The sequence below is a fragment of the Brevibacillus laterosporus genome (genome assembly GCF_030489605.1).
In the GTDB taxonomy this organism is placed as follows: Bacteria; Bacillota; Bacilli; order Brevibacillales; family Brevibacillaceae; genus Brevibacillus_B; species Brevibacillus_B laterosporus_E.
Genome location: NZ_JAUKFY010000004.1, coordinates 1 through 57,671, shown reverse-complemented (window position 1 = coordinate 57,671; position 57,671 = coordinate 1). Strand labels below are relative to the sequence as shown.

Genomic DNA, 57,671 nt, shown 5'->3' with positions numbered 1-57,671 from the left:
ATCGAGAAGGTGCGGCCCTACAAAAGGTTCCATTAGGTTATCAAATAGGCTTTTTTCAACCAGAGATAGTAGATGGTCAGAAACAGCCAGTACCAGTGGGTGTAGCAGGGAATTTGTACCTTGCATGGGGACATGGTGATAGAAAAAATGTGTATGCTACCAGAGAATTAACTCGATTCTTACCAGAAGGTGAATTGGAGTATATAGGCAAAAGAAATAATCAGACGAGACGGAATAACCATCGCATTTATACACAAGAAATTGAAGCCGTGCTGGAGCTATTTCCTGATGTGGACCGAGCCATCGTGAGGAATGCTGATGATCAGGACCACAATAAAGAGCTTCTGTCTGCGTATCTCTTTACTAGTCAGCCAGATCAATTGAATATTCAAAAGCTTCGTTCGTTCTTATCATCCCATCTTCCAGAATATATGCGGCCTACTCATTTTGTAAAACAAAAGGGAATGCCTCTGCGCAGTAATGGAGAGATAGATTTTTCTAAATTACCTGATCCATTTTCCTACCAAGAAGTTGAGAGTGGTTTTATTTTACCTGCCAATGATACGGAGGAAAAAATTTGGGCGATTTGGAGTGATGTTTTAGGAAGTAAGCAATTTGGTACGGAAGATAACTTCTTTGATTTAGGCGGTCAATCTCTGCAGGCATCTACCATTGCTATGAGAATGCAGACGGAATTTGATTGCTTTATCCCTTTGCATCATATGTTTCTCTATCCAACCGTCAAGGAGCTAGCGACTAATACTGTACAAGAAACTGGTATGAGTGTACCTCCTATTACGAAATTGGCAAAACAAGATTATTATCCGGTTTCTTCTGTTCAAAAAAGGTTATACGTTCTAGCAGAGCAGGAAGCCCATAATGGAACCGGCTATAACCTGCCTGTCGGGATTTGTATCGAAGGACAACTGGACTATGCAAACCTTCGTGAACAGATTAAGAAAGTCATTTCGCGGCATGAATCATTGCGAACCTCTTTTCACTTTAGAGAGGGAGAGATTGTTCAACAAATTCACGATGAAGTAGACATTCCATTAGCCTTTATAGAAGGACCAGAGGAACAGCTAAACAGTCTGACAGAGGATTTTGTTCAACCCTTTGTGCTTTCGAAGGCACCTCTAATACGTCTTCAACTCGTAAAAGTCGCAGAGGAAAAGCACATTTTGCTATTGGACATGCATCATATTATTTCTGATGGACTAAGCATGAATATCTTGATAAAAGAACTGCTTCATTTATACCAGGGTGAACAGTTGCCAGAACAAAGTGTCACCTATAAGGATTTTGCAGTCTGGCAGAATTCATTTTTATCTACAGAAAATGTGCAGAAGCAAGAAACCTATTGGCGTAATCTATTAGCTGAACCGCTTCCTGAATTACATTTGCCAGTTGATGTTGATGTGAATACGACTCAAAATGGCCGGGGTCATGTGCAAAGCTTCAAAATTGACGCAGAAACAACAGCAGCTCTCAAAAAAATCAGTGATCAGTGCAAGGCAACCTTATACCATACCCTATTTGCCGTTTATGAGATTTTTCTTGCTAAATGCTCCTATACCGAGGATATAGCGGTACTCACAGTAACCTCTGGTCGTACTCATCCGTTAGTCGAAAATATGGTAGGTATGTTTGTCAATACACTACCTGTCCGCTTACAAGTGACGAGTAATAAAACATGGCTGCATATAATTGAAGAGATGAAACAGCAAATTGTGGAAATGCTTGAAAATCAGGATTATCCGCTTGAATACATGGTAGAGCGACTTCAATTCCCTATCGAAAAGGTCCGTGCAGGCTTTACGTATCAAAGCGCAGATCATGAATTGCCAAATACCCTATCAGCAGGGGATTTAACGCTGACACCTTTTGAGGTTAAAAATTCAGCTACTCGTAGTGATGTAAGCTTGCTAATCCAAGAAACGAATGATGGTTTATCCTGCCTTATGGAATGCAATGCAGCTATTTTTAACGAAACAAAACTGGATGTATTGATTGATTGGTTCCAAAAGCTGCTGATAGAACTGCTTGAGCATCCAATGAGCGAAATTAGCAAGATACAAATGAATAACGGGACGGAAAACTCATTATTTAACCATTTAGCCTTATCAAAGGCTGATTATGAATGTGTTTATCCATTGACAACCACTCAGCGAGACATGTATTACGATATTTTGCTATCCCAAAACAATGGGCTATACTATCTTTTCGCCACCTCCATCGATCTTTCAGCAAAGATCAATCAAGAGCGCTGGAAGCAGGCAGCCGAGCATGTTTTTAATCAGATACCGCAGCTTCATGCTCATCTGCTTAAATATGGCCCTGCACTTTATCAAGCTGTAAAGAAAAATAGTCCGTTTTGCTACGATGAATACAAAGCAGATGGAGCCGAAACAAGCAGTGCATTTATAACCAAGCTAATTGAACAGGAGCTAAACGTTCCATGGAACTTATTTGAACCAAAGCTTGCCAGATTCATATTTGCTACTGATCGGGCTGGGAATCATACGTTTTGCATTTTAGCTCATAATCTCATCATTGATGGTATAGGAGTCAAAATTATTATTGAGCATATTGCAGCAAGCTACGAAGCTTTGGAGAACGGTACAGAATATAAACCAAAGGAAACAGAGAGCTTCACTGCTTATGTTTCGGATAACTTACAATCGTTTGATACCAAAATCATCAAAAACTATTGGAAGGAAAAGCTTTCTAATGTGGAGCAGCTTTCCACTAGTGGTATAGAAAAGGAATCAGCAGTCGTAAGTCAAACCGCTCAGATACCGGCTGAACTGTTTGCACAGATCAAGAGTTATTGTGAAAAGGAAAAGGTGCGTCTTTCCCATTTCTTATGGGGGGTATATGGTTTGTTGGTTAAAATTTATAGCAACCAGCAATCCGATTTTCTGATACGAAATATTATTAATGGGCGTTCCCGAGAGTACTCCCATACTGTCGGAAACTTTTATCAAGTGACACCTCTATTGTTTCCACGTCATATTTTCAAACCAGATATGGAAATGAAAGACTATTTTGCTCACTTGACGAGAATGAAATCAGAAGATGCTGGATATCGAGATATCTCCATGATGGAGCAAAAAAATATCTTAGGGGAAGAAGAGGTATCTTTTTACTTCAATTATCTCAACTTTACGATGATTCCGGTTTGTCAAGAGATGACTTATATTCACTATTATCATCTTTATTATTCTGAGCGACAGGTGAATATATGGGTCAAAGCGCTATCAGATACCGTTGAGCTTTCTATTTACTATGATCAACAGGTATTTCCGGGTGAATCATTTTTAGATTGCTTCATTCATGTAGCTAAGCAGATTACAGATGGTAAAAATACCTTGTCAGAATTAGATTATCTGGGAAATCAAGCGGAGATTATTGATCAATTTAACGCAACAGAGCAAGATTTTGACACAGAACGATCGATTTACCATTATGTAGAAGATTACGCATTGAAACAGCCTGATAAGGTAGCGCTGCAATACCAAGATTGCCGGATTACCTACCAAGAATTAAATGAAGAGGCGAATCGACTTGGCCATCTCCTACGTAAAACAGGACTGACAACAGAAGGATTAGTCGGAATTTACATGGAGCGAGCTCCACGTATGGTAGAAAGCATCCTTGCTGTGTGGAAGGCAGGTGCTGCTTATACGCCAATTGATCCAGAATATCCGCTGGATCGTGTGCTTGGAATCCTGCAGGAATCGCAAGCACAGATACTGCTGACTACAAGTGATTTGGTTAGCGACACAGTAAGAAATGGCTTTTCGGGAAGAATAATCTGTCTCGACCAAATACGAGATGATCTTATGAAGGAAAGAGCAGATAACGTAAACATATCGCTTGATATGAATCAGTTGTCTTACGTCATTTACACGTCTGGCTCCACTGGAAAGCCAAAAGGTGCGATGGTGGAGCATATCGGGATGATGAACCATATTTTTGCCAAGGTTGATGGAGTAAAAATAACATCAGAAAGTATCGTTGCGCAAAATTCTTCTCATTGTTTTGATATTTCGGTGTGGCAGTTTTTTGTTGCCCTTGTATGCGGCGGAACTACAGTGATCTATCCCAATGAGCTGATTCTCAATACAAAGCACTTTATTGATCAAGTAGGACAAGACAGTGTTACCGTACTAGAGGTGGTTCCTTCCTATTTGTCAGTCATGCTTGATCTATTGGAAAAAGAGTGTCAAGCCTTCCAGTCACTTGCGTACCTGTTGGTTACAGGTGAGACTCTTAAACAAAACGTAGTAAAAAAATGGTTCAGCCTTTATCCTTCCATTCCAATCATCAATGCTTACGGTCCTACGGAGGCATCTGACGACATCACCCATTATTATATGGATGCAGTACCAGATATGCCGACTATTCCAATTGGACAGCCATTGCAAAATTTTAATATATACGTTGTGAATGAAAACCTCCAGCAGTGCCCGATTGGTGTGAAAGGTGAAATTCTTGTCTCAGGGATTGGAGTAGGCCGTGGATACCTGTATGATACCAAACGGACGCAAGCAGCATTTATGGAGGATCCGTTTACTGCAGAAAAGGGACGGCGTATGTATAAAACAGGGGATTTAGGAAGATGGCTCCCGGGCGGAATCATCGAATTCTATGGACGCAAGGATCATCAGGTAAAAATTCGTGGCTTCCGCATCGAATTAGGTGAGATTGAGAGCAAATTGGTTCAAATTCCGTCCATCAATGAAGCAATTGTCACTGATCTTGAAGATGAATTGGGCAATAAGTATCTTTGCGGATATATCGTCTGCAACAGCCGGACCGATAACGCAGAAGTGAAGGCAATCTTATCGAAGGAATTACCTGCCTATATGATTCCTTCCTACCTGATCCAATTAGATAAGATGCCTGTGAACACAAATGGAAAGGTAGATCGTAAAGCGTTACCTGTACCTGTAAGCAATGAAGCAAGAGAGTCAGTAAAGGCAGAAAATATAACAGAAGAAAAATTGCTTCAAATATGGGAAAGCGTGCTTGGAATAAAGGGTATCAGCGTGACCGATCATTTCTTTGAAAACGGTGGGCATTCATTAAAGGCAATCATGCTGTTATCACGTATTCACAAGGTTTTTGATGTCGAGATGAGTCTGCGGCAAATCTTTGAAATGCCGACGATCAAAAAGCAGGCTGCGTATCTTCGCAATGCAAAGAAAAGCATGCATGCTTCCATTCAGCCAGCTCCAAAAAAGGATTGTTATCCATTATCTGAAGGACAGAAGAGTCTCTTCCTGCAGCATCAATTAAATATGGAAAGCACCAGCTATAATATGCCTGGCATTCTGCTGATGGAAGGTGAGCTGGACAAGGGACGACTTGAAAAAGCATTGCAAGAAATCGTACATCGTCATGAAAGCCTTCGTACCTCGTTTGACCTAGTCGATGGGGAACCGATGCAGATTATTCAAGAAGAATCTCAGCTGACTCTCAATTTTATAAATGTGGAGGAGCAAGAGATTGAGGAACAAATCAAGCGGTTTGTCAAGCCGTTTGATTTAAGCAAGTCTCCATTACTTCGGGTGACTATCGCGGAGTTGTCGGCTAAAAGACACTTGCTATTCGTTGATTTGCATCACATTATTTCCGATGGTGTGTCTGTGGGAGTATTCATTCGGGATATGATGGATTTATATCAAGGTAAAGAGCTTGCTCCACTGTCAATTCAGTACAAGGACTTTACCAATTGGCAGGCACAAGAGGGCAAAAAAATCATGGAGACACAAGGGGAATACTGGAAAAACATGTTTGCTAATGAAGTGCCAGTTCTCTCGCTTCCAACGGATTGGGATCGCCCCAAAATGAAGGGTTTTGAGGGGGAACGGATACGTTTCGTGCTTGATTCGGATATAAGTCAAGGAGTATATGAGGTAAGTAAAAAAAGCAATGCAACTATTTTCATGGTGTTAATGGCTGCCTATCAGATATTGCTGGGTAAATATGCCAATCAGGAGGATGTTGTTACAGGTACTGCGGTTGCAGGCCGTTCGCATTCTGATCTTGAAAATGTTATGGGGATGTTCATTAATATCCTGCCAATACGTACTCAGCCTCAAAGCGGTAAAACATTCGTACAATATCTTGGCGAAGTGAAGCAACTCATCCTTCAAGCATTTGAGCACCAGCATTATCCGATGGAGCAATTGCCAGAATTATTGAAGCTTTCACGTGATCTTAGCCGCAATCCACTATTCGATACAATGTTTAATATGCAAAACATGGAAATTCCGGAAATAGAACTGCAGGGCATGCGGGTTTCACCATATCCATATGCTACTAAAGTGGCGAAATTCGATCTTACGTTAGAAGCAAAAGAGCAAGGGAATCGACTTCATTTCGAATTGGAATATGCGACAAGCCTATTTACACAAGGAACCGCGGAACGGATGATCAGAGATTATCAGCATATTCTGCGTACGATTGTAGTAGACGATCAAGTAAAATTACGAGACATCGCCTTGGAAAAAACCTTTACTAAAGTTAAAAAATCGATTCAAACAGAAATCGACTTTCATTTCTAATGGTGTATGGAAACACAAAGCCTGATCACCCTTGAGCGACATTTTGGTTCTGAGGGTGATCGGGACTTATAAAGAAAACCTCGAGGAAATGCTTAACCAGGGGTAATCATGCAAATGGAGAGGAGAAAAAATTAGCGATGGATAACATTACACAGAATCTGCTTCTCTCAAGCGGTGAATTAGAAGAAGAACGACACTACTGGTTAAAAAAACTAGCTGGAGCAGAACAGTTAACCATTTATCCACCTGATTTTTCAAGAGGTGAGCAGAAAGATGCCCACAAGACGAGCATACCTTTTACTTTTCCTGAAGAAGTAAGTAAATGGATTGTACAACTGGTTAACGGATCAGAGCATGGCATCTATATGGTTCTGCTGAGCGGGATCAACTGTCTGCTCTATAGATATACTGGTTACGAAGATTTGATTATTGGAATGCCTGTGTTCAAGAATGATGCCACCATAGACCTGAGTCAACTGTTAGCCATTCGAACGCAGATGACCCCAAATGATAACTTTCGTACCATCTTGCATCAAGTGAAGCAATCAGTCATGGAAGCCGATCAATATCAAAATATTCCTATCATGAAAATTTTTAATGAAGTAGGGCTGGTACGCGAAGATCAGCGACTCCCAGCCTTTCCCGTGGTAGTAAGCCTTCGCAATATTCATAAGGATGTACATAATGATTCAGACCTTCTTTTTCGGTTTCATTTTTCAGGAGAACAACTGACGGGAGAAATTGTTTATTCGAATGACTTATTTTACAAAGAAACTGTGAAGCAAATGTTCAAGCATCTCTTCCGGATATTTACGAATGTCATGGAAAACTCTTCTCAACCATTAACAGAGCTACAAGTAATGAGTGAAGAGGAGGCTAATCAGATTATCCATAGCTTTAATCAAACAGAGAGAGCCTTTGCACGGGACAAAACCATTACAGACTGGTGGGAAATACAAGTTACCAAGACACCTGATCAAATTGCAGTCGTGTATAAAGATCAGGCACTTACCTATAAAGAGGTAGATGAGAGAGCAAATCAGATTGCTTGGCATTTACAGCGTCATGCCTTCATTCAGGCGAATGACTGTGTGGGCGTGATGGTTGAGCGGACAGAGGAAGTGGTAATTAGTTTACTAGCAGTGCTTAAATCGGGAGCAGCTTATGTACCGATTGATCCTACATATCCAACCGAGCGCATCGCCTATATGATTCAGGATAGCAAGATGAAGGCAGTAGTTACTCAATCTGCTTATTTGAATCACTTTGAGCATCATAATTCTGCTGACTGCAAATCCACTTCTCTTGTGGTTCTTGATCGGGATCAAGAGTTGATAGACAAGGAACCAGTCTCTAGGCTAGACATGATCCGTAACGCTGACAATCTAGCTTATGTTATCTATACGTCAGGCTCAACAGGCAATCCGAAAGGTGTTATGGTAACCCATAGAAATGTAGGTAATTTTTTTGTTGGAATGGATGAAAGATTACAGCCTGTAGAGGGCGATACGTTTCTATCGGTGACAACCATCTCATTTGATATTTCTGTATTAGAGCTATTATGGACAATGACAAGAGGAATTCGCCTTGTCTTGGTAGACACGCAGGAGGATACGTTTGGTAGCTATGATCATTATCTTGACCAACCGCATGTTGAGATGATCACGATGATGCAATGCACACCGTCCCGGCTTAAACTGCTACTGGATGCGTCTGACTCACAGCGTTTGTTACAGTCACTTCGGATTTTGTTAGTAGGAGGAGAAGCATTTCCTGCTCAATATATAGACGATCTCCATAAGAAAACCAATGCAAGAATTTTTAACATGTACGGTCCTACAGAGACTACAATCTGGTCTGCGGTTCATGAAATGCCAAGACAAGCTACAAAGAACAACGAACATATAACAATAGGAAAGCCAATCGCTAATACGCAAATCTATATTCTTGATCAGCATCAAAAGCTGACTCCCATCGGAGTGCAAGGAGAGATTTGTATAGCTGGTGAAGGAGTAGCGAAAGGATATTTGAATCGCATTGAATTGACTGAGAAGAAGTTTGTAACGAATCCCTTTGGTAAAACGCAGGATGAAAAAATGTTTAAGACGGGGGATATCGGTAAATGGCTCCCGGATGGAACGCTACAATGTCTCGGGCGTGCCGATCATTTAGTAAAAATACGTGGGTACCGAATTGAATTAGGCGAGATTGAGCATACATTAAACCAGCATCCCGGAATTTCTAATTCTATCGTGCTTGCCGAACCAGACCATCAGGGAGACATGCAGCTCCTAGCCTTTCTAGTCATGAATCCAGAAGGAGAGAGCGAAACATCAACACAAGAAATACGTGAATATATAATGCAGCATTTACCCGCGTATATGTTGCCACATTTTTTTAGCAAGATATCTAGCTTTCCGCTTAAACCAAACGGAAAAATTGATCGTCAAGCACTCTCCCTGCTGACTAGAAGTGATGCAAGCTCCGCTGTGTTTGAAGAGGCCAGAGATGAAGAAGAAGCGGTACTTATCAGTGTTTGGAGCCAGGTACTTGGCGAGGATAAAATTAGTATTCATGATCGCTTCATCGACTTAGGCGGTGATTCAATAAAAGCCATGAGGGTTGTTTCTGAGCTCTATAAGCGTGGATACAAAATTCAAGTAAAAAGCTTGTTTGAATACCCAACGATTCTTGAATTGCGGCCACATCTACAGCCAGTCCATCAACGGGCTAATCAGGAAATTGTACAAGGAATCGTTCCTCTGACACCTATTCAACACTGGTTTTTTGCCCAACGGATGGAAGAAAAACACCATTATAATCAATCAGTGATGCTAGATAGCAAGTCTTCGATTGACTATGAAAGCTTGATTAAGGTTCTGGACAAGCTTACTGCTCATCATGACGCTCTACGGATGGCATTTCGTCAGGAAGAAAATGCTGTTGTGCAGACGATTCGGGATACAGCTCATCCCGTCTATGAATGTCAGGTTTTTGATTTGACAGGTCAATCAAAAACAGAAAAAGAGGTGAACAGTGACATTCAAAGCATATGTCGAGAGCTTCAATCAAACCTCGATCTGTGGAATGGCAAGCTATGTAACGTTGGTTTATTCCACACAGATTATGGGGATCATTTATTTCTTACCTTCCATCATTTGATTGTCGATAGCCTTTCTTTACGAATTTTAATAGAGGATGTAGAGCAAGCCTATCAGCTTGCAGTGAATAATCAAGCTGTTTCGCTTCCTGATAAAACAGATTCTTATCTTGCCTGGTCACAGCAACTGTACGAATATGCAACCTCATCTGAACTGCAAAAAGAGCTTTCTTACTGGGAAAAAATAAGAGAGGACTTTGTAGAAGCAGGCAGTGCCTTGGGGAACATGAGCGAGAACGAGCGGCTGGTGGGCAGACTTTCAGCATCAGATACTCAGCTATTGCTAAAAGAGGTTCACCGTGCCTACAATACCCAAATTTATGACATTCTCTTAACGGGGCTCGGCATGTCTCTTCGCTCATGGAAGAAATCGGACATGATACTTATTGATGTTGAGGGGCACGGACGCCACGAGCTGAGCGACCGACTGGACATAACTCGGACGGTGGGATGGTTTACTACACTGTATCCAATTCTGTTGGACATGAGACATCATGCTGATCTCTCCATGCAAATAAAGGAAATGAAAGAACTTTTAAAGAAAGTCCCCAATCAAGGAATCGGATATGGATTGCTCAAATATCTTGGAACGGACATGAATAAACAAGCATTGTCAGGTGGGGCGCAAGCGACTTTCTTATTTAACTATCTTGGAGAAATAGATGAGAAAAAGGAAGATGCTATTTTTCAGCTTTCCTCCATCCAACCAGATCGTACAATCAGCAGTGCCAACAGTCGTACCCATCAGCTAATTTTTACAGGAATGATCCAAAATGGGGAGCTGACATTTTGGATGGACTACGACAGAAGTCAATTTTCGCGAGATACGATGCAAAATGTATTGGATGGTTTTTTCAGACATCTACAAGAAATTATTCGTCACTGTACGAGTAAAAAGACCCAAGAGTTTACGCCAAGCGATTTTGGGGACAACAATTTATCTATGTCGGATTTGGATGACATTTTAAGTCTTTTAGAAGATTGATCTCTTATACATGAGCAGAGGTGAAATATGAAGACTAACAACGCACAAATTCAGAAAATATATTCACTAACTTCGACCCAAGAAGGAATGCTGTTTCATTCCATGATTGATCGTTCGTCGGGAACATACTATCAGCAAGCTGTTTTTACAGTAGATGGCTTGCTTCAGCCAGAACTTTTGGAGAAAAGCTTTAATACCCTGATCGAACGGTACGAGATTTTTCGAACGATGTTTGTATATGAGAAGATTCAAACGCCAAAACAGATTGTATTAAAGGAACGACCACTACAAATCCAGGTTGTCGATATATCACATCTTGATGAGGAAAAGAAAGAGTCTTATATCGATGAATTTGTTCGAGCAGATCGTTTAAAAGGGTTTGATCTTACTCATGATACTTTATTTAGAGTTACAGTCATTCAAGCGGGAATTGATAGCTTCTACATTGTTTGGGGATTTCATCATATCCTTATGGATGGATGGTCATCAAGTATTATCCTAGATGAGCTTTTTCATATTTACGATTGTCTTCGAAATGAAAAAAAATGCGAGCTTAAAACGGTGCAGCCCTTTAGCCAGTTCGTCAAATGGCTAGAGCAACAAAATCATGAGGAAGCGAGCGCCTACTGGAAACAATATCTGGAGCAATATGAGCAGCCAAGAGGTCTTCCAGCCTTTGGTGAAGGGAGTACATCTGGAAAATTTAAACACGGGGAAGTTATCTTTGAATTAGATGAAAAGCTTACCGAAAAGCTAATACAAATTTCTAAGAAACGCCAAGTTACGATCAATACAATATTTGAGGCATGCTTCGGTGTCTTTTTGCAGAAGTACAGCAATCATACAGATGTTGTATTCGGTTCGGTTGTTTCGGGGCGCCCTCCTACGCTAATCGGTAGTGATGAAATGGTTGGTTTGTTTATTAATACCGTTCCAAAACGAGTGAAATGCGAAGAAAACCAGATTTTCTCATCCCTATTACAAAAGATACAGCAAGCTTCACTTGAGTCTAAAGATTATGAGTACTATCCTCTTTATGAGATTCAATCACAATCTCAGTTGAAGCAAGAGCTTATTTCACACCTTTTGATTTTTGATAATTATCCACTTTCAAAAGGATTAGAACGTTTGCAAGATAAACAAAACATGGGCTTTTCTGTAACAGACATCCAATTTACTGAACATCCAAATTATGATTTAACCTTGCATATTCAACTTGATCAAGTAGTCAAACTAAAAATTATTTTTAATGAACTGGTTTACATAAAAGAACAAGCGGAACAATTCAAGAAGCATTTTATGCACATCCTACAAACGGTGACATCTGAACCGGATAGTTTGATCGCTCAGATAGAATTATTGGATCAAGCGGAAAAAAATCATATCATTCATACATTCACGAATGAGGATCAAGTCTTTTGTGATGAAAAAACAATTCAAGAATGGTTCCAGGATCAAGTCACGAAAATTCCAGATGAGATCGCGATCGTTTATCGCGATAAAACATTGACTTATCGTCAATTAGACGAGCTTTCTACCCAACTAGCCCATTATTTGCGGGGACAGTATCAAATTAAGCCGAATGATTTGGTCGGGATCATGCTAGATCGTAGTGAGCAGATGATCGTAGCTCTGCTAGCTATTTTAAAATCCGGGGCAGCGTATGTACCTATTGATCCAACGTATCCAGTTGAGCGCATTCGTTATATTATCAACGATAGTCAAATGAAAGTGCTTGTAACAAAATTATGTTTTCAAAACCGAATTGGTGATAGATCTGAAACGGCCATCCTACACCTTGATGAGGTAGATGCTAAGCTGGTAAATCAATCAATTACTGTCCTGAATGGGATAAACAAAGGATCCGATTTGGCCTATGTGATTTATACATCCGGTTCGACAGGTAATCCAAAAGGCGTAATGGTCACGCATGCAAATGTAAGCAACTTTTTTACAGCGATGGATCAAAAGCTGCAGCCAAATAAAACGGATGCTTTTTTATCAGTAACAACGATTTCCTTTGATATTTCTGTTCTAGAACTATTCTGGACGCTAACACGCGGAATTCAAGTTGTCATAAGCCCTGATGAGACGTACGAAAACTACGACAGTTTTTTAACGAATAAGGAACGTCCCCAAATGGATTTTAGCGTATTCTTTTTTTCAAGCTACGACCATCAACGGGTAGATGATAAATATTCATTGCTTTTGGAAACAACCAAGTTCGCAGACGAGCATGGCTTTAATGCTGTCTGGACTCCGGAACGTCATTTTCACGAGTTCGGTGGACTATATCCTAATCCGTCCGTAATCAGTTCAGCGCTTGCTATGATTACCCAAAACTTGCAGATCCGTTCTGGTAGCATCGTATCTCCCTTGCATGACTCTCTGCGCATCGCTGAGGAATGGTCAGTCGTAGATAATCTTTCAAAGGGACGTGTTGGCCTATCATTTGCACCGGGCTGGCATGTAGACGACTTCGCTTTACGTCCGGAAAACTACGAAGAGCGTTATGACCTTATGTTTAAACAAATAAAGGAAGTCCGCCAATTATGGCGCGGGGACAAAGTAACGCGTATAAATGGAAAGGGATACCCTGTAGAAGTTCAAGCATTTCCAAAACCAATTCAATCAGAGGTTCCCGTTTGGGTGACAACAACAGGAACAGCGGAATCCTTTATTGAAGCTGGAAAAATGGGAGCCAACATTTTAACGCATTTTCTTGGACAGGACATTTATCAATTAGAAAAAAATATTCGTCTTTATCATGAGACCCTCCGCGAGAATGGGTATGATCCAAAGCTGTTCAAGGTGTCACTCATGCTGCATACCTTTATTGATGATGATCTTGATTATGTACATGACAAAGTAAAAAAACCATTTTGTGACTATTTAAGATCTAGTGTTAGCTTGATACGTAATCTGGCTAAAAATCTGAATATCGGAACAGATATGCTGGATATGAGCAACGTATCAGAGGAGGATATTGAACAAATTCTGGAAGTCGCTTTTCAACGCTATTGGAATACGGCGACCTTACTTGGAACACCGGAAACTTGCAATAAATTAGTTGAGCAGCTCTATCATATTGGTGTGACTGAAATCGCTTGTTTACTCGACTTTGGTATTGATCATGCTTCTGTTGTTCAAAGCTTGCATCACTTAGCTGCTTTCAAGGATAAGTACGCTAGAAAAAGCGAGGTTAAAGCTATAGCCAGCGATACAACTCCGAGCATCCGTCCGATAACCATGATGCAAACGACACCGTCACGGCTCAAGATGATTGCTGCTGATCCTGGCTCTCAGAATTTTTTACAATCTCTTACGACTTTGCTGGTGGGCGGTGAGGCTTTCCCTGCTTCTTTAATGCATCAGCTGCAAAGGCAAACCAAGGCAAGCATATACAACATGTATGGCCCGACTGAAACAACAATTTGGTCGGCGATCCATCAGATAGCGAAGACAGATCAAATTGCCTACATTGGGAAACCGGTTGCTAACACCCAGATCTTTATTCTTGATGAGCATCATCATATTCTACCGATTGGGGTGATCGGTGAGATTTATATCGGTGGAAAAGGAGTCGTGAAAGGTTACTGGAATCAAGAGAATTTGACTAGTGAGAAATTTATTCCGAATCCATTTTCTTCCGATCCGCAGTCTCGATTGTACCAAACAGGTGATTTGGGTCGATATCGAGCGGATGGAACACTTGAATTTATAGATCGGAAAGATTATCAGGTCAAAATACGTGGCTATCGCATGGAGCTAGGCGAGATTGAAACAGCGATCCTTAAACATCCAGATATTGCAGAAGCAGCGGTTGCTACTCAAACGGATGAACATGATGATAAGCAACTCGTTGCCTACATTGTCTGGAGTGCGGGAACAAATAAAATAAACAAAAATGTAACGCAACTGCGCAGTTTCCTTGCGGAGAGGTTACCTGGCTATATGATCCCTGCGTATTTTGCTTCTCTGGAACAATTGCCTTTAACTCCAAACGGCAAAATAGATCGGAGTGCTTTACCAGCAGATTGGATCTTGATAGACACGGGCGTTGAATATGTGGAGGCTTCCAATGATAAAGAGGATGCATTAGTTGCTGTTTGGCAAAAAGTCCTAGGTGTCGATAATGTAAGCGTTCATGACAATTTCTTTTCGCTAGGCGGAGATTCGATACGTGCGATACAAGTGTCTTCCTTAATTCAGAAATACCAATACAAAATTCAAATTCATGATTTATTCAAGTACCCAACCATTAGAGAGCTTTCTATGCATGTCAAACAAATGAAAACAAAACGGACAACGAACCAATTAGTTGAGGGGAACGTACGTCTAACACCTATTCAGCATTGGTTCTTTCAGCAAAATGTAACAGATGCCCATCACTACAATCACGCAGTCATGCTTCATCAGGAACAAGGCTGGGACGAGCTATTGCTCCAAAAGGTATTTACACGGCTTGTTGAACACCATGATGCCCTGCGTATGACGTTTCATGTGGAAGGGGAGCAAGTTATACAGAATATTCGTGGACTTACAGATCGGCTGTTTGATTATAGAGTGTTAGATTTCAGGGGTAAGCATGTGACGCCAGCTATGATCGAAGCCGAAGCAACGAATCTTCAGGCAGGATTTAAGCTTAGCGCAGGTCCGTTGATCGCGATTGGACACTTTAAAACGGATCAGGGTGATCATTTATTGATAGCGATTCATCATTTAGTAGTTGATGGAATCTCTTGGAGAATTCTGCTTGAAGATCTTGCCAGCGGTTATATACAGTCACAAAACGGAGAAGCAATTTCTTTTCAGGATAAAACCGATTCCTTTAAAGAATGGTCAACAGAGCTTCATGTTTATGCCAATAGTCAAACCATTCTAAAGGAATCTATTTATTGGGAGCAACTGGCTAACGTACCAATAGCATCCTTGCCACAGGATCATATTGTCATTGATGATCGGATGCAGGATAGCAAGACATTAACCATGCATCTTAATCAGGAAGAGACTACCCATTTATTAAAGGAAGTTCACCATGCTTACAACACAGAAATAAATGACATATTGTTAACGGCACTTGCTCTTACGATGAGAGAGTGGACTGGTGAAAATCACGCTCTTATACATTTAGAAGGCCATGGTAGGGAGCCGATCAGTGAGAATATAGACATTTCGCGGACGGTTGGCTGGTTTACCTCTCTTTATCCTGTGTTGCTTGAAACAAAAGATGCAGATATCGCCTACCATATTAAATATACCAAAGAGTATCTGCGCAAGGTTCCGAATAAGGGAATTGGCTATGGCATCTTACGTTATTTAACATCTGCTGACATAGAGACCGTCAGCCATCTAAATGTAAAGCCGCAAATTATGTTCAATTACCTGGGGCAATTTGATCAGGATATCTCAACCGATGCTTTTACAATCTCACCTTTTAGCACAGGTCCAACCCTAGGTCGCTGGGTTCAAAGACAGTACAATTTTGAAATTGTTGGCATCATTCAGGATGGTGCATTGCGGCTTCACTTTGAATATAACCAAAACATGTACGATTTTAGTACAGTGCAAAATATTGTTGATGTATACAAAAAATATTTGCTTGGCATTATCGATCATTGTCTCAATAAGAAAGAAAAAGAAATCACTCCAAGCGATGTAGGGAATAATACGCTTTCCATTGAAGAGTTGGCTGATTATCTAGAGAATTTATAGAAAAAAAAGGAGCGATTTGTATGCTGCGTATAAAAGAGCTTGAGCATCAAATCATGATGGAAATGGAGCAGGCCCGTGTACCGGGCTTGGCCATCGCCATCATTCATAATAAGGAATTAGTTTATACAAAGGGATTTGGTGTAACTAGTGTGCAGGATTCGGGAGCAGCGGTAAGTCCACAAACATTATTTCGTATAGGCTCGATTTCTAAGCTGTTTACCGCTACGCTGATCATGAAATTAGTAGAAGATGGACTTCTTGATTTAGATACTCCCATCATCAATTACATTCCCTGGTTTTCACTTCAAAATCCGGCGTACAATGGTTTGTTAACTCTTCGGACTTTATTGAGCCATTCGGCAGGATTTAATAACGGCGGAGATTATCTCGGAAGTCGCGAATCAGATGGGTTGCGGCGACATGTTTCTGAGGAGCTCTCTAAAATGAAATTGATGGCTCCGCCGGGAAAGCTTCATACATACAGTAATTTTCATTACAATCTGGCAGGCTGCGTAGCAGAAGAGGTTACAGGAAAGGCTTTTGCCGCCTTAATTCAGGAAGTAGTCTTTGCTCCTCTAAAAATGAACAGCAGCACATATGATCCACTGTTTGCAATGACCCATTCACTGGCGTTGCCGCATTATATACAAGATGATCAGATTTGTGTCCTGCACCGCTTTGTAGAAAATACAGCGTATTATCCATCCTTTTTTGCTATGTCAACAGTGACAGATTTAGCTACGTTTGCCCTTTTACATATGAATAAGGGATGCTATTTGGATAAACAATTCCTTCAGGCCCAATACGTCCAGCAAATGCATGAATATAACACACCATTATTTAACACGTATCAAAGTGGGTTTGGATTGGGATTTTTCTTGCAGGAAACAGGGACAGGTCATCGTATCTCCCGACATTTTGGCGATATTAGCAGCTATAGTGGTGATTTTGTTATGAACACGGAGGCGGGGAGTGCTGTCATTATCCTTAATAATCGTCCCTTTCCGCATGAAAAAATTATCCGTCTCGTGTTCGATCAATTGCAATTACCGCTTGTCCAAGCAAAAACATCCGCAGAGCTTCTCAAAGATCGTAATAACGCCGAGGAATGCTCAGGCATCGCGGGAACCTTCTTTGGCGCTAACGTAGGATTGATAGAAATTACGAAGGAGGATCAGTCGCTATTAACCTTAAATAACCAACCTATTAGGCTACAGCTAAGGACAGGCGATTTTTTGCAGGGATATGACGAAGAGGGCAATCATGTGCTGAATCTGAAAGTGATAAGGGAAAGTGACGGTTGCGTGCAGTATCTTATGATCAATAACAATCGCTGTCACCGTTACATGTTGCCAGATGATCGGGCGTCTTTATCACAAGAGGAACTAGAAGCTTGCTGTGGGACTTATTCACACCACGGATTTCCGGACTGGGTTTATCATGTAACGTATCAGGATCATAAACTTATCATGGAAGAGGATGGGGTTACAGATGTTCTGATCCCAATGGAACATGGTTTATTTGTCAGTGATACTTTTAAATCGGTGCAATTTCACCTTGACGAGCAAGGTCAGGTTCCCTATTTTCATCTCCATGGCACTTGGAAAATGCAACGATTATAACGTCTAGAGGAATCATCTACCTTTTACATCCAGGAGGCTTGCATTCATGACGACTAGCAAAATCACAGAAAATCTCATACTCTCTCATGAAAAATTAGAAAAAGAAGAAGCATACTGGCTAGATCAAATGAACGGGATTAGTGCGCTTTCTACGTTTCCGATTGAATTTTTACGTACATCGCTGGAGGAATTTCGAAAGGGAGTTATCACTCATTCGTTTTCAGCAGAGCTCACAAATAAAATTCGGATGATTGCAAATCAATCTCCATATGCAATCTTGACGATTCTTGCGACTGCTCTTGCAGATCTTCTTTCACGCTACACCGAAGCAGATGATATTGTTTTTAGTACACCTGTCTTTAAACAAAAGCAAGAATTGAAAATCGTTAATAAATTACTACCGTTACGTATTCAGGTACAGCGAAATAAGATGACGTTTAAGCAGTTACTTATGCAAATGAGTAAAAACATCAAGGAAGCTAGCCAAAATTCCAACTATCCTTTTTACCAGGTGATGAAAAAAGCTGGATTGCAGGTTGAAGATGGGATATTTCCTTTATGTAATACATGCATTATGCTAGACGACATCCACGAGAAAAACAGTGTAAGCCAAATAAAAACTGACTCGCTCTTTAGCTTTTCTCAGAAAAAGGATAATCTACAACTCATCCTTGAATATAATGCCAGTTTGTATAGTCATGATCGGATGCAAATGATCGTTCGTCATCTTGACAATTATCTCTCTGAAGTGATGAGAGAACCGGATAAAAGCTTACTGGAAATCTCATTCTTAGATGAAGCTGATCGTCGTCAGTTACTTTATGATTTTAACGCGAGTAGCTTTGACTATCCACGCGATAAATCAATATCCCAGCTTTTCGAAGAGCAGGTAGAACGGACGCCTGATCGGATTGCTGTGGTATTCGAAGGGAAAACATTAACCTATCGTGAATTAAATGAGCGTGCGAATCAAGTGGCGTGGTTTTTACATGAACAAGGTGTAAATGCGGGGACAATAGTTGGTTTTATGGTGGAACGTTCTCTTGAATTATTAATTGGTATCCTTGGTATTGTTAAATCAGGTGCGACATATCTACAAGTCGATCCTGATTATCCAAAAGAGCGAATCCACTATTTATTAACACATTCTCAAGCCTCTGTGATACTAACCCAACAAAAACATAAACATAACTGCAAACAAGAACAAGCTCGCACTTTCATCATCGAAGAGATTTTAACCAAAGCAACTGCTCCTAGGGAAAACGTAAACCTACCTTATCGACCTGAAGATATTCTGTATGTTCTCTATACATCAGGTTCTACAGGGAATCCAAAAGGAGCTATGATTAGACATCATTCGTTTGTTAATCTTTTATACTGGTATATCAAGAAGCTGTCGTTTTCCGAGAATGAACGGGCTTTGCTGATTGCTCCCAACAGTTTTGATTTGGCGCAAAAAAATTTGTTTAGCGTGCTGCTAGTTGGAGGAAGATTAATCATCTATTCCCCGGGTCCTTTCGATTATCGTCAGATGTCTACTGTGATCGAGAGAGAGCAGATAACCACGATTAACTGCGCTCCTAGTGCATTTTATCCCTTACTTGATGAAAATGTTGACAATGATTTTGCTAAGCTAAGAAGTATTCGCCACATCAGTCTTGGCGGTGAACCGATCAACATGGTTAAACTACAGCGTTGGATCAAATCGTCCCATTTTAAAGCAGAGTTATCTAACACATATGGTCCAACTGAGTGTACAGATATTTCTGGATACCATATCTTAACCAAGGAGGAATTACAGCAAATTACTACGGTTCCTGTTGGCAAACCAATCCATAACGTTAAGCTTTATATCTTAGATAAATATTTGCAACTGCTTCCTCCGGGGATTCCGGGTGAATTATGTATTGGCGGGGAAGGAGTGGGGAATGGGTACTTTAACGCTCCAGAGCTGACGAAAGAGCTTTTTATTGATACACCGCACCTGTGTGTCCCGCGTGTCTATCGAACTGGTGATTTAATGCGTTGGCTCAAAAGCGGTGATCTGGAGTTTATGGGGAGAATGGATCATCAGGTAAAAATTCGAGGTTTTCGTATCGAGCTGGAAGAAATAGAAGCAAGACTATTACAATTCCCTGGCATGAGAGAAGTGATTGTTCTTGATAAAACAGACGAGGATGGGATCAAATATTTAGTTGCTTATTTCGTTTCAGAAAATGAAGTAACCCTTGATCAAATTTCCAAGTTTGCTCAAAGCCATTTACCAGATTATATGGTTCCGTCTCAATTTATGCAGTTACCTGAATTTCCGCTTACTCCAAATGGGAAAATCAATAGATTATCCCTAGCTCAATTGAAAGATTACCTTACTTCAGCTACTTCATATGAGGCTGCTAAAACACCTTTGCAAGAGGAATTGGTACGGATTTGGAAGGATATTTTGAAGCTAGACAAAATCGGAATACAGGATCATTTTTTTCGGATAGGAGGTCATTCCCTAAAGGCAATGACGCTGGTCACTATCCTGTACAAAGAACTCAATGTGAGTCTTTCGGTCAAACAAATTTTTGAACATCCTACCGTTGAGTCACTAGCGCAGTTGATTGAAGTGTCTGGAGACTCTGCCTTTATCCAAAACCGATTGGAGCCAGTGGAAGAGCGTCCGTATTACCCCATTTCTGCTGCCCAAAGGAGAATGCTGATTGTTGATGAGCTGAATCAAGGGGATACAAGCTATAACATTCCTACTTGCGTAATCATTGAAGGAGCAGTCAATCCCGCACGTTTTGAAACAGCTCTTACTCAACTAATCGAGCGTCATGAAGCACTCCGCACCTCATTTGAGTGGCAAGGAGAAGAGCAGGTTCAACGAATACATAAACAGGTAACCTTTCGTATGAGTCAGCGCAAGATACAAGAGGATGAGCTTCGCGATGTCATTCAAGAATTCATCAAACCGTTCCATTTAACACAGGCCCCTCTGTTTCGCGTCGGCTTATATGAACTAGGCCCAGAGCGTCATTTCTTGATCATGGACATGCACCATATCATTTCTGATGGTATATCTATGGGAATCCTGATTGAGGATTTGATTGATTTATATAAAGGAAAGGAACTTTTGCCATTACCTATCCAATACAAGGATTTCACACATTGGCAGAATCAATGGTTTGCTTCTGAGCAGGTAAAGAAACAAGAACTATATTGGGCCGATACGTTCGCTGTTCAGCCCCCGGTTCTACGCTTGCTGACCGATTATCCGCGCCCTCCAATACGTACAAATGCTGGAGGACGAATTTCTTTTACGCTTCCTAAGGCTGAAAGTGAAGAACTTTATCAAATCGCTCAAGATCGTGAATCTACCTTATATATGCTTCTGTTAGCAGCCTATAATATATTGCTGTACAAATGTACGGGACAGGAGGATATTGTTGTTGGTACCGCAGTAGCGGGAAGACAGCATGCTGATCTGGAAAGAGTGGTAGGGATGTTTATTAACACCCTAGCAATGCGTAATTATCCTCAAGCTTCGAAAACATTTGAGGAATTCTTTGCAGAAATAAAGATACGAACTCTTCAAGCGTTCGACCATCAAGATTATCCCTTTGATGCTCTAGTAGAAAAACTTAAAATCCCAAGAGATACGAGTCGAACACCGCTATTTCAAACGATGCTTACTTTACAAAATATGAACCAAGCAAGGATAGAGTCAGAAGAATTAACTTATATAGCCTATGACTTTGCGGATACTACCTCCAAAATGGATTTATCCATCATTGCTGTTGAGAGGCCTGAAGAGGGACTGTTATTTGATCTGTACTATTCAAGTAACTTGTTCAAAAGAGAAACGGCGGAGGACTTGGGGCAAGCATATTTGCAAATCTTAAAGCAAATCCCAGCTCGCCTCGACAAGACAATCGCTAGTTTTGAGCTTAGAAGCAACTCAGATGAGCGTAATTCCTCAGATCTACCAGATGCCTTTGAGGATGAAGAATTCGATTTTTAATGCAACCTTTAAAAACAGTGTAGCAGCAAGGGAATCTTTTCCTGCTTCTACATTGTTTTTTTCATTTTCGAAGTGGACCGAGTTAGCAGAAAGAGGTCTTTGCATTTTTAAAAAGAAGTATCCAATTTTTTCTATTATGTGCATAATCATCCATGAACACCGCATACTTAACATACAGTCTAAGGACATGTAGAGGTGATTGCATGCCCAAACATTCATTTTTTAAACGAAGCATGAGAAAAGGACACGTGCAAGCTGATTCTACTATTACTACATCACTGGAAGAGAATATAAATCAAATACTGTCGAAGCTTGATCAGATGCCAGATCTAACCGTACAACGCTTTTCGTGGAATCAAGGCGAAGAAGCAGCCATTTTATATATGGAGGAGCTTTCTGATAAAAAATTAATCTATGAAGATGTACTTACTCCTATGTTAAAAGACATGACGTCACTTACACAAATTGAGGATTCTTCCTTAATAAGCTGTAAGATGAAGCCAACACGCTCGCTAGAGGAGATTGTGCAAAGCTTATTAATAGGTAAAAGCATCTTACTGTTTCATCACCATGCTACAGCTTATCAGGTCAATACAATTTCATATCCCGATCGTTCTATGGAAGAGCCGTATCTTGAGCCAACAATCAAAGGTGCGCATGATGGCTTCGTAGAGAATGCTTCGAAAAACCTTGGTTTACTACGCAGGTACATACCTAGCCCAGATTTAAAGCTTCGGCAGCTAAAAATTGGAGAGCGGGGAAAAGTCACTATTACCATGGCCTATTTGGAGGATGTGGCTAATCCAAAGGTCATCGAGGAATTGGAGCGGCGCATTCAAGAACTCAGTCTGGATGTCATTATAAATATCGGTGAATTGCAGCAATTAATCTCGAAGAATACATTCACAGTATTTCCGCAGTTTTTGGTGACAGAACGTCCTGATACTACAGCAATGCAAATTTTAAAAGGGCGAGTCGCTGTTATCATGGATCGCTCCCCAGGAGTACTTATTGCACCAATGGATCTGGTTGGTTTTTTGCAAACGAAGGATGATTATAATGTCAATTGGCTGTTAGCTTCGTTTGTGCGGGTGATACGCTATATCGCTTTTATGATTTCCCTTGTGCTTCCGGCTTTTTATGTGGCGACAATTTCGTTTCACTTTGAAGTCATTCCCTTAAAGCTGTTATTATCCATTGGAGAATCAAGAGAAAAAGTGCCTTTTCCGCCCGTATTAGAGGCTTTAGTAATGGAATTATCATTGGAGATGCTTAGGGAAGCGGGATTGCGTCTGCCGGGACCAATCGGCCAAACGGTTAGTATTGTAGGTGGGATTGTAATTGGTCAGGCGGCAGTTCAGGCTGGTATTGTAAGCAACATCATGGTAATTGTGGTATCCATTACAGCAATTGCTTCCTTTATCATTCCTTACTACGATATGTCATCTACCATTCGTTTACTTCGCTTTCCGATGATGATGCTTGCTTATTTCTTTGGCTATGTAGGAATTATCATGGGTTTAATGATCATGTTTATCCATCTTATTACGCTAACCTCTATTGGAACACCGTATGGTTCGCCGTTTGCTCCTGTTCGAATGAAAGAATGGAAAGATGCTGTTGTACTTACTGCGCCAAAATATTTGACAACCAGACCTCATAGTGCAACTCCATTGCAAGAAAAGAAGAAAAAGGCTACTGATCCAACAGATAGGTGATGGTAGATGGGTGATGTGAAGCATAATCAAATAACGCTGTATCAATATATTTTTTTAATTGCGGGTAATCAGGTAGGCTTGGGGATTTTATATATTCCGCGAGATTTAGCTCGTGAAGTAGGAATAGATGGCTGGATATCTATTGTGTTGAGTTGGATCATCGTGTGTATAGCTAGTATCATGATCACCAAAATGATGGCCAGAAATCCCGAACTTACGCTATTCCAGTCTTTACATATCTATTGTGGTCCAATTGTTGGCCGGATCATGTATTTTTTGATAGCGCTCCACCTCGTCGTGTTTACCTATGCAATAGTAGCAGGGTCTATTTTTTCAACCCAGGTATGGGTTCTACAGAGAATTTCGAGCTTTTGGTTAATGAGCTTATTTGTTATCCCCATTTATATGCTGTGTTCTCATGGATTTAAGAACATAGCTCGCTATGCTCAATTTGCCATTTTGATAAGTATGTGGATGCCTTTGCTGTTGTTTTTTCCCTTACAATACGCTAATCCATTCTATCTGCTTCCTATCATGCGGGAAGGACTAGAACCGGTGATAAAAGGTGTTATGCCAGCCATTACCTTCTTTTGGGGTTTTGAGATGATCATGTTTTTCTATCCTTTCTTAAAGGATAAATCAAAAGCAACAGCAGGTGCTCTTATTGCCAATACGATTTCAATGCTGGTTTTGCTGTTTGTCACCATCATCTGCTTTCTCTTTTTTTCACAGGAACAAGTAGCTAACTATATGTGGCCCACGCTTACCTTATTAAAGGTAGTGGAGTTTCCGTTTTTAGAGCGTTTTGAAGTCATCTTTCTGTCGTTTTATTTGTTTGTTCTTTCGATATCATGGATTACCCTCAGCTATTTTTCCGTCTATACCGTAGAGAATCTATGCCATGCTGAGATGAAGAAGAAACACTTTCTGATTTTTTTAGGAGGTCTTGTAGTCATTTCGCTTTTTTATTCGCCTAGCTTTTTAGACATCCGTCATTTTTTAGAGATAGCACAGCCCCTCAGCTATTTCGTGAGCTATTTGTTCCCTCCAATCTTCTTACTGTATCTTGTCCTATTTCAAAAGGTCATACAGAGGAGGCGAGAGAGATGATTAACAAGGAATACCTTCACATGTTTCTGTGGATCGCTCTGCTCTCTTTTTTAATGAGCGGATGCTCGCAACGAATCAATATTGAGAATGCAACGTTTAATTTAACACTTGGTTTGGATAAAAAAGGAAGCAATCTTTATTACTATTCAGTAAGCCCTATTTTTAATGAAGATGCTTCTAATAAAGTAGAAACACATGAAGTCAGAGCAGATAGTATTCGTAACGCGCGTAATTTTTTTGATGCCAGCTCTATTGGATTGTTAACTACTGCCAAACTCCAGCAGGTTTTGATTGGAAGGGAATTATTGGAATCACATGATGTCTTTCCCTTATTAGATGTTTTGTATCGGGATGTGACTAGTGCTAGTAATGCGAATGTTTTAATGGTGGATGGGCCGGTAAAGGATGTGATTATGTTCGATGCAAAAAACAAGCCCCGTCTGCCCATATATCTTGGTCAGTTAATTGATTCGACAGCAGTGCGTAACCTGATTTCGCGTACTACGTTACTCGATTTTCAATGGACGGTATTGGAGAAGACGATTACACCTTATATGGGAGTTGTTCGTAAAGAAAAAAATCAATTGAAGATAAAAGGGACGGCTTTATTAAATCAGCAAGGAAAGGCTGTAACGACGCTTTCTCTTCAGGAGACTGCGATTATGCATATGCTTCAGCGCATTCATAAAGGCTTGTTTTCCCTGACGTTACCTCTGAAGGAAACAAAAAATAAAGCGGAGAGTAAAATTATAAGCGCTACCTTTGAGCGTGTGACTCGCAAGGTGGAACTAGTAAAAAACGATAATCAATTTTACTATAAAATCCAGTTAAAAATGGATGCAATCCTGAATGAAAGCGTACATTTATTTCCTGAGCAGAACACCATGCAATCAATTGAGAAGTTTCTTGAAAAAGCAGTAAAAAAAGAAACAGAGAAGGTAATAAAAAAAATCCAGCAGCACAAAGTAGATCCTCTAGGACTAGGAGATTACATGAGAGCGTACTATTATCAGGATTGGAAAAACATGCAGATGGACTGGGGAAGTGCACTTGCAAGGATAACTATTATGATTGAGCCGGAAATTAGGGTAATTTTCAACGGCTTAGTTCAAGAATAACAGGGCAATAGTTACGCTATACAAAACAGAGAAAAGCGAGTAGAATAACTGTATTATAACAGATGAGGGGGAGAACGTGTTATGGTGTCATGGGAACAAGTAGAGCATATGCCATTAGAACAAGTCGTAGATGAAGTAATTAAACGACACACTAGCATTCATGCAAGTTGGAGCATTCCTCCTCGATCGAAACAACTGTCTACTGCTCACCTAGTCACGGCGGATACCTTATTGTGCCAGATTAGTTTATCGAAAAGCCTGCACCGTTGGCTAAATATGCAGAGCACAGAGCCTGGGGATTTATTGCTTGCTTGGACGAATATCGGACTTTTAGTGGAAGGTACGATGAAATGGTTTCTTAGCGTTTTTCATGAGGAAGTCCGGCATGAATGGGAGAACCAAGTAATCAAGTTTCAAGATCACTATTCCCAAGAATCATTTTTATACATGATGCGAAAATTTTTTCATCAACGTATTTGGTTTGGAAAGGGAGACTTCGATCGCTGGGTGATGCATGTTCACGAATGCCGCTTCTATGGTCTGAGCGAACATCAACAATTACAAAGCCGTATGGAGCGATTTGATGAAGCTGTTCGTGTTTATTTACACTTTTTACGGTTTCACCAGGAATTGGTTGAACAGCAATTCATTCATCGGGGAGAAGAGAGTACAAGGTAAACGGTAAAGATCCAAAAGGATATAGGCATCTCTTGAGGGGCTAAAAGGAGGTGCCTATTTTATTTTGGTAAAAACGTTACAACTTCTCACAATTTACAGCAAAAACAAAGTATACTAGAAGCAGAGAAAACAAGGAGGAAAAGTACCATGCATAAAGAATTATCACCCGCTTTTGAACAATTAAAGAACGAGCATGGTCCGCTCCGGCAATTAATGGAAGAATTGTATGAGCAAGCCGTTACGATGGGGAAAACAGGTGATGAGAAAAGCTATGTTCAAAGTCTGCGTTCATTAGAAGAAAAGGTAGACAGTTTCTTGCTTATGCTAGAAAAGCACGCCGAACGTGAAGAATCCTTTTTTTTCCCCATGATATTTAAGCTAACGGGTGGAGAGAACGGACCTATTGCAGTCATGGAAGAGGAACACCGAGAAGCAAAGCAGCATTTAGTACATTTCAAAGAAAAAATGAGCACGGTAGGTGTAACGATTGACAAGAACTCAGCTATTATGACGGCCGATCCTGTAGCAAAAGCCTACGTAGTTTTATCCGATCACTTTATGAAGGAAGAGATGGTTCTTTTTCCAATGGCAAACCAACTGCTTTTAGAGGAACAGAAGGACGAGCTGCAGAGACAGTTAACTGAAGCAGACAGAAAAAAACAGGGGTAACCAAATCGGATAAAGGAGACTGTTCAACGTCTGAGCAGTCTCTGCGACAGTCACTGCTGCATGAACTAGAAAAGGTTTTATTTATGACGAAACATTCTGAAAACATACCAAATCCATATATAATAAAGAGTAATAGTGGGGAGGTATGGAAGTGAGAGAAATTCAACGAACGCGCCGCAATACATTAGGGGATATGATCAGAAGAAGCAGCCGTCGTTTTCCGAAAAAAATAGCTTTGCGCTTTAAAAGGGAGGAGGTTACTTATCAGCAGCTCGATTCATTAATTAACCAAACAGCTCAATATATCTGCTCTCGGGGGCTGCAAACAGGTGATCGGGCTGCTGTACTATCCTGTAACTCACTTGATTTTGTAATTGTTACGTTCGCTTTAGCTAAAGCGGGGGTTATTATGGTTCCGATCAACTATATGCTGAATGTAGAGGATGTTGCCTATATCATGGGACATGCAGAGATTCAGGCTTGTTTTGTTGCGCCAGAATTCCTAGCTGTAGCAGATAATGCGAATGTGATTGCGAACTGTGAGCTGCGACTGCGAGCCATCATATCAAGCCCTGCCGATCCTATTGGGGAATGGATGCCATTGCGTAGGATGATTGCTCACTTGCCAACAGAGGAGCCTGATGTGGACTTGGATGATGATGACGTCGCTCACATCATGTATACAAGTGGTACAGAGTCCAAGCCAAAAGGCGTGATGCTTACTCATAAAAACTTGATAGCGCAATACATGAGTGTAATCTTAGATGGTGATATGACGGAGCAGGATATTTTGGTTCATGCTTTGCCGTTATTCCACTCCGCCCAGCTTCATTGTTTCTTAGGCCCTCATTTATATGTCGGTGCAAGCGGTATTATTTTACAACATGCTACACCTGCACTGATGCTTGAGACGGTAGAACAATACGGGGCAACACAGCTTTTCTGTCCGCCTACTGTTTGGATCGCCTTATTGCGTTCCGAGGATTTTACAGCTCGTAATTTATCTTCTTTACAAAAATGCTACTACGGAGCTGCCGTCATGCCTGTAGAGATTATCAAAGAGCTTAGTATGCGCTTACCTCAATGCAAGCTGTATAATTTTTACGGACAAACAGAAGTAGCTCCGCTAGCCACCGTATTAAAACCGCATGATCAGCTTCGCAAAACAGGCTCGGCTGGGAAGCCTGCCTTACATGTAGAAACAAAAATTGTTGATGATTCAGGTAACGAAGTGCCGATTGGTCATATCGGCGAGATTGTTCATCGGAGCAGTCATATCATGCTTGGCTATTTTAAGGATGAGGATAAAACGAGAAATGCTTTTCAAGGGGGCTGGTTTCATAGCGGAGACCTCGGAATCATGGATGAAGAGGGCTATATAACAGTGGTAGATCGCAAGAAGGATATGATTAAAACGGGAGGTGAAAACGTAGCTAGTCGTGAAATTGAAGAATGGATTTATCAGCACCCCAAGGTTTCCGAGGTGGCAGTGATCGGTATTCCGCATCCGTATTGGATTGAAGCAGTTACAGCGATTGTAGTGCCGAAAGCAGGGGAAGAAATAGAAACAAAAGAATTATTGCAATTTTGTAAAAAGGGACTCGCCTCCTTTAAAGTGCCTAAGTTTATTGTGGTCACGGATCAGCTACCGCGCAATCCTAGCGGGAAAATTTTGAAAAGAGACCTACGCATACAATACCAGACGTTGAGTGAAGTGGAAAAATAACATTGATAAGCTTTGCTGGGAAGCCTTTTTCGTAACGGAAAAAAGGCTTCTTTTTCATAAGGAGCAAGGCAAGGAGAGAGGTGATTATGAAACGTGGTTCAATAAGGATAAATTTTTAACGTATTAGCAATTCTAGTATAGATCGTATAAAATGGTTGACTTAAACTTTAGTTGTAACTATAATGGTTACATATTGATGAGACAGAAGCACGGTATCACATTGTCTGTGAATTCCTAGCAGTGGAATAGTATATACTTGAATCTTTTTATGTAACTAGCATGCATGGTTATGACAATAGGATCATAAATGGAAAGATGAGGTAATGTAACGATGACGATAAAAATTAAAGCTTATTCTGATTTTATATGTCCATTTTGTTTTTTAGGAAAAGGTCCTTTAGATGAGATCGTGAAGGAAAAGGATGTAGAAGTAGAATGGATGCCATTTGAATTGCGTCCAAGTCCTTCTTCAAAAATTGATCCATGGAAGGAGCCTGACAAGCTAGGCTCCTGGGATTCATTTATTCTGCCGACGGCTAAAAAACTGGGAATTGAAATGCGTTTGCCGCGTGTTTCACCGCATCCATATACACACTTGGCATTTGAAGCCTATCAGTACGCGAAGGAAAAGGGAAAAGGCAATGAGTATCACCATAGAGTGTTTTCAGCCTTTTTCCAAGAAGAACAAAACATTGAAGATATTGATGTACTCACAAAACTAGCGGGTGAAGTTGGACTTGATATGGATGAGTGCAGGGAAGCCTTGGTAACACGAAAATATAAAGAAGTGCATCAGAAGCTATTAAAGCATGCCTATGAAGAAGCCCAAATCACGGCTGTTCCAACGCTCGTGATAGGTGACGAAGTGGTACAGGGATTAGCTAGCAAGGAAACGTTAGCAAAAATTATTGATAAGCAGCTAGATAAAAATAAGACAAATGAGTTTGATGGATTGCAATGCTCTCTGGACGGGGAATGCTAATAGATTGACATCAGACTAGCTTATCTGAATCTGGAGGATACTAATATGGGGCAACCAACTAACTTGGAAATCATTCGCAGAACATACGAGGGTCCATCTTCTTCTAACGCTCAGCATTTGCTTGAAGCTCTTTCGGATTTCGTAGAATGGACTGAAGCACCAGGCTTTCCATATGGTGGAACATACATTGGAGCAGAGGCTGTCATGCAAAATGTATTTAGCCGTTTGGCAACGGAATGGGACGATTTCAAGGCAAGCGTACACACTTATCATGAAGTAAACGAGAAGGATATCATTATCGTTGAAGGGGTTTATTCTGGAACGTATAAAGAAACAGGAAAAGCGTTTCAAGCAGAGTTTGTACACATTTATCACCTTCACGAGGGGAAAATTATCAAATTTAAACAATACGTTGATAGTCATGTTGTGCAACAGGCTTTGACCTTTTAAGTAATCATCAAACGTAAAAAACAGCCGTAGCATAAGTGAAGGACTTGAGGCAGCTAGGAACAAAGGATTCGATTGTTCTAGTTGCCTTTTTTATTTTTTGGCATTGTTTTGGTCGTTTCCATGCAGGAAATAAAATACCAATTTAATGCTATACTACATATGAATAGCCTTGCTTGAAGTTAAGGAAAAGAACCGTTCATGTATGCCTGACAGGCTGATCGCTTACTAATGGACCTTTTGGGTTGAAAGGGGAATCAGTAATGATGAAACTAGTACTTATTCGGCATGGGCAAAGTCTATGGAATCTCGAAAATAGGTTTACAGGATGGACAGATGTGGATTTGTCCGCGAATGGGCTTCAAGAAGCAAGAGAAGCAGGAATGATACTGAAGAAAAATGGGTATGTGTTTGACGTAGGCTACACCTCTGTTTTAAAAAGGGCAATTCGTACCTTGTGGATTGTTTTACATGAAATGGATCTCATGTGGATTCCTGTCCATAAAACATGGCAGTTAAATGAACGTCACTACGGGGCTCTTCAAGGCTTAAATAAGGCGGAAACGAGTCAAAAATATGGAGCAGAGCAGGTTCAATTATGGAGAAGGTCAACCGATGTACGTCCGCCTGCTCTGACAAAGGATGATGAGCGCTTTGAAGCCTCACATCCAAAATATAAAGCGTTAAAAGAAGGGGAATTTCCTCTCACTGAAAATCTTGAGGATACCGAAAAACGGGTTTTAGCCTATTGGAATACGGAAATTGCCCCTACACTGAAAAAAGGCCAAAAGGTCATTATTTCCGCTCATGGAAATACAATTCGGGCCTTAATCCAATATTTAGATCAAATATCGGCGGACGGTATTGTAAGTTTAAACATCCCGACTGGTATTCCGCTTGTATATGAATTGGATAATCAATTAAACCCAATTAGTCATTACTATTTAAGTATGGACGGCAAGGTTCCTGAAGGCCAAATTCCCAAGCATATTGATATGCATTAACTAAGATTATTTGGCATTGGAGTATCTATTTTTCCACAATGAATTGGAGGGAGTGAAGGTAAAATGAAGATGCAACGCGGAAAATTTGAAGGATTACAAAGATTATCGAATGACAAAGGAGTAATCGCTGCTTTAGCCATTGACCAGAGGGGTTCTATGAAGAAAATGATTCAAAAAGTCAAAGGAGACTCTTATCATATAGAACAGGTCAAGATTTTTAAAGAGGCTGTTTCCCGTGAATTAACTCCTTATGTTAGTGCGATCCTATTAGATCTAGAAACAGGAGAATACGGTATTAAGGCAAAGGATGATCGAGCAGGATTGTTGCTTTCTTATGAGAAAACAGGATATGATGCTGCGGAACCAGGGCGTTTACCAGATGTGATAGAAGATTTGTCTGCTCTCCGAATAAAAGAGCAAGGAGGAGATGCAGTTAAGATTTTAGTCTACTATGATCCTGACGAACCTACTGAAATTAATGAAATAAAGCATGCATTCCTAGAAAGAATAGGAGCGGAATGCAGAGCGGTAGATATACCTCTTTTTGTGGAGCCTATTGTTTATGATCAGTTTGTGGAAGACACAAAAAGCATTGAGTTTGCAAAAATAAAGCCTGCTAAAGTAAAGGCGTCCATTCGAGAATTCTCGAAGCCACGTTATGGGATTGATGTATTAAAGGTAGAGGTTCCTGTTAACTTCAACTATGTTGAGGGATTTGGAGATGGAGAGTATGCCTATACGAGAGAGGAAGCTGCCAGTCATTTTAAAGAAGCTTCAGACCTAGCTACCTTACCCTTTATCTATTTAAGTGCAGGCGTTACATCGGAATTATTCCGGAAAACCATTGAGTTCGCGATCGAAGCTGAGTCTGCCTTTTGTGGTGTACTTTGTGGACGGGCTACTTGGTTTGACGGCGTAGCTGCTTTTGGAGAAGGAGAGGAGGAGGGGTTGCGTCAGTGGCTTCAAACCCAGGGGAAGTATAATATTGATCATTTAAACGAATTATTAGATAAAGCTTCTCCATGGTGGTCCATTTATGGAAAGATAGAAGACATCCAAATTATAGACTAGTTCCATTACGCCTTTGTGAAGTAATACTAAATATAGATAGAACATAAGAGAGTAAAACCAGTGCATTGCTGTCAAAACAGGAGTGTACTGGTTTTTTTGTCTTTGTACGTGAGAAAAAAGATAAGATTGGGGAATTATGAGAACGATTACATAAATATCTTGACGAAAACAATTACCTTATTTTAAAATTAAAACGAAAATAATTTTCAACATAGAACTGGGGAGAAGAAAATGAGCGGATTCTTTGAACAAGCACAGCGCTTTGGGAAATCATTCATGCTACCTATCGCTGTTCTTCCTGCTGCAGGTTTATTACTTGGTATTGGAGGAGCATTATCGAATCCCAATACTTTGGTAGCGTATCCATTTTTGGATGTACCTTGGTTACAAGCCATTTTCACCATTATGAGCTCAGCGGGTTCTATTGTGTTTGCTAACCTAGCTATCATCTTTGCTGTTGGGATTGCAGTAGGTTTGGCTCGTTCTGATAAAGGAACCGCTGGACTGGCAGCAGTATTGGGTTATTTAGTGATGAACGCCACTATTAACGCGATGCTCATTATTACAAGCAAGCTAGCAACTGAGAATTTGGCAGCCGTTGGTCAAGGAATGACGCTTGGTATTCAAACATTAGAAACCGGGGTTTTCGGAGGTGCTGTCGTTGGTGTTTTAACAGCTCTTCTGCATAATCGGTACAACAAGGTTGAACTGCCTCAATTTTTAGGATTCTTTGGTGGTTCACGTTTTATTCCTATCATCACTTCATTTGCCTCTATTTTGCTGGGAGTAGCTATGTTTCTTGTATGGCCACCTATTCAATCAGGAATTTTCAAGCTAGGTGGCTTCGTTGAATCAACAGGATACATTGGAACATTCTTCTATGGATTTATTCTTCGTCTACTAGGTCCTTTTGGCTTGCATCATATTTTCTACATGCCATTCTGGACGACCGGCCTTGGTGGCTCGTTGGTCGTTAATGGAACATTAGTAGAAGGAACCCAGAAAATTTTCTTCGCCCAATTGGCGGATCCAAACACAACGCAATTTTATATTGGAACGGCTCGCTTTATGTCAGGACGCTTTATTACCATGATGTTTGGACTATTGGGAGCGGTACTGGCCATGTATCAATGTGTGAAGCCAGAGAATCGCAAAAAAGTTGCCGGTCTACTGCTTTCGGCCGGTCTAACTTGCTTTTTGACAGGAATTACGGAGCCGATTGAATTTTCATTCCTGTTCATTGCCCCTGCGTTATATGCTGTGCATGCATTCTTTGATGGTCTAGCGTTTATGATGGCTCATATTTTCCAGATTACGATTGGTCAAACCTTCTCCGGTGGCTTTATTGACTTTGTTCTGTTTGGAATTCTGCAAGGTACTGCCAAAACTAACTGGTTATATGTTCCGGTAATTGGTGTTTTCTGGTTCTTCCTGTACTACTTCACTTTCCGTTTTGCGATTAAGAAATTTAATATAAAAACCCCTGGACGCGAAACTGATCAGGGTTCAAATGAAGCTGAGACGGATGGAGCGCAAACAAGTCGTGCCGTTACTATTATTGAAGCCTTAGGTGGAAGCGAAAATATTAAAGATGTGGATTGCTGCGCGACCCGCCTGCGTATGACTGTTTTTGACGGTGAAAAAGTGTCTGAAGAAGAGCTGAAGAAGACAGGAGCAAAAGGTGTCATTATGAAGGGAAACGGCGTTCAAGTTATTTATGGACCACACGTGACTATCATTAAAAATGAAATTGAAGAAACATTGGGAGTGTAGGTACCGTGAATGAGATCACAAACGAAGTAATAAAAGAACAAATTAAACATGGCTTGGTAGTATCATGTCAGGCATTGCCTGATGAGCCCTTGCACAGCGCTTTTATCATGGGGAGAATGGCACGGGCTGCTGAGGAAGGCGGTGCTGTTGGCATTCGTGCCAACACGAGGGAAGATATTGCAGAAATTAAAAAACAGGTCAAGCTACCTATTATAGGAATTGTTAAACGCGATTACGACGATTCAGAAATTTATATCACTCCGACCATGAAAGAAATAGATGAACTAGTCGAGACAGGTTGTGAAATTATTGCATTAGATGCAACTGATCGAATTCGACCAGCCGGGAAAACACTAGAACGATTTGTTCAGGAAATAAAAGAGAAATACCCGTCCCAATTGCTAATGGCGGATGTTGCGACTTTAACAGAAGCGAAAAAGGCAGAGGAGCTTGGTTTTGATTTTGTCTCTACTACTCTCGTTGGCTACACCCCTCAGAGTATCGGGCAAAGGCTGTACGATAACGGTTTTTCCCTTTTGCAAGACATACTTGCAAGTATTTGTGTGCCAGTGATTGCGGAGGGAAATATCTTGACTCCTGATATGGCCAAGCGCTGCTTACAGCTAGGGGTTTATGCTGTAGTTGTAGGAGGAGCGATAACGCGTCCGCAGCAGATTACAAAACGTTTTGCTGATCAGCTTTCGAAAGCATAATAATCAGCCTATCACTCTATTAGTACGAGAAAGACAGATGTAGAGTCTAAAAAAGAAGGCTTCGCCAATTGGGTGAAAGCCTTCTTTTTTTAAAAATTATCCTTGTTTATGCTGGTAAAGAACGCGCAACGTTTCTTGTCGTTTTGCCAATAAATCAGGATCCTCGGCTAACAGCATAGAAATGACATCAATGATGAAATAGAATGCAAGCTGGCTTTGCACCAATTGTAATTCATCACTTCGCCGAAGGTTGGATGTGAACAGGACTATATCAGAGGTATCGGTGAGGGGCGTGTGATTATAGTTTGTGATGCTAATGACGGTGGCTTCATGTGACTTAGCCTCTCTAGCAGCATCAATGACTTCACGTGTCAGCCCCGTGTTTGACAGACAAATGACCAAATCATTGCTGGTTAAAAGCGAAGCATCCATCAGCATCATATGAGGATCAATAATCGCATCGACCAGTAAGCCAAACCGAACCAATCTGTTTTTCATTTCCAGAGAGGTCAAGCCTGAGCTGCCGATCCCATAGATGTGTATGACTCGTGAGTTTATAATCAATTGAACAATCTGTTTAATAATGGCCGGATCAATCATTTCCATTGTAGACTGGATGATCTGCAAATAGGTATTTCCTACTTGAGCAAACATATTTTCACTTGTTTCTGAAGGAGCAACCTCACGACTTAACATGATTTTAAACTCGACGAAATTATTACAGCCAATTTTTTTACAAAATCGGGTGATGGTTGAAGTGGACGTTTCTACTTTTCGTGCTAATTCCTTAATGTTAATGTTTAAAATCAGATCCTTATGCTTCCGGATGTACTCTGCGATTTCTTTTTCCTTAGAAGATAGCAGGTGAAAATTAATTTGAATACGCTCGAAGACTCCTGCTGTAGACAAAAGCTGGGCACCTTCCTCTCATGCATGAAATACTTTCATTATACTGTTTGATTTACATTTGGACAAAACATATTAACTAGGACTTGTCTTACAGAAGGAACATTTTTTTCGATTTTAGTAACTAAGGAAGTTGTTTTCAAGGAAGATGACCAGGGTTTATTGGTAGTTGAGATTGATCTTGTTCAGGATTTTTTTATCTTATTTATACTTTTAGTGAAATCTTCAATCTACCTTTTCATCGCCGTTCAATTGAAGGAACCTTTTCTTATTTGGATCTGATTCTGCTATCATAGGTACGAAAGTAAAAACGGGATAGAGCAAATTAACATGCAAAAGGAAGGAACAGCGCAATGAGCGTTCAGTTAAGGCGAAGGATTATTAAAACCTTGTGCGGTCAGGTCTCTTACGAAAAAGGTGACGTATATTATCGAACGGGAAAGGTGATGATTACGCATTATGACCCAGATCAACAAAGCTATCAAGCAACGGTAAATGTGGGGAACGGTTACCAGGTTACTGTTACATTAGACCAACGGGAAGTGAGGGCTGAATGCACATGTCCTGCTCTTTCTTCGTACGATTTATTTTGTCAGCATATTGCTGCTGTATTGTTAAGCATACGGGATAGGGATCGATCAGATAGCCGTGCCATTGGCAGTCGGATGCCGGCTAAAGAGGAGATATCGGAGTGGCTCGGGTATCCGAGAGCAAAATCTGCAGCTTCTATGGAGCGACCTGCAATGTTTTCTGATCAAGATGCACAAATGGCAAAACATATGCTGAAGATATTTAGCCGCCAATCGTTTCGTCCAAGCAGTACGCGTGCACTCCTAGATACAAGGGAGGCACTTGACGTAGAATTTATTTGTAGACCCTTCCATTATGGTTATGGCAGGTACATGTTTGGTCTAGAGCTTAAATTGGGGCCAAAACGGCTATATGTTGTTAAAAATATAAGAGAATTTCTTGATCGAATGGATCGTCGCGAAGGTGTGATATTCTCGAAACACTTTGCCTATGATCCTGAGCTTCATAGCTTTCAAAAAGAAAATGATGAGGTTCTTCAGCAATTAATCCAAATTGGTAAGAACGAAAGGATGTTACAAGATACATGGAATATGTCCGTCCATGTTAATAGTAAGAGCGGTGATCGGATGCTTTTGATTCCTCCCTTTTCATGGGAGCCTCTTCTAGCTCTGCTAATGATGGCTCCATTGGTAAAGCTTGAGCAGGGAGATCGTCTAATTGATGGCATCCGCTTATCCGACGGGCCATTGCCTCTGCAATTTGAATTCGACCAGGCGCAGTCTAAAGGCTATCAGTTGGATATTCGCGGCTTAGATAAGCTTACCATCATGGAATCATATGAAATCGTCCTCTCAGACGGAAAGCTTATTAAGCTACAGCAGGAACAGTGCAAGCGTCTCCTTGAACTAAAAAGAATGCTTGATCCAGCTCACAGGAATCAAGTTCAGATTCAGCCGGAGCAAATGGAACCTTTTATGGAAAAGGTTGTACCTGGTCTGATAAAGCTAGGAAGTGTGCATATTGCTCAAGCTGTTTCTGAGAAAATCGTACAAACACCTTTGCAGGCAAGGCTATACCTAGACAGAGTGAGAAATCGATTGCTTGCAGGTCTTGAATTCCAATATGGCGATATTATCATCAATCCTTTGGAGGCTGCTAGCCGGAAGAGAGATACTGATCCGATTCTCATGAGGGATGGTGATCAGGAGCAACGAATTCTGGAGCTTATGGAAAAAAGCTCTTTTGTAAAGACAGAGGCAGGATATTTTATGGATGATGAAGAGGCGGAATATGAATTTTTATACCATGTCATTCCCAAGCTAGAGAAGCTCTTAAAGGTATATGCAACTACAGCAGTAAAAGTAAGACTTCACACTGGGCATGCTCCTCCTAAAATAACAGTAGATGTAGATGACCGAATGCAATGGCTTGAATTTAATTTTGAAATGGCTGGAATACCCGATTCCGACATTCGAAAGCTACTGAAATCGCTTGAAGAGAAGCGGAAATACTATCGATTACCGAACGGAGCATTATTACCTCTGGAGAGTGTGGAGTTCCAGGAAATCTCCCTTTTTATACATGAGCTAGGTATACGAAAAGAGGATTGGAAGGAAGCGAATCTACGCCTTCCGTTAGTCCGTGGACTTCATTTGATTGATTCACATGAAAGGGGCAAGAACGTCAAGCTGGGCAAATCGCTTCGACGTCTTTTAGAAAATATCCGAAATCCCGACAATCTGGATTTTCCTGTACCCGAAAGCTTGGCTCATGTACTACGAGACTACCAGATTTATGGATTTCAATGGATGAAAACGTTAGCACACTATCGTTTTGGCGGTATTCTAGCAGATGATATGGGACTGGGCAAAACATTGCAAAGCATCGCGTTTATCGTGTCCGTGCTACCGGAGATCCGAGAGCAGGGTATGCCAGCGTTAATTGTCTGCCCAGCTTCTTTGGTGTACAACTGGCGAAATGAGTTGAAAAGATTTGCACCCGAGATTCAGACAGTCATCGCTGATGGAAGCAGAGTGGAGCGCACTAGCATTATACGAGAAGCATCAGGGGCGGATGTTATCATTACCTCATACCCACTGCTGCGTAGGGATATTGATTTGTATGCTGCCTCGATATTTCATACTCTAATTTTAGACGAGGCACAGGCCATCAAAAATTACGTCACACAGACGGCACAGGCAGTAAAGGAGATTCAAGCCAAGTATCGATTTGCTCTTACTGGAACACCTGTCGAAAACAAACTGGAGGAATTGTGGTCGATCTTTGACGCAGTGTTCCCAGAACTCTTTCAGAATAGAAAGGCGTTCCATAATGTAACGCAAGAAATGGTAGCTAAGAAGATTCGACCATTTTTATTACGCCGCGTGAAAACCGATGTATTAAAGGAACTTCCCGAAAAGATCGAATCACTGCAAGCGTCTGGGCTTCTACCAGATCAGAAGAAATTATATCTCGCCTACCTGGCAAAATTACAGGAGGAGACATTAAAACATTTGGATGAGGATGGCTTTCAGAAAAACAAGATTAAAATTCTGGCTGGTTTGACTCGGCTTCGCCAGATATGCTGTCACCCTGCTCTGTTTGTCGAAGGCTACGCGGGAAGCTCCGCCAAACTTGAACAATTGCTAGAGGTTATTCAGGAGTGCTTAAGCGCTGGGAGACGAATATTGGTGTTCTCTCAATTTACCCAGATGCTTGGATTAATTGGTCGAGAGCTAGGCTATTTGGGGGTATCGTACTTTTATTTGGATGGAAGTACACCTGCTGCTGAGCGGGTTGAGCTGTGTAACAGGTTTAATGAAGGGGAGCGAGATTTGTTTCTTCTTTCCTTAAAAGCAGGTGGTACTGGATTGAACCTGACCGGAGCAGATACGGTTATTCTCTATGATCTGTGGTGGAACCCGGCTGTAGAACAGCAAGCAGCTGATCGTGCCCACCGAATAGGACAGAAAAACGTAGTGCAGGTGGTACGTCTGGTCACCCAAGGTACGGTGGAGGAGAAAATGTACGAGCTTCAGCAGAAAAAGAAAAATCTAATTGAGGAAGTAATTCAGCCAGGCCATAAAGCTTTATCTACTTTAACTGAGCAGGAAATCAGGGAGATTTTGATGATTTGATCAAATATACATGCCCGAAGAGTATTCGTGTTTTACAAACTATCAATGATACGGACTTCTAGAAACACTCCGTATCATTGATAATGATATGAAAAGAAAAAGAAATTAGCTAAACGTCTATTTTACATATAAAGAATAATAATATAAGATTATATAAATTCCAAATGTTACATGCTCATACAGTAGATTATTGTCAATAGCGACATACAATATGGAAGGATAGAATGAATGTAAGATAATATAAAAATAAAACAGTCATAATGAAATATTGGAGGAATCAAATGCCAGACAAGAAAGCATACGTAAACGTTGAACTCTTAAAACCACTGCAACTAATTCCAACTAACATAACATGTATTCAATGTGAAGAAAATGCCTCTTACATTCAGTGTGCGATTCCTAATCGAGAAAGCAAAGCCATTCAAATAATAGCGAGATCAACGTATTGTAAAAATCATGTAGGATCAATAGCAACAAAGCGAGATATACCAATAGCAAGCACTGATGAAGAACTCAGAAATTTACGAGTAAATGGCGACTATGATGAACTGTGGAAAAAACTACTGAGCTGATGATATATCGTTTCTAGTCGAGTGTAGGACAAGACAGACCTGGGGGTGAATGGGTGATGATGCTTAGAGAAGCTATCTTATCGGAAGCAGAGGAACTAAGCCAACTTGCTCTAGATTCAAAGGCAACATGGGATTATGACGAAGCGTTTATAGTAGCTTGTAAAGAGGATTTAACCATAACCCAAGCATACATAGAAGAAAATCATGTTTATGTACTAGAAAAGGAAGGCAGAGTCATTGGCTTTTTTTCATTTGTGAGGAAAGAGCTTGATAGCCTCGATTTCCTTTACATGCATCGGGACTATAAAGGGCAGGGATACGGTAGCGTTTTATGGAGTTTTGTAAAAGAAAAAGCAATTGAATTAGGAATAGAGAAATTCACGATTGACAGCGATCCTCATGCACAAGGATTTTATTTAAAAATGGGAGCTAGACAAATAGGTGAAATACCTTCTACTGTGTGGAAAGATAGGATGCTGCCATTATTGCAGTATGAGTTATCAGCTTTTGAATAGATGATGTAACAACGGGAAACGATTGTTCAAAGTACTATATTCATATGAAAAGCATGTGCTAAATCTATATCAGTACCAGTTACCTCGAAGTCTAACGGGAGCCTAAAAAGAACTTCTCTTAAAGCCTTTAAGGTAACTGGTACAGTATTTTGTATTAAGCAAATCTATAGCGTGCAATAACCTCTTAGGGAAAAACTGATAAAAAGTGATTTTGAAGCAAAAAGTGACGTCTAATTTCTATAATAGAAATGAGGAGCTCTAGTTTTGTTTCACATATTGCCGAATAAATGAATCTGTCGATACGGCAGATTTTTTTTGTAAAACAAAAAACTTAAACATAAGCCCTATAATCACCTAAAAATCAGTAGATTTTGCCGGCGTGCAAGGGCAGTGTTTGGACATGCTTTAAAAAAGCCGTAACACGCTGATCATCATCCTGAGGATAATTATAGTGTAAGTGGTCTCCTACATAGTTGGCTGTACTGCGAAATAATTCCTCCATCCTCCATCGTAAAGAGCGCTTTCCATGTACCTTCGTAGCTCCCATCGGAATAGGTGGATAGAAGGGATTTCCAGCATTCCCCTGACAGATACTTCTCCAAATATTTGCTATTTTTCCCTACACTAATTGAAAAGTCCGTTTGGATACCAACCTACCAATCCAGCATTGTCAACAGCATCGGTCTTACATATTTGTTAAGGTGATCCTGGGCGTAAAGAATTTCTTTTCTCCATAATCCTTTTGCTACATAAGTAGAGACCCACCAGAATTCATTGCAGCAATCTGCTAAAAATTCAGCAGACGGACGCTTTATCCAATTATCTACATCAGTTGGAGAAGGGACCTCAGGAAAGCAGCTATCTTTATCCATTAAAACGATCAGTAGCTTATTCTCCTTGCTAAATTCCTCTGCTTCACTTAGGGGAATAAAGTCAGGTCGATGCGGTTTCCATCAGTAAACAACATCAGGTATGAGAAACGCCTACCCAATTCAGGAGGAAACATGGACATGGCCTCAGGAGTTTGTAAAATAATTCGATCCCCAAAAACATTCATCCACTCAGGGTCTTCAATAAAGGAATCTATATCGGTCACTAGATAGCTAATATCAAAATCCTGAAACAAGTCCTTGGGCACATTTGGATTCGTCCGTGATCCTTCCAGCGTTACTGCACGAATACGTTCATCATTTTTTGCAAAATCAAGGATCATTTCCAGCATTTCTTTTTCAGATCTCATTGTTTTCTAACCTCCATATGTGAAAGAAATGGAAGCTCTCTCTATCATCATCATATAATCCCAGAGTATGGTCATATTAATTGTCTTTTTGGCAAAAATGCCATACGAGATGTTTATCCCTGCGTTCTGGAGCATTTAACAAGAGTAGATAACAGAAAAGAAAAGGTAGAGAAATAGATAGAAAAAAATGACCCGTTGGCCATGGATATTAAGAAAAACATGTGCCAAGGGGGCATTTGCTTGAAGTCCGCGGATAAAGGATGATGGGAGATTCGATTAATTTAGGAACAGCTTTCCTACTCTCAGGATATTTGACATCAGGCTCAAGTAATGGACCTGTTTCTGTAAGGGGAGCTGGTTTCCAACGGGTAACAATATTCTCCAAACCAATTGGACATATCGTCAGGTTTCCTTCCTTGTCAATATGGATGCGCAGGAAGTTTTTCCGGTCTCCAATCTTTAAAGAGGAAAAAGCCTCGTTGCTGTGCCGACCGAAAACATTTAACGATATATATATATGTATATAAAGCCCCATTAAAGATGATCCGATTACCCACCCAATTGCCATGAACAGCATGCATAGAGCAAGAGTGCCTGAAGCCCAATCCAAATTCAAATACGAACTAAGCAAAAATATAACCCCGCAATTGATTAGGAGAGCAGCAGTTACGAATTCAAAACGACGATAATGATGCTCGTCACCCGCTATGAAAACCTGTATTGGTTTTTTCAAAAGTTTTTCCAGAAAGAATAGATTGTTTTGATTATAGGTGTGATCGTACTCACCATATTTTGAAGAGGAACCCCAGTAGGGCTCTGGATTGCACAGAATAACACGGTCACCCTCTTGCTATCAACTTCCTTGGCTCAAAATCTAGTACTATTAGATAAACAAAAAATTCATTTTATGTCCCCGAACAGAAGTTTATCTGAAAACTCAAGCCCCAAAAGTTGAGATGTTTGAAACACTAATATCTGCTGGAAATTCGCAGACTATGGCAATAGTTGCAAAACCATTTAATATAGGCAGAAATACTTTATTCTCATTTCTGCGTAAGCATAAAATACTTATGCCGAAAGCCGATTCTGAAACAAGACATGACGGAGGCCATTGAACAACAGGAGATGAACAACATATCTGAAAAGCCATATCTTGAAGACGCAGTAGAGATTGGAATGTTTTATGAAGAGCGGATTAAGGGAGGGGGCCGACTTACGTGGAATTGTCTGTAAAGTAAAGACAATGACTGATAACAGATCGTTTGGGACAAAAAAAGAAACGGACATTGTTACCCGTTTCTAATCTTCTGGAGTCCGGTCAAGAAAAAGCTTAGTGACTGAAGTATACTCTCCTTTTTCCACCTCATCAGCGCTCGCTTTTTCTTCTAGAGGATCATGACCGTTCATACTTGGAGCTATCGTTGGTTCTTCCTTTGTGGAACGTTGTCGTGAGTCCATTATGATCACCACCCGATGAATTTAATCTTTCTAACATGTAGTTATTTCATGTTTTAGGTTTCACTAATTATTGAAAATCTATCCAAATGTGAGAGGTGTAACAAAACATTACTTGTGTGGTGGAGGAAATCATGTCCAATAACATCCATTATCTATCGCAAAAAAGGTGAACTAGTGGTTTAGGCACACACGTGGAACATGATCATCCTGAAACCCATGGGAAGGCATAGAGATGCAAAACAGATGAAAGACAGATGCTTTTTGGCGCACAGATATTCATTATTGCTCGATTATCTTAGCTGGTCATAGTGGGCCATTCTCAATGAAGTTTCTACAACTGGTTAGGTAAAAGGATTTGGGGCCAAGAAGCGAATCAAAAGGGATTCTGAAACGGACGAAAACAAGAATGAAAAGAATTGACGACCGGGACAAGAGGGAAGTAAATCCATGAGTAGGGAGATGATGCAAAAGTGTCGCAAGCGTTGTAGGATATTTTTGAATCGGATGGTGAGTATTACAAGTTAACTATGGATGACGAAACTGCCAATCCAGCAGAACTTTACTCGACCGCATGGAATGGCATGGTCGTGTTGTAGAAGAAGCATTAAAACAGAGATAGTAATAAAGTATCCCCGGGGCCTTATGTAACAAAGAAGAAATTGTGTTGCAAATACCCACCATACCCCTGGTTAAAAAGGGAGACAGCCGGGTTTTCGCCGACCGTCATCGCTTTTCTGTTCTTATCTTAATGTTCTCTATTCACACGGGCGTACGATTTCTGTTGTTAACACTTTCAGAGCATCACGTACACTTTTAGCGAAGACCAAAGGTTCCTCAAGCTTTTCATAGTGGATATACCATAGATTAGGGTCGGTAAATAGCCAGTGGTTATGAAGGGCAGTCACCTTTATGCCATGTTCTCGAAGTCTTGAAATATACGGATTGATCTCCTCAGTGAGAATGACTGTCTCACCAAGACACAAAGCCCTACCATTCTTCTTAGTGCTTTCAAAAGAATGAAATTGTGGGATCGTTAAGGGAGATTTCGACCTTCTGCCTAAAATAGTAGGTTTTATGTTAGTACGGAGGGTCTGGGCAGTGCAGACACCATTAACGACTGTGGGCTCGGCGTTAAGAATTTCCGCGAATCTACGGCAAAGAGGGCTAATTTTCATATTCCATACCTCCTTTCCTTATGATCCCTATCAAGATATGGGAGTCCAGAATGAAAGGTATAGGCATTGATTGTGCGAAAAAAACCTAATTCTTGAGAAAATTTATGTAACACATATTCCAGAGGTATAGGGGGGAGAAGAGGAAGAAGATGGATTGCTTTTGTGAAGTTTGAAATAAACGTGCATACAAGCCTATGCGATTATGCAATAGGTACAAGATGCAAAAAAGTATGAATTTTCAAGAGATCATAAGAATGTGGGAAAAAATCTGCAGGGAATGTGCTGTTAGTCTTTGGACGAATTGTGATGTTTACCCGGAGCAGGCCGAACAAGTTAAGACAAAATTACTCTAAAAGTAATTGGAGATTAAAGAGAAGGCTGGGGAAAGTAAGACTAACTATTGAGGAAACCTTCAGATATACACTGATATAGGAAAAATACAGACGATATGGGAGTAAAGGCTTGAGGTGATTTAGTAGACCGGACTGAAAGCAGAACAGCGGATGCCAATGCTTTTCATGGAACTTTAAAGCAATGGGGATGAACATGTTGGAAGGGCCTGATCCGTTTATGAATAGTCCCGACTCTTCAAAAGTGGAATCCGTTGATTATAGGGAGACAGAGCAAGTAGCCTATCAATGCACATAGTGAAGCAGTCAAATATCAAGAGGGTACATAATGTACCCCCAGGTTAATTCATACAATATATAACAATATGTAATGAAATAAAAGTCGGCACTTAAATGATACCGAGTGCCATGAAACATAGCTAGTTGTTCGGACATTGTGTGTGTCAATCATGTCCCCTCATCATTTGTCCATGGTATACTTTAATTGACGAGTGAAAAAGCTGTTTGCAGTTACTTTTGCACTCATGATGGTCATGTCTGTTTCTAGCGCTGCTTTTGCAGCTGAGCCAAAAACGGGAGCTTGCGGTTTAGTTTCAAGTTATCCCTGAATATAATGGAGAGTTGTTAACGACCTGTTGACCAAATTCGTCAACAAAGTATTACAAAACGTCACAACTCCTTTAAAAGCAAGCTTAAAAACTCATATTTAATCACAAATAATTCCATTATGTAATAGTACTATCATGTAAATAAAGCCTCCTCGCCGGGAAGGGCAGTTGATTTGAAGATTCGTTATGCAGGGAAACCTTACAAACTTGTTATATTTGCGTAAGGTTATTCGATAGTTGAAATATGAGGAAAATGTAATAATAGCAGCATAAGTAATCATTTGAGGTGAATGTTATGAAAGGAAATCATATTTTATCTTCTTTGTGCTACTTAAGTGTCTTTTTTGCTCCATTTTTATTACCGATTATCGTTTATTTCGTAGGTGACAATGCGGTTAAAGTTCATGCTAAAAAAGCGCTGTGGACTCATCTTATTCCGTATGTAACCCTTGCTATTGGACTTGCAGTATCAGGCACCATTGGCTTGAATCAAGGAACTGAGACGGCAGTGGGATTTAGTATCATAGCTACCTATGCTGTTACTGCAATTGTGATGATTTACTATTTCATTTGGAATATAGTAAAAGGTGTAAAGGTCTTAAATCAAATGTAATGTTACCAAGAGAACGTAATATCGTTTGTTCCGTTTAGAAAACCGTGTAGACAGAGAATCTGTACGGTTTTTTATTTTGGTGTAATAAAACAAAAAGATCGTCCGTCTAATTTGTGTATTAATTAAATTGGAGTGAAGAAATGTGGAGTGCAATCATGAGGTCGAACGCTTATTTGTTCTGTACAAAAATGATATTTACAATTACCTTGTCTATTACACAGGAAGCACAGATGTCGAGGATTTGGTGCAGGAGGTGTTTATCAAAGTATTAACCAATTTACATCGTTTTGAGTACAAGTCTAATCCCAAAACATGGCTCTTTAGCATTGCACGACATGCTGCGATTGACTTTTACCGAAAGAAAAAGGTAAAAAAGCTACTAAGTGGGAAACTATTCCGCCATCTTATCTCAACTCAAAAAACGCCAGACGAGGCTCTGAAAGCAAGCGAAGAAAGCAGGGAGCTACATACAGCAATCAGCAAGCTAAAACAAGCTTATCGCGACGTTGTGATACTGAGAGGAATTCAGCGTCTAACCGGAGCTGAAACCGCTGAAATATTAGGATGGAGTCAAACGAGGGTAAATGTCACGATGCACAGGGCAATGAAACAACTGGAAAAAGAGCTGCTCCATTCTGCAAAGGGAGGAATTAGACATGAATCTTTCTCATGAGCAAAAAAAGCTGTATGATCAATTACAAAATATGCCTCGTTATGCTTTAGATGGGCAGAAGAGTCAAGAGATTCAAAAAATGATTGCAAGAAAAGTTCAACAGCGAAGAGCTATGAATCGGATGGGCCATCGTATTAAATGGGGGGCCACATGTGTAGCCATATTATGCATTTGTTTCATGTTATATAAAAATAATACTTTAATGTTACCTGCTATTCAGTCAACAGGTAGTATTAACCTGCATGCCTCACAGGAAACGTCTGGCAAAATGAAACTAATCTCACCATTAGATGCAATGTCAGCTCCTGCAAGAGTCACATTTCAGAAATTTTTGACAGCATTCCCGGAATTGCAGTTGTATTCAAAGGTTGAGATAGAGGAGAAAATCGATTTTACCGAAAAACACATCTATGATGTAACTCTAGAAAAGGGAGAAAACAAAATCGCTTCTATGAAGATAGACAAGATTACAGGGCAATTGAAATCATTTAATCGCTTTAAGCAGGAATCAGATTCCCAAACGGCCTTGTCTGTTTCTGAAGCTCAAAAGAAAGCTACCTTGTGGCTGAAGCGTATCGATGAGAAAATCACACAGGATTACACTGCTTCTCATGTTGAATCTGCTGCACAAATTGGTGGTATAGAAGGAAAGAAACCAACGAATGTAATTCTGAGCTCTATTGTCCAATTTACACCTGTGAATCTGTCCGAGACCTCATCGTACGATACTTATTTTGTCACACTGGATGCTAAGGGGGAGTTGTTGCAAATTGCATTCAAACGTACGGCAGCAAGAAGTGAGGAAGTGGAGCATAAGATTCAGACAGCGTGGAATGAAACACGGGAGGCTTTTGCTTTGAACCAACCAAACTGGGTAACGATTGGTTACTTCGAAATGAGGGAATTGCTCCATCAGCCTCCAAAGAGCCTTGGCAATCCAATTGAAGCGGCTTACTTATTGGAAATAGCAGAAGGAGAGCTAATTAAACATCGAATACGAGGGGACATTATTCCATTACTCCTTGTCCACCCGACTCAAAAGCGAGGGTATCTGATTTGGAAGAGAGAAAATGGAAATAAGGCTGCAATTGAGCTAAATTGGGTAAAAGACAAGTGGGTTAGCAAGTTTATTGAAAAACAGCCAGAGGATCAACAGAAAACGAAACACTGAGGAAATGACGTTCAAAAATCAAGGAATAAAAACCGAGACCTTTTCCATAAGGCTCGGTTTTTATTTATTCACATTCAGATCAGTGGTGAACATATTTTTTCTAGTTGATAAAAAGTTGATTTTTATTTGCTTTAATTGAAAAAAAAAGGAGCTTTCCAATGAAAGAGATAAAAATGGAGATCAAGCAAGTACATAAGATGATCGGTAAAAGAAAAATCATTGATGATATTTCTTTTAAGGTGCTAGCAGTAGATGTCTGTGGTTTTATCGGTCCAAATGGGGCCGGCAAGACAGCTCTTATTCGAATGTTGACGGGTCTTGTTAAACCAACAGAAGGACAAGTCCTGATAAATGGTGTAGACGCAACCACCAACAGAGGATAGCGACAGCAATGTCACGACGGTAACAGAGCATATTAAGCGGATTAGAGCAAAATTTATGACACATGCGCAATCCTTTGATTGTATTAAAACATTGCGGGGGATCGGTTACAAGTGGGAGTTTTTACATAAAACAAGATATACCCATGCTGAGCGAGTGAAAAGATTAATTCAAGAGTTAAATGAGGTCTGGGACTTAGAAAGACCAGAGTTTGTACTTCAGAAAAAGTAAGTTTATCTTGCCGATTATTTGACAGAGATAGAGGATAAATTTTCGTATTTATGCAAACAGAAGGAAGTAGCATTTTCCATTTACGTACTCGTTTGATACTGGGTGTCGAGGTAGCTTTGACCCGTTTCGAATAGGGGAAGTGATAGAGAACATTGTTTCCAATGCCATAAAGCATACATCAAGTGGGGATAGCACCAGACTCGATACTTCTTTAACAGATGAGTCATTAACCATGAAAATAACGGACTCAGGAGCTGGTTTTGAAGAACAAGAGCTTTCTACTGTTTTTACTAAATATCATAAGGAAGCAACAGTGACATGCATAAATTAAGTGTTGGGCTTGGCTTGTACATATGTAAATTGATTGTGGAAAAACAAGAAGGAGAAATCAAGGCCTATAATTACAGTGAGTCCGGCGGAGCTGTTATAGAATTTACGGTCCCAGTGTAAGATATAGCACAACTGAGAAATCCTGCGTAGAATTTGTAGATAGTAACAAGGTATTTTATTTTGTGAAATGCTTTATTTACAAAAAGAAAGAGGGTAAAAAAGGGATGGTGTTAACCAACCCTCTTACCTCTTTTTTTGTGTGATATACTAGAAGCCTTTATATTGAGGCTCCTCCTGTTCTAACTGTTGAACACGAGTTTCCAGTTGGTCAATAATGGTTTGTGCTTGCTCGGCAGATTTTGTAAAGGCTTGCTTTGCTTGTTTATTTTGTGTACTTAATGCAAAGGTTTCTAAATTGGCCTGTGCACTTTTTAAGCTAGCCAAAGTTTGTTTTACTGATGAAGCTACTGTCATCGATATCACCTCCTGGTTTAGTATGTCACTAACTCTTTGGTTTAAATACAACTGCTCCTAAAAAACCAAAAATAATGGCAGCCGAAATACCTGCGCTGGTTACTTCAAAAATGCCTGTGATAATCCCGACAATACCATCCCGTTGCATTTCTGCCATAGCCCCATGTACGAGAGCATTCCCGAAACTTGTAATGGGGACCGTTACACCGGCACCAGCCCATTTAATTAACGGTTCATACCAACCTAGTCCATCCATAATGGCCCCAACTACCACTAGGGTAGACATAGTGTGAGCAGGTGTTAATTTGGCAACATCCATCAATAATTGACCGATGACACAGATGATGCCTCCCACAATAAATGCCCAAATAAAGATGCTCACTCATTTCCCCCCCTCTCAATAGCTACAGCGTGTGCTATACAAGGAATCGTTTCATTTTGTTGAAAGCTGAGTGGTGAAAGTAGGGCGCCTGTTGCTACAACCAAAATTCGGTTCCATTCTCCATTAGCTAACCGGTTTAGCAAATGACCATATGTAACAGTGGCACAGCATGCACAGCCGCTACCTCCAGAGAAAACCTCCTGATTGTCGTTATAAATTAATAGTCCACAATCTGTGAAAGCTTCTTCACGAATGGAAAACCCATGCTTTTTCAAAAGTTTTCCTGCGATCGAATGCCCGAGTTTTCCAAGATCGCCCGTAGCGATCAGATCATAATAATCAGGTCCAATCTGCATATCTCGAAAATGAGCTTGTATGGTATCTACTGCCGCGGGAGCCATGGCTGCCCCCATATTTTGGGGATCAGTCAGCCCCATATCGACAACTTTACCAATCGTAGCAGAGGAAACTCTCGGACCTGTTCCTTGAGGTGCAACCACGGCTGCTGCCGCACCGGTTACCGTCCACTGTGCAGAAGGAGGCTTTTGTGCACCGTATTCTGTGGGATAACGATACTGTTTCTCAGCAGTCGAATTGTGGCTGCAAGTACCCGTAAGAACATAATTAGCTGACTTGCTATCTATTAATTGAGCTGCTAAGGCTAATCCTTCCATAGAGGTGGAACAAGCACCAAATATCCCTAGATAAGGTACCCCGATAGTACGTGCTGAAAAGCTTGAGGAGATGATTTGGTTCATTAAGTCTCCTGTAATGAGGTAATTGATATCTCCTTTTTGCAAGCTAGCCCGTTTGACAGCAAGGTCAAAAGCTTCTTCCAGCATCATTTTTTCTGCCTTTTCAAAGCTGTCTTGCTCCAGCCAGGTATCACTATGAAGAATATCAAAATCATTCGCAATTTTTCCTTGTGCTTCGAAAGGACCACCAACTGTTGCGGTGGATAAAATCGTTGGCTTACTTGGAAAAATCCATGATTGATGTCCCTTTAACATCTCAAGATCCTCCTATCCTACCGCATAAGTAAAAAACCATTTTATTAACGCGATGAAAAATGCGGCAACTACACCAAAAACGATAACAGAGCCTGCTAATTTAAACATGTTGCCGCCTACACCAAGTACATATCCTTCACTTTTGTGTTCAATAGCTGCTGAAGCAATCGAATTGGCAAAACCGGTAACAGGAACAGCAGTTCCAGCACCTCCAAATTGTGCAAGCTTGTCGTAAACGCCAAATCCGGTCAGGAGAACAGAAATAGCGATTAGTACAGCGGCAGTTGGATTTCCTGCGCTTTTTTCATCAAAGTGAAAAAAGTGAATGAAAAAGGTTTGAATAAATTGTCCAATTAAACAAATCAAACCACCAACCCAAAAAGCCCGAATGGTATTTTTAAGCACAGGTCGTGGAGGCTCTAACGCTTTTGCAAAGGCTTGATATTCGATTTGAGTTGCGGTTAATTTACTGTTTTTTGTAGCCATTGTTAACTCCTTTATTGATGTAGTCAAAGTTAATTTGGAATACAAAGCCAGTTTTTATACCTGACTTTTATAGATAAAAACCCACAAAGTAACACAATCTAAACACATAGAAGGTATTAGATGCTACTAGGGAGGATATGTATGCCTGAATTCTGGGAGATTGTTTTTAGATCAATCGTTACGCTTTTTACTTTATTGTTCTTGACCCGTTTAATGGGAAAACGTCAAATTGCCCAAGCCACTTTTTTTGAATATATTGTAGGTGTTACGATTGGCTCTATTGCCGGATTCATTTCAGCTGACGTAGATGACAGGTTTTTGAACGGATTCGTTAGCATGATCATTTGGGCTCTTATTTCATTTCTGCTCAGTTATCTATCGGTCAAAAGTAAGACAGTGAGCGATATAGTTGAAGGAAATGCTCGTGTACTGATCAAAGACGGGAAAATTATGGAGGACAATCTCAAGAAAGAGAATTATACCGGTGAGGAATTGTTAGAACAATTGCGCCTAAAAAATGTATTTTCGATTGCAGATGTTGAGTATGCGCTATTAGAGCAGAACGGTCAGATCAGTGTTCTGCTCAAAAAAGAAAATCAACCGCTTACTGCCAAAGATCTGAACATCCAAGGAGCTCCAAGCCGAGAGCCTCAGACGGTTATTTTGGATGGGAATGTCATGCTAGAGCCTTTGGCAACCACGGGGTTGTCAAAAAGATGGCTCCACACAACACTCAATAAGATGGGAATACCATTAGAAAACGTTTATATAGGACAAGTAGATAGTTATGGGCAATTGAATGTAGATTTATATGATGACCAAATTACTGTGCCAATCCCTCAGGAAAAACCATTGACATTGTCTACGTTGAAAAAATGCCAAGCAGATTTGGAGACTTTTTCACTTGAAACAAAAAACAACGTGGCCAAAAAGGAATATGAGAAAGGTGCTCAAAGCTTAAAAAAAATGATAGAAGGGATAAAACCTTTTTTACAAAGCTAACAAGGGATCGCTACAAAAGCCTTTATAACAGGAACCTTGTCAAGCCAAGCGACTAAAATCATCAAGGCGCTTATGCTTAGGCTACATGACAGGAACTTGGTAATGTCAGGGGGATTAAATTGATTGCAACTCATATGAAAGGTAAGCTATCCTTAAGTGGATGGCTTTTTTTCCTTTCTATGACATTCATGGAAAAATAGAAACGAAGAGTGAATGAAACGGGAAAGAAAAAAATTCGCTAAAAATTAAATAACATAATTAATATTATGTAAACAAACAGCTAACTGATTACTACTAAACTATAATCATTACGTAAATATTTTACAAAGTTCTTACAAACCTATCACAAATTCACCATTACCTTGCCATGTTCCACCAAATCGTGTTACACTCACAAACAATTACAACAGATTAATAGCCATGTTACGGTGTTTGATTTCAGGATCAGACTTAAAAGGGAAGTTCGGTGAAAATCCGATGCGGTCCCGCCACTGTAAATGAGGAGCAACATCCGATACACCACTGTTCACTTTTGCAGAGAATGGGAAGGGAGGATGCTTGCGATGATTCATGAGCCAGGAGACCTGCCGTAAGATGTAACACTCCCACGAGGATGGGCAGGTGTTTGGGTCAGGTCGTATGGCCACTAGTGTACATACACCTATATGAACTGGTTTGTCCAAAAACCCAAGCATCTGTCTCCTTTTGGAACAGATGCTTTTTTGTGCGAATCTTTAAGTAATAACATGTTAGAGGGACGTAGAGGTCCAATTCCGGTGCCGCCTGCACTTGAAGCTTGGGTGATCACGAGTTATTCATTACGTTTCGTTACTTTGTTTTAAACAGGGGGGAAAAGCATGCAACAAACCGCCACGACAGCCCCAAGGTCAGTAAACAGCATCGGTACGCATTATACAAAAAATTGGATAGCAAAATTGATGGGAAGCGGCGTGGTATTATTTTTATCGCTGACGGTTGCCATCATGCTGGGCCCAGTGCAAATTGACCCAGTTACCGTTTGGAAGATCATAGGCTCACATGTTCCTTTTGTTCAACAATGGGTAGGGACAGATGTGTCTAGCGCACAAATGCATATTGTTTGGGATATTCGACTGCCACGTGTTTTATTATCTGCGGTTGTAGGTGCCGGGCTGTCTATTGTCGGGATAGCCATTCAGGCATTGATTCGTAATCCTTTAGCCGATCCATATATCTTAGGCGTATCATCAGGGGCATCGGTGGGAGCAACAGCAGTGCTGTTATTTGGTAGTTTGGGAGTATTTGGTTCGTATGCGCTTTCTTTAGCGGCCTTTTTAGGAGCTTTGGCTTCCGTGGTTTTGGTGTTTCTTTTGTCTTTAGTAGGCGGAAGGGTGCAGCTAATACGTCTGTTGTTAGCTGGAATAGCTGTGTCTATTATGTTGTCAGCGCTTACTAGTTTTTTCATTATGCTGGCGCCAAGAGCTGAAAGTCTGTCAAGCGTGCTGTACTGGATGATGGGAAGCTTCACTCGGGCCAAATGGGAGTCACTTGTATTGCCAACGATTGCAGTACTTGCCTTCTTTATATTCTTATGGGTAAATGCACGCAATCTAAATTTGTTGATACTAGGGGAAGAAACCTCTACGCTACTTGGTTTACATCCAGAAAATATGCGTAAGATTCTACTGATTACGATTTCTCTGGTTACAGGCTTACTGGTTGCTGTAAGCGGTAGCATTGGCTTTGTTGGTTTAATGTTACCCCATATCTTTCGTTTATGGGTTGGTTCTGATCACAGGAGGCTAATCCCTCTTTGTGCCTGTGGAGGAGCAATTTTTATGATTTGGGCGGATGTATTAGCTAGACTGATCATTGCCCCCGAGGAATTGCCGATAGGAATAGTCACAGCGCTTTGCGGCGGTCCATTTTTTATCTGGTTACTCCGTCGTAGGGCGTATACGTTTGGAGGAAGCTAATGTGCCCACGAAATTGGACGTAGACAAGCATGTTGAGTTAAAGCAAGTGGGATATAAGATCCAAGGGACATGTATATTGCAGGATATAGATTTACACGTACAAAAAGGAGAATTCGTGGGCTTGCTTGGCCCGAATGGTAGTGGTAAATCTACTCTCCTTAAGCAGGTATATCGAACCCTTTTACCCACTGCAGGCAGTATCTTTTTACTGGAAAAAGAACTTGGTCGATACCAGCAGAAGCAATTAGCAAAAGAATTGAGTGCAGTGGTTCAAGAAACGCAGATTCAATTTGATTTTAATGTTTACGAGCTTGTATTGATGGGACGTTCTCCGCACAAGAGTATGTGGGAGCAGGAGAACAAGCATGATCTAGCGTTAGTAGAGCAAGCTCTAACTCAAGTTGGCTTACAGAACATGGGTGATCGGAGTTATCTGAGTTTATCTGGGGGAGAAAAGCAACGAGTCTTATTAGCAAGAGCAATTGTGCAAGAGACCGATCTGTTACTGCTGGATGAACCGACTAATCATTTGGACATCCATCATCAATTAGGGATGCTCAAATTGTTGAAACATCAGCAAAAAAGCGTACTGGCAGCCTTACATGATCTAAATTTGGCCGCTATGTTCTGCGATCGTCTTTATATGCTAGAAAAAGGAGTTATCGTTTGCTCTGGAACTCCTAGGGAAGTTCTTCGGCCTGAAATTTTAGAACGAGTGTACAAGATTCAAACAGAAGTAACTGTTCACCCGGTTACAGGAAGAGTGAACATTCATTACATGATTCCAGATCATGTTATTTGTTGAATAGTTGAATATAGGAAAAGGTAGGATAACAAGATGAACAAACGGACTATGCAAAGCTCCACTACAAAGAAGCAAGGTCTTTTGCATAAAGGTCAAAAGATGATGATTACAATGTTTGCCGGTCTTTCATTGCTAGTAAGTGCCTGTGGAAATGGGACGACTCCTCAGGCAGCTTCCACTAATTCACAGCCAGAAGCCGAGAAGATTCAAATTAAAAATGGAGAGCATGCTTTAACATTCGAACAAGCACCGAAGCGAGTGGTGAGTATGAACCAGCACGTGACCGAAATGCTACTAGCATTAGGTGTTGAAGACGTAATGGTCGGTACAGCTTATCCCGACGACGAAGTCTTGCCCGAATATAAGGCAAAATATGATCAAATAAATCTTTTGTCTAAGCAATATCCTTCTTTAGAAGTTTTTCTAAGTGTAGAGCCTGACTTCGTTATCGGCAGAAGCTCTGCATTTACAGCTAAAGGAATTGGCAGTGTTGAGGAGCTGCAAAAAATTGGTATCCCAGCTTATACCATTACAGGAACAATATCTAAGCATCCGACAGTCGATGAGGTTTATGAGGATTTGATGCAATTAGGTAAGATTCTGCATGTAGAGGATCGTGCCAAGGATATTGTTGCTAAAATGAAAACGGATATCCAGGCTATTCAACAAAAGATAGGAAACATAGAAAAACCGGTCAAGGTTTTGGTCTTTGATAGTGTTAATTCAGGTCTGTATACAACGGGAAATTCCTTAGAAACTCGCTTAATCGAAATGGCTGGCGGACAAAACGTATTTGGGGATCTAGAAAAGTCATGGAGTGAAGTGAGCTGGGAGGAAGCCATAAAACGTGCTCCCGATGTAATTGTAATCAATGATTATGATAAACCAAGTGCAGAAGAGAAGATCAAATATTTACTAGAAAACAAAGCACTTTCCGATATCCCTGCTATCAAGAATAAGAGATTTGTTAGCTTGCCACTCTCCGATGTATTTGAAGGTGTTCGAAATGTGCGAGCGGTAGAAATACTTGCAAAAGGGTTTTATCCTGAGAAGTTCTAAGACACGATTTCATAGGTAGTTTTACAGAAAGCATATGCTGGGGTAAGGTTGATAGCCTTATCTTCGCATGTGCTTTTTTTATGGAGAAATTAGAAGAGATCGCCTTAGTTGCAGGTATAAATAAAAATGCAATTATTTTTGCAACCTTTTTGTAACCAAATCAGTCATAGATTGTGCATAGGTACATTCATACGGATTGATACCATTTGTACCAGGAATTGTGTGGGAGAAGTTAGCGTAACAGATTCTGTGAAAGGAGACATACAAGGAGGAAGTATCTATCCTCCTATTTTACCTTCGCATGTATTTATGCTGACAAGGTAAACTCTACATTCAAGAGACATTGATAAAAACAAGCTAACAAACCATTTCACAGCAACAAGCGAAAAGTTGTTTAACTCAAAAGTCGAAGATCTGAATAGAAGCCAACTAAAATCCTTTTCGAAAAGGAATCTGTTAGCTGACACTCTCCCATACACTTTAAACCGCCATGCTGCCACCACAGCTATGGCGGTTTTTTTATAAGACGCAAAAAAATTATTTATGGCCTCTCACGGGGAGCAGGGAAGGTAAATTTGCTTTCACAGGAAACTGATTCCGTATGGTAATCAACTCTGATACCGTAATCATTTCAAAGCCGCGTTTTTTAAGCTCTGGCAAAATGATTTTCAAGGCATCTACAGTTTGCTGACGATCACCGCCATGGTCATGAAATAAGATAATATCGCCATTTCGTACATTTTTCAGCACCTTGTTGACGATTTTTTGCACCCCGGGATTAGTCCAATCCTTGGTATCCTGATGCCAGGACCACATGACAACCAGGTAACCCATCTCTTTTGCAGCAGTCACAATTTTTTCGCTATAACTACCACCAGGTGGACGAAATAGAGTAGGTACTACCCCTGTAGTTGTTTGAATAATGGATTGAGCAGACTCCAATTCGATTTTTAGTCGTTGCTTTGAAAGGCGTCTTAAATCTGGATGGGTAAAAGTATGGTTTGCCAGCTCGTGATTTTGCTGTACCATTTGCTTTGCTAGCTTGGGATTTTTTTGAATGCGGCTACCGACCGTAAAAAAGGTGGATTTAACTCCGTATTTCTGTAGCAGCTCTAAGATTTGAGGGGTGTAGGTTTCATTTGGTCCATCATCAAAGGTTAGGGCAATGGCTTTTTTTTCTGTAGGCAAGTCCCAAATAGCTTCTCCGCGTTTTTCATAATAATCGCGGCTTTTTTGTCGGATCGTTACTTCATAAGAGGCAGACTGCTCGATGAATGACTTTTGTTCATCAACAACCGATTTTGCATGTGTTGCTTGGGGAGTATCAGACCAAGCTTGTAAAGCCAGTAGGACTATGACAAAGAGCAGGAAGAATCTATCGCTGATTTTATGTAGCATGAAGGGCTCCTTTCTGATCCGCCTTTTCTTCTTGAACGTTTTCACGAATTTATTACATAAATGTTAGTATGCGCGTTTTTAAGCAAAGCATGAGACGTACAAGGAAGAGAAAAAGAAAAAGCCCTGCTAGTAAGCAG

41 protein-coding genes, 1 pseudogene and 1 riboswitch (1 of these 43 running past the window's edge) are annotated in these 57,671 nt (G+C 40.6%); of the genes and pseudogenes, 32 read left to right on the top strand and 10 right to left on the bottom strand.

The annotated features are described in order from the left end of the window. The 17 genes from QZ995_RS05730 to QZ995_RS05650 form a co-directional block, all read left to right on the top strand. A protein-coding gene (locus QZ995_RS05730) for a non-ribosomal peptide synthetase (RefSeq protein ID WP_301804222.1) crosses the window boundary here: on the top strand, positions 1 to 6,575 show its 3' portion. 6,292 nt of this gene lie to the left of the window's left edge; 6,575 of the gene's 12,867 nt are visible here — the last part of the coding sequence; its start codon lies off the left edge, out of view; its stop codon occupies positions 6,573 to 6,575. Between the two features lie 137 nt (positions 6,576 to 6,712). Then, positions 6,713 to 10,720, top strand: a complete 4,008-nt coding sequence (locus tag QZ995_RS05725) for an amino acid adenylation domain-containing protein (protein ID WP_301804218.1) — start codon at positions 6,713 to 6,715, stop codon at positions 10,718 to 10,720. Between the two features lie 27 nt (positions 10,721 to 10,747). Next, positions 10,748 to 16,435, top strand: coding sequence for a MupA/Atu3671 family FMN-dependent luciferase-like monooxygenase (locus QZ995_RS05720; RefSeq protein WP_301804215.1), 5,688 nt, complete (start codon positions 10,748 to 10,750; stop codon positions 16,433 to 16,435). Positions 16,436 to 16,455: 20 nt separating this feature from the next. Further along, entirely contained in the window at positions 16,456 to 18,057 is a 1,602-nt protein-coding gene (locus QZ995_RS05715; protein WP_301804213.1) for a serine hydrolase domain-containing protein, read from the top strand. A 46-nt stretch (positions 18,058 to 18,103) separates the two neighbouring features. Beyond that, positions 18,104 to 22,063 (top strand): amino acid adenylation domain-containing protein, encoded by a 3,960-nt coding sequence (locus QZ995_RS05710; RefSeq protein ID WP_301804210.1) that lies wholly within the window; start codon positions 18,104 to 18,106, stop codon positions 22,061 to 22,063. 203 nt (positions 22,064 to 22,266) lie between these two features. After that, the gene (locus tag QZ995_RS05705) at positions 22,267 to 23,781 is read left to right on the top strand and encodes a spore germination protein (protein WP_301804208.1); all 1,515 of its coding nucleotides are present in this window, start codon (positions 22,267 to 22,269) and stop codon (positions 23,779 to 23,781) included. 6 nt (positions 23,782 to 23,787) lie between these two features. Further along, a complete protein-coding gene (locus QZ995_RS05700; protein ID WP_301804205.1) occupies positions 23,788 to 24,891 on the top strand; it encodes a GerAB/ArcD/ProY family transporter in 1,104 nt (367 codons plus the stop codon). Next, positions 24,888 to 26,009 carry a Ger(x)C family spore germination protein gene (locus tag QZ995_RS05695; RefSeq protein WP_301804202.1) on the top strand — a complete coding sequence of 374 codons (1,122 nt, stop codon included), beginning with the start codon at positions 24,888 to 24,890 and terminating at the stop codon, positions 26,007 to 26,009. The genes QZ995_RS05700 and QZ995_RS05695 overlap by 4 nt, the downstream gene beginning before the upstream one ends. A gap of 81 nt (positions 26,010 to 26,090) precedes the next feature. After that, positions 26,091 to 26,687 carry a hypothetical protein gene (locus QZ995_RS05690; RefSeq protein ID WP_301804197.1) on the top strand — a complete coding sequence of 199 codons (597 nt, stop codon included), beginning with the start codon at positions 26,091 to 26,093 and terminating at the stop codon, positions 26,685 to 26,687. 147 nt (positions 26,688 to 26,834) lie between these two features. Then, positions 26,835 to 27,356 (top strand): hemerythrin domain-containing protein, encoded by a 522-nt coding sequence (locus tag QZ995_RS05685; protein WP_301804194.1) that lies wholly within the window; start codon positions 26,835 to 26,837, stop codon positions 27,354 to 27,356. A 151-nt stretch (positions 27,357 to 27,507) separates the two neighbouring features. After that, positions 27,508 to 29,082 carry a fatty acyl-CoA synthetase gene (locus tag QZ995_RS05680; RefSeq protein WP_301804191.1) on the top strand — a complete coding sequence of 525 codons (1,575 nt, stop codon included), beginning with the start codon at positions 27,508 to 27,510 and terminating at the stop codon, positions 29,080 to 29,082. Positions 29,083 to 29,413: 331 nt separating this feature from the next. Next, positions 29,414 to 30,064, top strand: a complete 651-nt coding sequence (locus QZ995_RS05675) for a DsbA family oxidoreductase (RefSeq protein WP_301804188.1) — start codon at positions 29,414 to 29,416, stop codon at positions 30,062 to 30,064. Between the two features lie 45 nt (positions 30,065 to 30,109). Continuing rightward, positions 30,110 to 30,514 (top strand): nuclear transport factor 2 family protein, encoded by a 405-nt coding sequence (locus QZ995_RS05670; RefSeq protein WP_301804186.1) that lies wholly within the window; start codon positions 30,110 to 30,112, stop codon positions 30,512 to 30,514. Between the two features lie 260 nt (positions 30,515 to 30,774). Continuing rightward, a complete protein-coding gene (gpmA, locus tag QZ995_RS05665) occupies positions 30,775 to 31,515 on the top strand; it encodes a 2,3-diphosphoglycerate-dependent phosphoglycerate mutase (RefSeq protein ID WP_301804184.1) in 741 nt (246 codons plus the stop codon). 63 nt (positions 31,516 to 31,578) lie between these two features. Continuing rightward, positions 31,579 to 32,586, top strand: coding sequence for a tagatose 1,6-diphosphate aldolase (locus QZ995_RS05660; RefSeq protein ID WP_301804181.1), 1,008 nt, complete (start codon positions 31,579 to 31,581; stop codon positions 32,584 to 32,586). Positions 32,587 to 32,817: 231 nt separating this feature from the next. Then, entirely contained in the window at positions 32,818 to 34,359 is a 1,542-nt protein-coding gene (locus QZ995_RS05655; RefSeq protein WP_301804179.1) for a PTS transporter subunit EIIC, read from the top strand. 29 nt (positions 34,360 to 34,388) lie between these two features. Continuing rightward, positions 34,389 to 35,072: an N-acetylmannosamine-6-phosphate 2-epimerase gene (locus QZ995_RS05650; RefSeq protein WP_301804852.1), complete on the top strand. Its 684-nt coding sequence runs from the start codon at positions 34,389 to 34,391 to the stop codon at positions 35,070 to 35,072. 96 nt (positions 35,073 to 35,168) lie between these two features. Here QZ995_RS05650 and QZ995_RS05645 read toward each other — a convergent pair whose 3' ends face one another. Continuing rightward, complete coding sequence (locus tag QZ995_RS05645; protein ID WP_301804177.1) at positions 35,169 to 35,981, bottom strand: MurR/RpiR family transcriptional regulator; 813 nt, start codon at positions 35,979 to 35,981, stop codon at positions 35,169 to 35,171. Between the two features lie 350 nt (positions 35,982 to 36,331). On the opposite strand from QZ995_RS05645, the gene QZ995_RS05640 reads away from it, so the two are divergent. The 3 genes from QZ995_RS05640 (at position 36,332) to QZ995_RS05630 (ending at position 40,733) form a co-directional block, all read left to right on the top strand. Continuing rightward, positions 36,332 to 39,646, top strand: a complete 3,315-nt coding sequence (locus QZ995_RS05640) for a DEAD/DEAH box helicase (protein WP_301804174.1) — start codon at positions 36,332 to 36,334, stop codon at positions 39,644 to 39,646. Between the two features lie 281 nt (positions 39,647 to 39,927). Continuing rightward, on the top strand, positions 39,928 to 40,218 hold the full coding sequence (locus QZ995_RS05635; RefSeq protein ID WP_301804172.1) for a hypothetical protein: 291 nt from the start codon (positions 39,928 to 39,930) through the stop codon (positions 40,216 to 40,218). 56 nt (positions 40,219 to 40,274) lie between these two features. Continuing rightward, entirely contained in the window at positions 40,275 to 40,733 is a 459-nt protein-coding gene (locus QZ995_RS05630) for a GNAT family N-acetyltransferase (RefSeq protein WP_301804169.1), read from the top strand. A 361-nt stretch (positions 40,734 to 41,094) separates the two neighbouring features. Here QZ995_RS05630 and QZ995_RS05625 read toward each other — a convergent pair. Beyond that, positions 41,095 to 41,973 (bottom strand): annotated as a pseudogene (locus QZ995_RS05625) (aminoglycoside 6-adenylyltransferase). Between the two features lie 208 nt (positions 41,974 to 42,181). Next, positions 42,182 to 42,706 carry a hypothetical protein gene (locus tag QZ995_RS05620; protein ID WP_301804166.1) on the bottom strand — a complete coding sequence of 175 codons (525 nt, stop codon included), beginning with the start codon at positions 42,704 to 42,706 and terminating at the stop codon, positions 42,182 to 42,184. Positions 42,707 to 42,860: 154 nt separating this feature from the next. Here QZ995_RS05620 and QZ995_RS23795 point away from each other — a divergent pair, with 154 nt between their 5' ends. After that, positions 42,861 to 43,088 carry a phage antirepressor KilAC domain-containing protein gene (locus QZ995_RS23795; protein ID WP_366919684.1) on the top strand — a complete coding sequence of 76 codons (228 nt, stop codon included), beginning with the start codon at positions 42,861 to 42,863 and terminating at the stop codon, positions 43,086 to 43,088. Positions 43,089 to 43,272: 184 nt separating this feature from the next. On the opposite strand, the gene QZ995_RS05615 is transcribed toward QZ995_RS23795, so the two are convergent. Together QZ995_RS05615 and QZ995_RS05610 are read right to left on the bottom strand one after the other, a co-directional pair. Continuing rightward, on the bottom strand, positions 43,273 to 43,431 hold the full coding sequence (locus QZ995_RS05615; protein WP_301804165.1) for a hypothetical protein: 159 nt from the start codon (positions 43,429 to 43,431) through the stop codon (positions 43,273 to 43,275). 755 nt (positions 43,432 to 44,186) lie between these two features. Further along, the gene (locus tag QZ995_RS05610; RefSeq protein ID WP_301804163.1) at positions 44,187 to 44,606 is read right to left on the bottom strand and encodes a DUF1259 domain-containing protein; all 420 of its coding nucleotides are present in this window, start codon (positions 44,604 to 44,606) and stop codon (positions 44,187 to 44,189) included. Positions 44,607 to 45,859: 1,253 nt separating this feature from the next. Here QZ995_RS05610 and QZ995_RS05605 point away from each other — a divergent pair. The 7 genes from QZ995_RS05605 to QZ995_RS05575 all read left to right on the top strand — a co-directional run bounded on the left by QZ995_RS05605 (position 45,860) and on the right by QZ995_RS05575 (position 49,083). Further along, a complete protein-coding gene (locus tag QZ995_RS05605; RefSeq protein WP_301804160.1) occupies positions 45,860 to 46,177 on the top strand; it encodes a DUF4870 domain-containing protein in 318 nt (105 codons plus the stop codon). A gap of 142 nt (positions 46,178 to 46,319) precedes the next feature. Beyond that, positions 46,320 to 46,850 (top strand): RNA polymerase sigma factor, encoded by a 531-nt coding sequence (locus QZ995_RS05600; RefSeq protein WP_301804159.1) that lies wholly within the window; start codon positions 46,320 to 46,322, stop codon positions 46,848 to 46,850. Then, the gene (locus QZ995_RS05595; RefSeq protein WP_301804158.1) at positions 46,834 to 48,021 is read left to right on the top strand and encodes a hypothetical protein; all 1,188 of its coding nucleotides are present in this window, start codon (positions 46,834 to 46,836) and stop codon (positions 48,019 to 48,021) included. Before QZ995_RS05600 ends, QZ995_RS05595 begins: the two co-directional genes overlap by 17 nt. A 158-nt stretch (positions 48,022 to 48,179) precedes the next feature. Further along, positions 48,180 to 48,404 carry an ATP-binding cassette domain-containing protein gene (locus QZ995_RS05590; RefSeq protein ID WP_301804156.1) on the top strand — a complete coding sequence of 75 codons (225 nt, stop codon included), beginning with the start codon at positions 48,180 to 48,182 and terminating at the stop codon, positions 48,402 to 48,404. A gap of 31 nt (positions 48,405 to 48,435) precedes the next feature. Next, positions 48,436 to 48,633 (top strand): hypothetical protein, encoded by a 198-nt coding sequence (locus tag QZ995_RS05585; protein ID WP_366919683.1) that lies wholly within the window; start codon positions 48,436 to 48,438, stop codon positions 48,631 to 48,633. A gap of 130 nt (positions 48,634 to 48,763) precedes the next feature. Beyond that, positions 48,764 to 48,964: an ATP-binding protein gene (locus QZ995_RS05580; RefSeq protein WP_301804848.1), complete on the top strand. Its 201-nt coding sequence runs from the start codon at positions 48,764 to 48,766 to the stop codon at positions 48,962 to 48,964. Beyond that, the gene (locus QZ995_RS05575) at positions 48,952 to 49,083 is read left to right on the top strand and encodes a hypothetical protein (protein WP_301804153.1); all 132 of its coding nucleotides are present in this window, start codon (positions 48,952 to 48,954) and stop codon (positions 49,081 to 49,083) included. Before QZ995_RS05580 ends, QZ995_RS05575 begins: the two co-directional genes overlap by 13 nt. A gap of 147 nt (positions 49,084 to 49,230) precedes the next feature. Here the strand turns inward: QZ995_RS05575 and QZ995_RS05570 are convergent, their stop codons facing one another. Genes QZ995_RS05570 through spoVAC form a run of 4 tightly spaced genes read right to left on the bottom strand, consistent with a single transcriptional unit; the run spans position 49,231 to position 51,315 of the window. Then, positions 49,231 to 49,437 (bottom strand): DUF1657 domain-containing protein, encoded by a 207-nt coding sequence (locus tag QZ995_RS05570; protein WP_031415302.1) that lies wholly within the window; start codon positions 49,435 to 49,437, stop codon positions 49,231 to 49,233. Positions 49,438 to 49,465: 28 nt separating this feature from the next. Then, a complete protein-coding gene (spoVAE, locus tag QZ995_RS05565; protein ID WP_301804145.1) occupies positions 49,466 to 49,819 on the bottom strand; it encodes a stage V sporulation protein AE in 354 nt (117 codons plus the stop codon). Further along, complete coding sequence (spoVAD, locus tag QZ995_RS05560) at positions 49,816 to 50,829, bottom strand: stage V sporulation protein AD (protein ID WP_301804143.1); 1,014 nt, start codon at positions 50,827 to 50,829, stop codon at positions 49,816 to 49,818. Before spoVAD ends, spoVAE begins: the two co-directional genes overlap by 4 nt. 12 nt (positions 50,830 to 50,841) lie before the next feature. Continuing rightward, positions 50,842 to 51,315, bottom strand: a complete 474-nt coding sequence (spoVAC, locus tag QZ995_RS05555; RefSeq protein ID WP_301804140.1) for a stage V sporulation protein AC — start codon at positions 51,313 to 51,315, stop codon at positions 50,842 to 50,844. A 141-nt stretch (positions 51,316 to 51,456) separates the two neighbouring features. On the opposite strand from spoVAC, the gene QZ995_RS05550 reads away from it, so the two are divergent. From QZ995_RS05550 to QZ995_RS05535, 4 genes are all read left to right on the top strand, one after another. After that, a complete protein-coding gene (locus QZ995_RS05550) occupies positions 51,457 to 52,317 on the top strand; it encodes a DUF421 domain-containing protein (protein WP_301804137.1) in 861 nt (286 codons plus the stop codon). A gap of 409 nt (positions 52,318 to 52,726) precedes the next feature. Then, positions 52,727 to 52,923: riboswitch (cobalamin riboswitch) on the top strand. A 251-nt stretch (positions 52,924 to 53,174) separates the two neighbouring features. Next, a complete protein-coding gene (locus QZ995_RS05545) occupies positions 53,175 to 54,272 on the top strand; it encodes a FecCD family ABC transporter permease (protein ID WP_301804134.1) in 1,098 nt (365 codons plus the stop codon). Position 54,273: 1 nt separating this feature from the next. Further along, positions 54,274 to 55,077, top strand: a complete 804-nt coding sequence (locus QZ995_RS05540; protein ID WP_301804132.1) for an ABC transporter ATP-binding protein — start codon at positions 54,274 to 54,276, stop codon at positions 55,075 to 55,077. 33 nt (positions 55,078 to 55,110) lie between these two features. Continuing rightward, a complete protein-coding gene (locus QZ995_RS05535) occupies positions 55,111 to 56,136 on the top strand; it encodes an ABC transporter substrate-binding protein (protein ID WP_301804129.1) in 1,026 nt (341 codons plus the stop codon). 537 nt (positions 56,137 to 56,673) lie between these two features. Here QZ995_RS05535 and QZ995_RS05530 read toward each other — a convergent pair. Continuing rightward, positions 56,674 to 57,534: a polysaccharide deacetylase family protein gene (locus tag QZ995_RS05530; RefSeq protein WP_301804127.1), complete on the bottom strand. Its 861-nt coding sequence runs from the start codon at positions 57,532 to 57,534 to the stop codon at positions 56,674 to 56,676. Positions 57,535 to 57,671: the final 137 nt, after the last annotated feature.

Bases quoted from the DNA above. Each gene is read 5' to 3' on its own strand.
- QZ995_RS05725 (WP_301804218.1), top strand. From the start codon at position 6,713: ATGGATAACATTACACAGAATCTGCTTCTCTCAAGCGGTGAATTAGAA.
- QZ995_RS05720 (WP_301804215.1), top strand. From the start codon at position 10,748: ATGAAGACTAACAACGCACAAATTCAGAAAATATATTCACTAACTTCG.
- QZ995_RS05715 (WP_301804213.1), top strand. From the start codon at position 16,456: ATGCTGCGTATAAAAGAGCTTGAGCATCAAATCATGATGGAAATGGAG.
- QZ995_RS05710 (WP_301804210.1), top strand. From the start codon at position 18,104: ATGACGACTAGCAAAATCACAGAAAATCTCATACTCTCTCATGAAAAA.
- QZ995_RS05705 (WP_301804208.1), top strand. From the start codon at position 22,267: ATGCCCAAACATTCATTTTTTAAACGAAGCATGAGAAAAGGACACGTG.
- QZ995_RS05700 (WP_301804205.1), top strand. From the start codon at position 23,788: ATGGGTGATGTGAAGCATAATCAAATAACGCTGTATCAATATATTTTT.
- QZ995_RS05695 (WP_301804202.1), top strand. From the start codon at position 24,888: ATGATTAACAAGGAATACCTTCACATGTTTCTGTGGATCGCTCTGCTC.
- QZ995_RS05690 (WP_301804197.1), top strand. From the start codon at position 26,091: ATGGTGTCATGGGAACAAGTAGAGCATATGCCATTAGAACAAGTCGTA.
- QZ995_RS05685 (WP_301804194.1), top strand. From the start codon at position 26,835: ATGCATAAAGAATTATCACCCGCTTTTGAACAATTAAAGAACGAGCAT.
- QZ995_RS05675 (WP_301804188.1), top strand. From the start codon at position 29,414: ATGACGATAAAAATTAAAGCTTATTCTGATTTTATATGTCCATTTTGT.
- QZ995_RS05670 (WP_301804186.1), top strand. From the start codon at position 30,110: ATGGGGCAACCAACTAACTTGGAAATCATTCGCAGAACATACGAGGGT.
- gpmA (WP_301804184.1), top strand. From the start codon at position 30,775: ATGATGAAACTAGTACTTATTCGGCATGGGCAAAGTCTATGGAATCTC.
- QZ995_RS05660 (WP_301804181.1), top strand. From the start codon at position 31,579: ATGAAGATGCAACGCGGAAAATTTGAAGGATTACAAAGATTATCGAAT.
- QZ995_RS05655 (WP_301804179.1), top strand. From the start codon at position 32,818: ATGAGCGGATTCTTTGAACAAGCACAGCGCTTTGGGAAATCATTCATG.
- QZ995_RS05640 (WP_301804174.1), top strand. From the start codon at position 36,332: ATGAGCGTTCAGTTAAGGCGAAGGATTATTAAAACCTTGTGCGGTCAG.
- QZ995_RS05635 (WP_301804172.1), top strand. From the start codon at position 39,928: ATGCCAGACAAGAAAGCATACGTAAACGTTGAACTCTTAAAACCACTG.
- QZ995_RS05630 (WP_301804169.1), top strand. From the start codon at position 40,275: ATGATGCTTAGAGAAGCTATCTTATCGGAAGCAGAGGAACTAAGCCAA.
- QZ995_RS05615 (WP_301804165.1), bottom strand. From the start codon at position 43,431: ATGGACTCACGACAACGTTCCACAAAGGAAGAACCAACGATAGCTCCA.
- QZ995_RS05610 (WP_301804163.1), bottom strand. From the start codon at position 44,606: ATGAAAATTAGCCCTCTTTGCCGTAGATTCGCGGAAATTCTTAACGCC.
- QZ995_RS05605 (WP_301804160.1), top strand. From the start codon at position 45,860: ATGAAAGGAAATCATATTTTATCTTCTTTGTGCTACTTAAGTGTCTTT.
- QZ995_RS05595 (WP_301804158.1), top strand. From the start codon at position 46,834: ATGAATCTTTCTCATGAGCAAAAAAAGCTGTATGATCAATTACAAAAT.
- QZ995_RS05590 (WP_301804156.1), top strand. From the start codon at position 48,180: ATGAAAGAGATAAAAATGGAGATCAAGCAAGTACATAAGATGATCGGT.
- QZ995_RS05575 (WP_301804153.1), top strand. From the start codon at position 48,952: ATGCATAAATTAAGTGTTGGGCTTGGCTTGTACATATGTAAATTGATT.
- QZ995_RS05570 (WP_031415302.1), bottom strand. From the start codon at position 49,437: ATGACAGTAGCTTCATCAGTAAAACAAACTTTGGCTAGCTTAAAAAGT.
- spoVAD (WP_301804143.1), bottom strand. From the start codon at position 50,829: ATGTTAAAGGGACATCAATCATGGATTTTTCCAAGTAAGCCAACGATT.
- spoVAC (WP_301804140.1), bottom strand. From the start codon at position 51,315: ATGGCTACAAAAAACAGTAAATTAACCGCAACTCAAATCGAATATCAA.
- QZ995_RS05550 (WP_301804137.1), top strand. From the start codon at position 51,457: ATGCCTGAATTCTGGGAGATTGTTTTTAGATCAATCGTTACGCTTTTT.
- QZ995_RS05545 (WP_301804134.1), top strand. From the start codon at position 53,175: ATGCAACAAACCGCCACGACAGCCCCAAGGTCAGTAAACAGCATCGGT.
- QZ995_RS05535 (WP_301804129.1), top strand. From the start codon at position 55,111: ATGAACAAACGGACTATGCAAAGCTCCACTACAAAGAAGCAAGGTCTT.
- QZ995_RS05530 (WP_301804127.1), bottom strand. From the start codon at position 57,534: ATGCTACATAAAATCAGCGATAGATTCTTCCTGCTCTTTGTCATAGTC.